Raw genomic sequence first — 56,873 nt, forward strand, 5'->3', positions numbered from 1 at the left:
TCCACGACACTGCGCTGATTGATACCGATGGCATTGTTCTCGTAGAAGACATCGATACCCCCCGCATCACGGGTCAGGTACAGCGGATCTGCTTCCGGCACAACCGTTTCAGGTAACGCGTGCCGAGGACGCGCGGGCTCCTGGGCGGAGCCCTTCAGCACCTGACGCCCGGTGGGATTCGGCTGCGGCTTCCCGGCCGGCGGCGCACCGGTGAAGCGTGACAGGCTCCTGGTCTGCGGGGTCTCGTATTCCCGGGGCAGTTCCCGCGGATGGGTTCCCCTCGGCTTGGGTGCGGGCACCGAAGTGTTCACCGATGGAACAGGTCGGGGAACCTCGGTGCGCATGGCCGGCTTCGGTGTGGCCGGACCGCTCATCGCGATCGAGGTGATCCCGTCGCCGCGGCGGGGACCGAACAAGCGCAGCAGCGAGGCCGCCGCGGCGGTGGCTGCCAGGCCGATCGGAATGCCCCACCACCGATTGATTCCGCCGCCGGTATTCACCTGAGGTACCGCGATATTCGGCTTCGGCACGCTGACCGACGGGAAGCCCGGCCCGCCGTTTCCTTCCGGTTCGAACATGGCGTTTCCTTGGATGGCTTTGAATCCGGGCAATGTGGCGGCCAGCGCGGCCGGGTCGGTGGTGAGACCGCGCTCCTGCGACCAGGAGATCTCGGTGCCGCCGGGACCGCTGAACCGGCCGGCCTCGACGCCGTCACGGGTATCGGTATCGGACGCGGGGTAACCGAACGGACCGGTCACGCCGCCGCTGGCCTTGTAGGCGTCCAGCACCGGACCGCGGACCAGCCACGCCCCGGATGCCGGACTCCAGTAGATGGCCGCGCCGCCGGGCTGCGCGAAATCATTGAATCGGCCGCCCCCGTCGGCGACGCTCTCGTCATTGACGGGGAAGCCCAGCGGCCCCGCCGGTCCGCCCAGGGCGCGATACTTTTCCAGGATGTCGCCGTACATGATCTTCGCGCCGTGGTCCGGCGAGTAGAAGATGGTGCCGCCCTGATAGTTTCGCTCGGCGCCGGTGCCGATATCGCTGGCGGCGGCGAGCGGCGTGCCTAGAAACGAACCGGCGCCGCCGAATTCGGCGTATCGGTGGTCGATTGCCTCGACCGCCCGGGCCGGCGGATCCGCCCAGGCCGGTATTGCGGGGCCACCGAGCAGCCCCAGACCGATGATGCCGAGGAAGGCTCCGGTCGAGACACAGTGCGAGAAGGACTTTCGTTCGAAGGTGTACATCACGCGAACTCCTCTGCAGTCGACGATCGGCCTCAGTGGCGCTGCTGGTCGTGTTGGTGTTCGTGAATGCGCTGATGGCCGGTGAGTTCTTCGCCCGGCAGGACGTCGGAGTCCTTGCCGACGATGTGGTCGATCGGATGCCGGCCGGTGGAGCGTTCGATGAAATCGACGTCCGTGGGCCGAGTTTCGCGCACGACAGCCTTGACGTCCGTCGCGGCGCCGGCGATCTGACGCACGGTGGTGGATACCGTCTCCTCGGTCGTGACGACGCGTTCGACCGGCTTCTCGACGAACTTCTGCACCAGCACCGGCTTTTCGACGACGACCTCGACGATCTTCTCGACTTCCTTGATCACCGGCTTTTCGACGATCTTCTCCACGATCTTCTCGACCGGCTTCTCCACAATGCGCTCGGTCACCATCTCGATTTCGCGTTCGACGGTCTTCTCCACCAGAACCGGTTTCTGGACCATCTTTTCGAGTACCTTCTCGGCCGGTTTCTCCACCAGCTTCTCGATGATCTTCGGCATTTCGACGACGGTCTCGACGATCCTGTCGACCGGGCGCTCGATCTTCTTCTCGGTGATGTTCGGCTTCTCCACCATCACCTCGACGGTCTTGTCGACCGCCCGCTCGACCACCTTTTCGACAATGTTGGGCCTCTCCACCACCTTCTCGACCACCCGGTCCACGACTTTGTCGATGACCTTCTCCACGATGTTCGGCTTCTCGACCACCTTCTCGACGGTCTTGTCCACCGGCCGCTCGATGAGCTTCTCGACCACGTGCGGCTTTTCGACGACCTTCTCGACGGTCTTGTCCACCGGCCGCTCGATCACCTTCTCGACGATGTGCGGCTTCTCGATGACCCGTTCGACGGTCTTGTCGACGCGACGCTCGACGACCTTCTCGATGACATTGGGCGTCTCGATGATCTTCTCCACCACCCGGTCGACCGTCTTCTCGACCGGTTTGACCACGATGTTCTCCACGATCACTTCGCTGGGGATCTGCCGGACCTTGACCACCGGCTTCTCCACCATCACCTCGACGATCTTCTCCACCGGCTTCTCGACCGTCTTGTAGACGATCCGTTCCACCGGCACCTCGATGACCTTCTCGACGATCTTCTCGACCGGCTTCTCGACAATGCGCTCGACGATCTTCTCGACCGGCTTCTCCACCACGCGTTCGACGATCTGCTCAACCGGCACCTCGACCACCTTGTCCACGATCTGGACCTTGGGCTGCTGGATCCGGCGCTCGACGGTGACCGGCTTGTCCACCACGTTGTCGCGGATATTGACGATGATCTTCTCGACCAGCCGCTGCACCTGGGTGGGCTTGTCCTGCACCTTGTCCACCACGGTGACGATCAGGTTCTCGATCATGCGCTGGATCTCGATCGGCTTGTCGTGCACCTTGTCGATGATGTTGACCATCGGGTTCTCGACCAGCCGCTCGATGGTGACTGGCTTGTCGACCACCTTGTCGGTGACCTTGACCGAGGGCTTCTCCACGACTCGTTCCACGGTGACGGGCTTGTCCACCACCTTGTCGGTGACCGTCACCGAGGGCTTCTCCACCACCCGGCTGACGCTGACCGGCTTCTCCCGAACCTCGTCCACCACGGTGACCTTCGGCTTCTCGATGAGCCTGGTCACCTGCGCGGGCTTGTCCACCACCTTGTCGACGGTGTCGACCACCAGCCGCTCCACGATGCGCTCCACGGTTACCGGTTTGTCGACCATCTTTTCGACGGGCCGCTCCACCAGCCGCTGCACGGTGTACGGGCGATCGATAACCTGATCGACAACCTTAAGTGGCTCAGACACTTCATGCGATGATCTGGAGCTCTTCTCGAACCGAGTCATGGCTTCCTCCTGGGATTATCCGAGTTCTGTAACCGCCACCACATTCCTTCATGGCTGTAGCGTCCTATGGGCCAGCAAACTGTCACAGACATTCCAGCGAGCAGTCAACCCCAGGAGAAAAGATCGCGGGCGAATGTTTCACGACGACGCCCGGTCAGGCATTTACACCAGTGGTCATTCGCGAAAATCAGAGATCCGAGAAGGCGGTCCACACCGGCCGAAACTCTGCGCGACGCGCGTTTTCGGTATCAGATCGGTAACCGGGCCGATCGCTGCGGCGTCAGCCGCGGCGATGTCTGAGTCGGCAGCCGATCCCAGGTAGGCGCGATGGCGGCGAGAGGGATGCCGTCACAACCTTCGTGCGCGGCGAGAATCCTTTGGCGCGCCGGCGTATTCGGACATTCCGACGGGCCGTCGGGCTCGGTCTCAATCGAGTCACCCGAGCCCGACGACGAATCAATCGAAGGTGCACCCAGCGACGGGCACCCCATTGAGCCGATCGACCAAGTAGGCGACCGCGCCGTTGGTGCCGAATCCGTCGAGCAGCTCGGGCCCGAAGTGATTGGGGATGGTGGCCCCGGACAGGATCGGCGGTAGCTCGTTGGTACGGAAGGTGACCGCCGCGCCCTGGCCGCACCAGTCGCTGGCCAGCTGCCGGGTCTGGGCATACGGGACGGTGTCGTCATTGATGCCGCTGGTGATCAGAACCGGCGAACCCGGGGTCAGCGAGCCGGTGCGCTGCTGGCGCAGAACGGCGTCCACCTCCGGAATCTCCTTCAGATGATCGGCCAGCGGGCGCTGATCCACCGTGAACGCGGTGGTCCGCAGGAACGGACGCTGCACGATCATGTCCGTGATGCAGCCGGTGGCGAGTTCGTCCAGCAGGGCCCGGCCCGCGGGGGTGACGCGGGAATCGAGTTCCGGCTTCAGGTTCGGGTAGCGGTCGACGAATCCGTTCAGCGCGTAACCGACCGCGCCGCCGATCAGCGATCCTTCGATGCGATCGAGGATCTCGCGCAGATTCGCCGTCGGCGCGCCCGCCCACGTGCCCTTCAGGTTCAGCTCGGGTGCGTAGCTGGGCTGCATCTCCGCGGCCGCGGCGCTCGCCCCGCCGCCCTGCGAGTAGCCCCAGAAGGCCAGCGGCGTGTCGGTTCCGCTGCCGGACAAGATATTCGCGGCGCGCGCGGCGTCGATGACCGCGTGCGCCTCCTCGATGCGATTGGCGTAGGTGTGGATGCCGGGCGTGCCCATGCCGATGTAGTCCGGCACGAACACCCGCGCGCCGAGCGAGTTCCAGGCGAGCGCCGAGAGCGCCTCCTGATTGGCGGACAGCGTGGGCGGCGTGATGGTGGCGTAGATGCCCACGGCGAAGGCGCGCGAGAGCGCGCACTGATCGCCCTGCCCGGTGGTGCCGGGTGCGATGACGACGGTCGGGCGCGGGCCTGTCCCCTGCCACGGCTGGGTGGCGTCGATGAAGGTGCCGGTCACCGCGATCGGGACGTCGTCCTGGGTGCGCGTGGTGTACATGACCAGTTTCGCGGGCAGCGGCCACTTTCCGGTCTCCGACGGCTGTGCCAGATAGACCGGCATGTCGGCGGTCTTGATGACGGCTCCGCGCGCGGTGTCGAATTGTGCGGGCGGAGTGTAGAAGTCGCCGGCCGGGTCGGCGCTGCCCGACCCCGGGGCGACGGCGGTGACCGCCGCCCCCACGCACAGCGCGGCGGCCAGTCCGATCAGATTCCGGAAGGTCTTGCGCCGCTGCGTCTTCGGCGGGGAGTCAGGCAGTTGTCCGAACATCGTCTGCTTTCTCGGTAACCCGGTTACTCGGTAACGGCGTTACTGTAGCGGGGTGGCCAAGGAGACGGAAGAGGCGGTGCGCAGCCGCATCATCGAAGTCGTGATGTCCACCCTCGACTCCGAGGGGTACGACGCCATCCAGCTACGCGAGATCGCCCGCCGCGCAAAGGTTTCCCTGGCGACCATCTACAAGCACTTCCCCACCCGCGATCTGCTGGTGGTCGCGGCGATCGAAGTCTGGATGGCGGCCAACACCTATGCCGAACTCGAGCCGCCCGATCCCCGGGAGCCCCTGTGCGACGGCCTGATTCGCTTGATGCGGCACGTATTCCGGCCGTGGGAACAGCATCCGGCGATGCTCACCGCCTATCATCGGGCGCGCTCGGGCCCGGGCGGGCAGCGCCTGGACAATCAGGGACTCGACGCCGTGGTCCCGGTGGCGGCGCAGGTCGTCGCCGGAGCCGATCCCGCCTACGTCGAGGACATCGCCTCGGTCTTGTCGAACATGGCGTATTCCCTGCTGGGGCAATGCGCCGACGGCACCCGCACGGTCGCCGACATCCTGCCCATCCTCGAACGCGCCGCCGTGCGGCTCACCTCGAACAATGCGGCCGACGCCGCGGCGGTGCTCGCGCATCGGCAGCCGCGCAACGGTCGCGGCGTTCCGGCCATCAGCCCGGATATCGCCGCGCCGTACTATCGCAGGCCCGCCGACTAGGCGAGCGCGAGGTCGAGCTGCCGGTAGATCGGGACGAACGCGTTGATCCGGTAGCGCCGCTTGGTGATCGACCACGGCCGGCCGGCGGCGAGCAGGGCTTCGAGGAATCGGGTCAGCTCGATGTGGGTCAGCGCCGCGCCCGGGCACATGTGCTTGCCGCCGCCGAACCAGAGTTGACGGGTTTCGGGGACGTAGCCGAGGTCCAGGTCGAAGCGGCCGACGGAATTGGCGATGGACCAGGTCATGATCTTGACGCGGTCTCCGGCGCGCAGCTGCCGCCCGGCGAGTTCGACATCGGCGGTGACGCCGCGGCCCACGATCGGCATGGAGCTGGTGACCCGCAACCCTTCTCGGATCGCGTCGGGGATCAATCCCGGATCCGCCAGCAGCCGCTGATGGCTGCCGGTGTCGTGCAGCAGCGCCACCAGTCGGCCCATGGTGCTGGCCAGGGTCACAGTGCCCGCGACGATCAACAGCACGATGACGCCGCGGGTTTCGTCGCGATCGAAGCCGAGTTCACGGCAGCGGCCGATGGCGGTGTCGGGCCCGGCAGTGTCGTACACCCCCGCCACACCGGCGCCGATCCGCGCGGCCAGGGCCCGTCCGCGACGCCGGTTGCGCGGCGGCACAACGGTTGTCGCCCAATTGCCCTTGCCGAGATCGGCCAGCTGCTCGACCGCGTGGAAGAGCTCGAGGCACGGCTCGTCGGAGTCCGGGACGGGCAGGCCCACCTGGTCGATCATGATGCGGGTGGTGAAGATTCGCGAGAAACGCGCGATATCCACCGTGCGCCCGGCGGCCAGGTCCGTGCGCAGTGCACTGAGCATGGGGCCGACCGCGCGTTCGACCAGGGCTTCGGAGCGTTGTCTGGTGAACAGGTCGTTGACCTGGCCGCGGAACTGCGTGTGGTTGGGCCCCTCGAAACGGTCGTAGACGAAATCGCCGAGCATCTGGCCCCACCAGTGCCCGGAGGCGCCGTCGTGGACGATGCTGAAATGGTCGCTGTCGCCGTGGATTTCGCGTGCGAGCCGGGCATCGGGCACGACCCAGCCCAGTCCCGGCAGCTTGCGCAGCGGGCGGGCCAGCAGTGCGGCCGACAGCAGTACGGCCAGGCCGGGTTGTGCGGCGGCGTGGATGGCGAGTTCGTGCCATTCGGCGGCGCGGCGGGTGGTGACGGGCACGGCGGTGGTGGTCATGCGGGGGCTCCCACGGTGTGCGGTTCCACGGTCGCGGCGGCGCGCACCCGCTCGGGCGTGAACTGGTCGAGCACGATGTGCGTGCACAGCACCGACATGGCGGCCCATTCGGCGGCCGCGCCCTCCCAGGTGCCCGCGCCGTCCACCGCGGTGCGCCAGATCTTCTCGGTGGCAACGGGATCGAACAGGCCGTAGCGGCGCACGGCGTCCTGTGACAGGTGATCGCCGGCCAGTTCCGCGCCCGGTCCGCTGAGATACCAGCCGCCGACCGGGGTCATGAACGGCTTCTTGCGGCGGCGCACGATCTGCTTGGGCAGCACGTCGGCGACGGCCCGTTTGAGCACGTACTTCTCGGTGCCCAGGTGCACGAGCATGCCGGGGTCGATTTCGGCGCAGATGTCGATGACGTCCCGATCGAGGAACGGCACCCGCACCTCCACGCTGTGCGCCATGCCGAGCCGGTCGGAGATGGGCAGCACCCAGTGCGGCAGGCGGGTGGAGAACTCGAAGTGCATCTGCCGGTGCAGGGTGGTGTGCCGGGGCGGCGCGGCCAGCGGCGACGGCGCCGGAAGCTGGTCCGTGACAGCGGGTCTCACGGCTTCGTCGAGTGCGCTCCACAGGTAGATCCAGGGCGGCACCTGACCGAAACGGTCGGTGTACTCACCGAATCGCGTTGCCACACAGGAGATGTGGCGATCCAGACCCGAGGGTGCGCCGACCCATTTGGTGGCCTGCTGCCACAGCATGGGTTGCAGGGCGCCGAGTTTCAGCGCGTCGAGCTTGGAGCTGATCTTCATGAGCCGGTAGAAGTCGTAGCCCGCGAGCAGTTCGTCGGAGCCGTCGCCGCTCATGGCCACGGTCAGCCCCTGATCGCGCGCCAGCCGCGTCAGGTCCAGGAACGGGGAGGCGACGCCGCCGTACCAGAACGGGGATTCGAAGTGCCACATGCTCTTCGGCAGCAGTTCGCAGGCGCGGGCGCCGGTCATCTCGGCTTCGTCGTTGCGCACCCCGAGCGACTCGGCCACCAGCCGCGACATGTCGGTCTCGTCGTGGATCTCACCGGTCAGATGCAGGCTGGCGGTGGGCAGCGGCGACGCGCAACGCTTGGCGGCGACCGCGGCGATCGCCGAGGAGTCCAGGCCGCCGCTGAGCGCGACACCGGCGCGGACCTCGTCCGGAACTCGTTTGGCCACAGCGGCGGTGAAGCGCTCGCTGAAGGCCTCGATGGCGGCGCGGCCCTTCAGCAGCGGCTTGTCCGGATCGGGTCGTTCGAACACGGTGAAGTAGCGGCGGGAACGGATCCCGTTCGCGTCGATGGTGGCGATGGTGCCGGGCTGCAGGTCGCGCACATCGCGCCAGAACGTGTGCGGCGCAATGGTATGCCCGTAGAACAGGCAATCGGCCATGCCCTGCCGGTCGATCTCGATGTCGTAGTGCCCCGAGGCCATGATGCCCTTGATCTCGGAGGCGAACACCACCCGGCTGCCGCTGTGGTAGTAGAACAGCGGCTTCACCCCGACGCGGTCGCGGGTCAGGATCAGGCGCTGATTCCGGTTGTCCCACACCGCGATCGCGAAGTCGCCGTCGAGGTGTTCGACGAAGCGGTCGCCGTATTCCTCGTAGAGATGCGGAATGACTTCGGCGTCGCTGCCGCTGCGCAGGCGGTGACCTTTGTCCTCGAGCAGGCGGCGCAGCCGGCGATGGTTGTAGATCTCGCCGTTGAACACCACCCGGATGGTGTCGTCCTCATTGCCGGTGGGCTGGCGGCCGTGCGCCACGTCCACGATCGCCAGGCGCTGGAATCCGAACGCCACGTGCCGGTCGGCCCAGATACCGAAGTCGTCGGGGCCTCGATGTCGCAGTATCGCGTTCATCGCATGGATCCGCTGGGATTCGACCGCCTCGGCGAAATCGACGATCCCGCTGATACCACACATATACTGCCCCTTCGATATCGACGCCCCGGTGGTTCACCACGAATAATGCTCGGCCGCAACGTCTTCCGGCGCGATCGGGACGGATACAGCGGGAGCCTAGTGGCACCCGCCCGCAGCGCGCAGGCGGAGGGCGAACTCTGTCACCGGAGACAGCAGGATGCCACCCGATCTTGTCTCGTGCGCCAAAGCCCACCCCTGGCAAACCAATCAGTCTGTGTCAGGGCTCACATTTCGGGGTATCGCCCCCGGTGAGAGCGGGCACGCCGGCGAGCGGCCGCACCCGCGTCTGTTTGACCGACCGTAAGCCTGGGTAACGGTTTCTTTCGTGCGAAGTCCACGACGTTCCGGCGTCGTGGCAACTGATCGAGGTCCGCGTACGCGGGCCGGGAAAGGGCAAGCACGATGACGAATCCGACGACCGCGGAGTTTCCGCTCCGCCGATCCGTCGCCGCCTCGGCGATGGGGAACGCGACCGAATGGTTCGACTACGGCGTCTACGCGGCGACGGCCACCTACCTGACGGCCGCGTTCTTCCCGGGCGAACTGGGCACGCTGGGCACCATGCTCGGCTTCGCGGTGTCGTTCGTGCTGCGGCCACTGGGCGGCATGGTGTGGGGACCGCTCGGCGACCGGGTCGGCCGCAAAGCCGTGCTGGCGACCACGATTCTGCTCATGGCGGTCGCGACCGGGGCCATCGGCATCCTGCCCACGCACGCGTCCGCGGGCTGGCTCGCGCCGGTGCTGCTCATTCTGCTGCGGGTCGTGCAGGGCTTTTCCACCGGCGGTGAATACGGCGGCGCGGCCACCTATCTCGCCGAGTGCGCCGGGGACCGCAAACGCGGATTCCTGGGCAGCTTCCTGGAATTCGGCACGCTCGCGGGGTTCGTGGGCGGTTCCGCGGTGGTGCTGGCCTGTCAGCTCGCGATCGGCTCGGACGCCATGTACGAGTGGGGCTGGCGGATTCCGTTCCTGCTCGCGCTGCCGCTCGGATTGATCGGCTGGTATCTGCGCAATCGGCTCGACGAATCCCCGGTCTTCGACGAGATCGCCGACAAGGACACTCCCCCGGGCGGTTTGCGGGTCGTGCTCACCACCTACCGGCGCGAGACGCTGACCCTGGTGGGCCTGGTGATCGCGCTCAATGTCGTGAACTACACGCTGCTCACCTACCAGCCGACCTATCTGCAGCACACCATCGGAATGGGCGAATCCGCCACCACCGCAATGATGTTGATCGGGCAGGTGGTCATGATGGTGTCGCTGCCGTTCTTCGGGCGGCTGTCGGATCGGGTCGGGCGGCGGCCCCTGTGGTTCGTGTCGCTGATCGGGCTGACCGTGCTCGCCATCCCGATGTATCAGCTCATGGGGCAGGGAACCGCCTGGGCCATCATCGGATTCGTGGTGCTCGGGCTGCTGTATGTGCCGCAGCTGTCCACCATCAGCTCCACCTTTCCGGCGATCTTTCCCACCCATGTGCGGTACGCGGGCTTCGCCTTCGGCTACAACGTGTCCACGGCCGCCTTCGGCGGCACCGCCCCGCTGATCAACGAAGCGGTGATCGAAGGGACCGGGTGGAGCCTGTTCCCGGCCGTGTACATGGTCGGGGCGTCGCTCATCGGCCTGGTCGCCTGCGTGTTCCTGCGCGAAACCGCGGGAACATCGTTGCGCGGCACGGAGATTCCCCAGGCCGACCCGGTCGACGCGGCTCCGGCGGTGCAGGGCGCGCTACGGTGAGCTTGCGGGGCGCAGGACACAGCGCGTGCCCGTGTAGATGGTCGGCATGCACTTGTTGCAGTGCACGCACGCCGACTGGGTAGTTGGCTCGGATTGCAACCGCTGCAACAGTTTCGGCTCACGCAGCAGCGCACGGCCCATGGCGACGAACTCGAAACCCTCCGCTCTGGCGCGGTGCATGGTGTCGAGATTGGTGATGCCGCCCAACAGGATCAGCGGCATGGACAGCTCTCGCCGGAACTGGCGGGCCCGCTCGAGCAGGTAGGCCTCCTGGTACGGGTATTCCTTCAGGAAGGCCCGGCCGACCACCTTGAAACCCAGACGGGCCGGAGTCGGAAGAACTTTCGCGAATTCCCGGCGCGGGGCGTCGCCGTGGAACAGCAGCATGGGGTTGAGCAGTGAACTGCCCGCGGTCAATTCGAGGGCGTCGAGCGCGCCGTCGGCTTCCAGCCAGGCGGCCACCTGGAGGGAGTCCTCGAGGGTGAGCCCACCGCGGACGCCGTCCTCCATATTCAGTTTCGCCGTCACCGCGAGCCGGTCGCCCACGGCTTCGCGGACCGCGCGGGCGATTTCGCGGGCCAGGCGGGCGCGGGCGGTCAGGGTGCCGCCGTAGCTGTCGCGCCGCCGGTTCAGCAGCGGGCTCAAGAACGAGCTCGCCAGGTAGTTGTGCCCGAAATGGATTTCCACCGCGTCGAATCCGGCCTGCACGGCAAGGGTCGCGGCATTCGCGTGGGCGCGGATCAGGTCCCGGATCTCGGCCACATCGGGGACTTTCATCGGGGCCATGCCCAGCGGGCTGAACATGCGGCTCGGCGCCAGCGCGGGCAGGCGGTTCGAGGCCGCATTGGCCACCGGCCCGGCATGACCGATCTGCGCGGAAACCGCTGCGCCCTCAGCGTGTACGGCGTCGGTCAGCCGCCGCAGGCCGGGCAGCGCTTCCGCGCGCATCCACAGCTGATGGCGATCGGTGCGCCCGCCCGGCGCGACCGCGCAGTAGGCGACGGTCGTCATGCCGATCCCGCCCGCCGCCACCTCGCGATGGAAATCGATGAGTTCGTCGGTCACCAGTGCGTCCGGTGTCCGGCCTTCGAAGGTCGCGGCTTTGATCACCCTGTTGCGCAAGGTGATCGGGCCCAGGGTCGCGGGTGCGAACACGTCGTTCATCGCGCGCCTCCCGCCGGTGCGGTCAAACCGGCGACCACGAAATCGCGCAGGACCGCCACCGCTTCGGTGGACAGTTCCCGGTCCCCGGTCCGAGCGCCGAACTGCATGATGATCAGCTCGAATGCCAGCATCCAGCGCCGGCGGCTCTCGGACGCACTCAGATCCGGCAGCAGACCGGTCCACGAATCCATCGAGAACCAGCGGCCTTTCCACGCCATCGGCTGTTGCACCAGCACGACCTGGGCGAGCAAGCGCAGGTGCAGCCGGCCGACCGGGTCGGCATCCAGTTCGCGGAAGGGTGCGAGCACCGCGTCGACGACCGCCGCGATCGATGCGGGCGCGGCGGTGACCTCCGCGAGCCGGTCCGCCCACAGCGGGCCCAGTCGGTCCTCGACCAGGGCCGCCACCACCGCTTCCTTCGAGCCGAAGTGATAGTGGACCGCGGCCGGATTCACCCCCGCCGCAACGCAAATGGCGCGCACCGACACCGCCTCGTAGCGCTCGGTGAGCAGCAGCCGCTCGGCCGCCGCGAGCAGCCGTTCCCTCGTGCCCGCCGCTGCGGCGGTAACTCTCTCAACCACCCCGCCAGTGAAACACGTTTCAACAACCGTTTCAATCATTGATTGAATCGATGTGTGAAGCTGACCGCTCAATCGCAGGAGAACCTCAGATCAGCCGCGCGAAACCGTCAGCTCAGCTGTGCCACAGCGGCATCCAGCTCGTGCAACCGCCGTACCGCCCCCGGCAGCGCGTCCGGCCAGCCCGGACCGGCCGCGAACACCTCGGCCCGCGCATCCAGCCCCACCTCGATCGCCGACAGATTCGCGGTGTCCGGGCTGTGCGCCCACAGCACCACGATCACCGCACGCTCCGGCCGGCCCAGCGCCTCGCGCAGCGCGGCGACGGGCAGATCGGGTCCCAGCATGTGGGCTGGGCGGCCCGTTTCGGCCAGCGCCGCGCGCAGCACCTCCAGGGGCAGGCTGTGCTGTTCCTTCGGCGTACAGGCCAGCAACAGCAGGGGCGCGCCGGAGGGTCCCGGAGGCGGCGCCCCCCGGTACAGCGCGCCGATAATGCTCCAGGACAACAGATGTTCGACATCGACGCAGCCCTCGCCGCCACCCTGGCGTCGCACGATCTCGGCAAATGCGGGGCGGCACAACCCTTCCCACGTCGCGAGCACGCCGTAGCGCCGCAACTGCGCGTCGAGCAGCCGCGCGCAATCCGAGGCATCGAGACGGAAGGCGGCGTTCAACAGCGGCGCCACCGTATCGGCCGGAGCCGGTACGGAATCCGGCGTCACCGCGATCCGCGCCGCCGCGGCCGGACTCGTCCCGGTGCGCACCAACTCCAGCATGCGCTGCGCCGCAACGATATCCGCCTCGCTGTAGAGCCGGTGCCGCCCGGGGCTGCGCTGCTGCGGGCCGATCCCGTACCGCTGATTCCAGCTGCGCAGGGTCGCCACCGGTATCCCGAGCCGTTCCGCGACGACCCGCACCGGATAGGCACGATGATCGGCGGCGGGCATGCGACGGGCCTCCTCGCTCGGCGGTGCGGTCCCGCCGACCGGTCGGGCGGCGGTTGCCCGTCAGGTTAACCGCGCACCCGCCGCTTTCCGCGTACGGCTCCCACCACGGCCCGGCGCGTCAGCGCGAACACCCGCGCCGCCCGCGAGATCCCGGGGCCCGGCCGATGCCCGATCCGTCGGCACCCGGCAGTACGCGAGATCCTGCCCGCGTCCCTCGCGGGTACGCCATTGTCGCCGAGATACCCGGCGAACCTGCTGCGGCGCAGCGCATTACATCCCGTTGCACTCGATGATCGGGGGCGGGTAGTCCGCGGCGGCGAGGCCGGCGCGCCAGGGTCGGTGGACGGCCGGGCCGGGGAGCTCGGCCAGTTCCGGGATCCAGCGGCGCACATAGGCGCCCTGCGGGTCGTAGCGGTCGGCTTGGCGGAGCGGGTTGAGCACACGGTTGGGGCGGGTGTCGGTGCCGGTGCCGGCGGCCCACTGCCAGTTCATGCGATTGTTGGCGAGATCGGCGTCGACGAGCCACCGTTCGAAGTGCGCCGCGCCGATGCGCCAGTCCAGGCCGAGGGATTTGGTGAAGAAGCTCGCGGCGATCAGGCGGGCGCGGCCGGGCATCCAGCCCTCGGCGAGGAGTTGACGCATGGCGGCATCGATCACGGGGTAGCCGGTGCGGCCGGTTTCCCAGGCGGCGACCGCTTGGGGGTCGTGGCGGCGCACGGGTCGGGGACGGTAGTCGCGCCAGGCGGTTTCCGGTGTGGCCGACAGGATTTGGTGATGGAAATCGCGCCAGGCGAGCTGCCGGGCGAAGGCGTGCCCGCCCGGGGTGGACAGGTCGGTGCGGTGCACCACCTCGACCGGGGACAGGCAGCCGAAATGCAGGTGCGGCGAGAGCCGGGAGGTCGGCGCGGCGGCCAGGTCGTCACTGTCGGTGTGATAGCGCTCGACCGGCCCGGACAGCCACTCGCGCAAGAGTTTCCGTCCGGTGGTCTCGCCGCCGACCGCCAGCGTCGGCGAGCCGGGGTCGCCGCACAGGTCCGCGGCGGCGGGCAGGGTGTCGCTCTCGATTCGCGGGAGCCGCAGCCGGGCCGGTCGCCGCAGCGGCGTACGCAGTGGCATGTCCAGCCAGCGGTTGAAATACGGTGTGAAGACCGCGAAGTGTTCGCGTCCGGTGGCCGGGCGCAGGGCGGCCGGATCGACGACGGTTATGGAGCCCGCATGGGCGTGGACCCGGCATCCGGTGTGCGCCAGGCGTTCCCGGAGCGCACGCTCGCGCTCGCGGCTGTAGCGGCTGACGTCTGCGGCCAGATGCACACTGTCCGCGCCGGTTTCGGCCACCACCCGCGCGACGCTGTCGGCAACCGCTCCGCGACGCACCACCAGTCGTCCTCCGAGCGCCCGCAATTCGCTGTCGAGTTCGGCGAGGGCGGCGGTGAGGAAGCGGATTCGATTGGCCGCGCCGGGTTTCCGGCCGAGGATGCCGTCGTCGAGAACGAACAGTGGCACCACCTCCGTCCCGGCCCGCACCGCGGCCGCCAGGACCGGATTGTCCCGGGTCCGCAGATCACGCGTGAACAGCGCGACGGCAACGCTCACCCCTGCTCCTTCCGATCCCCTGTCCGATATCCGTTCCGGCCGGGCGGCACCGGTTCGGCACCCGTCAAGGTGACGCCGGCACGGCATGAGCGGCGCTGCCACACCGTGACGACGCCACCATCGCGGGCGCCGTGAACAGTGCGGCGCTGGCGGCTCGTGTCAGCCAGCCTAGCTCCTTATCGATGCACATTCGATGCGTTCGGCCATAGATCCAGCAGATTCTCCGAACTATCGATGCAAGAGTGACGCATGCCGCGTTCTGTACGCCGTTACGTTTCGATAACAAGGAGACGGGTACGCCACTGGAGTCGGATGTTCGACAAGTGCGAGGAGCAGCCAATGCCGACCGCTGAACCGAACCGATCAGACCACCGAGGTGACGCTTACGACCACATCGAACCCTGGTTCGAGAAGTTGAGCGCACTCGCGGCCGATGATCCACATCGCGAACCCTTGCGCGAGCAGATCATCCGCACCTGCCTGCCCCTGGCCGAGCACATCGCGCGCCGCTTCGCCGGTCGCGGCGAGGATCTGGCCGACCTGCAGCAGATCGCCACCGTGGGATTGGTCCTGGCCGTGGACCGTTTCGATGTGACGCGCGGCAGCACATTCGTGTCCTTCGCGGTGCCGACCGTGATGGGCGAGGTGCGCCGCCATTTCCGCGACCACACCTGGGCGGTGCGAGTCCCGCGCCGCACCAAGGAGATTCAGCTCAGTATCGGGCCCGCGGTGGAGAAACTCACCCAGCGCCTGTCCCGCATGCCCACCGCGCGCGAGATCGCCGAGGAGCTGCGGGTCGATCTGCTGGAGGTCACGCAGGCGCTCATCGCCGGCAATGCCTACAAGGCCGATTCCCTCGACGCCACCCTGCGCACCGAGGAGGCGGGCACGGGTGTCGCCGCGGTGGATACGCTGGGCGCGGAAGAACCCTGCTACCGCCTGCTCGAGGACGCGATGGTGGTGCGCCCGCTCATTGCGAAACTCCCCGAACGCGAGCGTGCCGTCCTGGCCATGCGCTTCTACCAGCACATGACCCAGAACCAGATCGCCGAGCGCCTGGGCGTCTCGCAGATGCAGATCTCCCGCATCCTGTCCGCGACCCTGGCGAAGCTGCGCAAGCAGGCGCTGGCCGAGTCCCCCGCGCCCCCCGACCGCCAGCGCCCTCCGCGAGCCGCGGCGGCCCGGGCAGCCCGAGCGCGCGGCGTCGAACCCAGGCCCGTCAGGTCCAGGTCGCGGTCTCGGGATCGACGCCGTGAGCGCGAGCATTCGCTTCGATGATCGCGCGCAGCCAGCCGCTGAGACCGGGTTCGATACCGTCGTAGAAGGCGGCGAATCCGGCCTCGGTGGCATACCTGCGACCCAGGCAGACATGCATCGAATGCGTGCAATCGAAGTACGCGCCGATCGACGCACGATGCCGTTCTGCCAGTGCGTCGGCCGCGGCGCTGCCCGGAATCACCCCGGCACGGTGCGCCGCGGCCAATTCGGCATGGAGTGCCTCGAGGTCGTCGGCGATCCGCTGCCAGTCGGCGGCGGTCCGCCCGGCCGCGTTCTCGGCGTACTGCGCCCACTCGGCGGTGTCACCCCAGCGTTCCCGCGCTTGGCCGACCCACATTGGCTGCCACCGGTTTCCGAAGATCTCCACCTGTTCCCGGTCGGACAGCAGGATGCCGTTCTCACGGGCATCGATCATCCGGTCGAGCGCATCCTCCATCCGCCGCAACTGCGCGACCCGCTCGCGCACCCGATCCCGCTGCTGTACCAGCGAGGCCGTCGCCTCGGCAGCCGGCGCATCGAGCAGCGCCCCGATCTCGCCGAGCGGAACACCCGATTCGCGATAGATCAGCACGCGATGAATCCGTGCGAGATCGCCCATCGTGTACAGCCGATACCCGCCCTCGGACCGCTCGGACGGACTGACCAGCCCGATCGAATCCCAATGGTGCAGCGCACGAACGGTGACGCCCACCCGCGCCGCGACAGCACCCACGGTCAGCCCGTCGGCACCGTCGAACGCGGGATCACCCATGCGCTCCAGTCTCGCAGCCGCCCGATGCACCGCCCTACTCCGGCACCGTGATCCCCATGGCCCGCAGATGCGCCGCCTCCGCACTGTCCGGATCGAGCGGTCGCGCAGCAGTCATGATCACCCGAATATTCTCCGGCGTCCGAACCTCCAATTCCACAGAGTTCCAAGGCATCACCCGTGGCCCGCTGGTACTCCCCGGCCGCATCCGCTCACACGCCCCCGCAATCTCCTCGATCTGCCCCAGCACACAGGAAAAACTGACTGTCATCCCCGCCGCCTCGACCGCCCGCTCCCCCGGCAGCAACAACACATCCTGAAACGCCCACCGCCGCAAATGCGTCAGCTCCCCCGGCACCGAGAACAAATCGAAGAACCCCAGCCCCTCCACCCAAAACTCCACGGACTCAGCCAAATCCGCCGTAGGCACCGTCACGAACATGGGCATCCCATACAGCCCCCGGAACAACTCCGGAGCCTGCACATCAACACCGGGAACCGGCACAGGGCTGATCTCGAACGCAGGATAAGTCTCTGTCATGACTCCATCCTCGAGCCTCACGCGACGTAAGGGTCAAGCCCCGACATCCGACCTTCGTGTACCCGTGGCCACGCCGGCGACGGGCCTTGATCAGGGGGTCGCGTCGGCGGTGAGGGCGGGCCACAGGGTGGCGGCGAGTTTGTCGGCGAGTCCGGCGCGGGTGCCGGCGTCCTCGCCGCGCAGGAATGCCCCGAAGTATGCGCCGAAGACCATGGTGGCGACGGTGCGGATATCGATGCCGGGCCGCACCGCGCCACGGGTGATCAGCTGCGCCAGGACGTCTTCGACCTGGGATACCCGGGGTTCGACGGCGCGTGTCACGAGGTGATTCAGGAGTTCGGGGACGCGGTCGGCTTCGCTGATGAATCCGCCCTGCAGGACGATGGCATCGGGGTTGTGATAGCAGGGGTCGACGCGGCGGATAGCTTCGGTGAACGCCTCGCGCGGGGTCAGCTCGTCGAGGGAAAGCGGTGGGGTGGAGGCGGTTTGGGCGCGCAGCCCGTAGTCGAGGGCATCGATGACGAGTTCGAGTTTGCCCGGCCAGCGTCGGTAGAGGGTGGGGCGGGTGACCCCGGCGTCGGCGGCGATGTCGCCGAGCGCCATGCGGGTGTAGCCGTCGGTGACCAGGCGGCGGCGCGTCGCGACGATGATGGCCTCGTCGACGGCGGGATCGCGGGGTCGCCCGCCGCGCGGGCCCGACTTGTGCGCCGGCGGCTGGTTGTCGCGTTCGGTGTGCGGTCGGGTCACGGCTTCCCCTTCACTGCTGCGTCGCGTTACAAGACTGGACTGTAACCGTCGGAGGCGCGACCGGTATCGAGGTGGCGGGCCGCAGGGGCGGGCCGGTAGAACAACAGCAGTTGCGCCGTCCCCGCGGCGAGCCCGCCCGCCGCGGCCAGGACGAGCCCGGTCCAACCGGTGAGCACCGGGTGGCCGAACAGCAGTTGTTCGGCGCTGACGCGACCGGCGCCGAGGGTGGCGACCACGACTGCGGCCAAGGCGATCAGGAAGTTGTATTCCCAGCCGGAGTCCATGACGAAGAAGCCGTTGCGGCGGTGCACGGTGACCACGGCGACCAGCATCAGCGCCACGAACGCCGCCGCCGCGGGGGCGGTGAGAAACCCGGCCGCCAGTGCGAGCCCGGCACCGATTTCGGTGGCCACGGCCGCCCGCGCGTGCAGCGGGCCCGGGGTCATCCCCAGGCTCTCGAACCAGGCCGCGGTCCCGGCCAGCCGCCCGCCGAGGAAGATCTTGTGATAGCCGTGCGCAATCAGCATCGCACCGAGTCCGGCACGCAGCCCCAGCACGGCGATATCGAACGAATCCATTTGTGCCCCTTGATAGTTACCGGCGCTCGGTGACGTCGTGAGTGAGCGGGTTCGAGTGGTGGCGGGCGCCCTGGTGGGCCTGCTCGACGAGCTCGGTGACCGCGTCGGGGTGGCTGAGCATGACCGCGTGCGAGGAATCGACCTCGGTGATGGTGGCGCCGGCGCGTTCGGCCATGAATCGCTCCAAGCTGGGGGCGATGGCGTGGTCCTTGGTCGCGATCAGCGCCCAGGACGGGATGGTCTTCCAGCCCGCGGCCGTGGCCGCTTCGCCGAACGCCTCGGCGGCGACCGGGCGCTGCGAGATCGCCAGGAACGCGGCGGTGGTGGCGTCGACGTCGGCGGCGAACGCGGTTCCGAACCGAGACTGGTCCAGCCAGACTTCGGCCCCGGTGGAGCCGTCGGGGCGGGTGACGGTGAACACCTGCTGCGGCAGCGGCGGCACCGAAGCGTCCGCGTGTGCTTCCAGCAACCCGCCGAGGGCTTCGCCCTCCTCCGGGACGAACGCCGCGACGAACACCAGGGCGGCGACATCGGCGATGGCGGGGGCCGCGTTGGAGATGACCGCGCCGGCGTAGGAATGCCCGACCAGGATCTTCGGACCTTCCACCCCGGCCAGCAGGCCCTGCAGATAAGCGGTGTCGTAGGCCAGGCCGCGCAGCGGGTTGGGCGCCGCGATCACCGGAAAGCCGCGCCGGTGCAACCGCGCTGCGACCTGCTCCCAGCCCGAAGCGTCGGCGAACGCGCCGTGGACCAGCACCACTGTCGGCTTGGGCTGCCCGTCGTCGTCACGGTCGTGGTGTGCGCCCGGCACCAGCGAGGACAGCGCGGCTGCGATCGAGGCGACGATGTGATTGCTCATGGGATGTCCTTCTCCTTCAACGATGTGGCCCGTCCCGCTCGGCGGGAGAACCACTCACTTTCGTTACAGTGAGTGACTGTAACGTAACTCGATGGGTTTGCCAACCTGGGATCCGCCGCCCGCGGCGATCGGCGTCCGCGGGGACGCCGGGCAGTCTCCTATCGGGACCGGGCGCGGGTCGTCGCCCGCTCGAGGTTGGCGTGGATCAATTCGCGCAGTGCGGCGATCTGCGCCGGCGCGTGGAAGCGCGGGGAGAACGCCGGTTCGATGCTGCACCGCCCGGCGAAGGTCGACACGAAGTAGCCGACCCAGCTCACCGGCTCGGAAGTGGCGAAGCCACGGAAGTCGACGATCTCGATCCCCGCCGGAACGGTGAGGTCGGGCACCACACCCCAGTTGGTGATGAAGTTCCCGACGCCCTGGCGCGGACCACCGTGCGCGGCCACCGCCGCCGCGGCCCGCATGACCGCCAGCGCTGCCCCGTCCTCGATCCCGGCGACGATCTGCGCTTTCACCCGAGTCGCGAGCACGTCCAGACCGGTGCCGGGATCGCACGCGGTAAGGGTCGGCGCGAACCCCAGCGCGTTGGTGACCTCGTCGGGGCGGGCGGCGGGACGCAGGTGGCCGCGCAGATCGACGAGATGGAACATGATCATCGGCAGTTCGGTTGCGACACCGGCGGATTCAGCGAGCATCGCGCGTTCGGCCCGCACGATCGCGGCGGACAGCAGCGCGTGCAACGTCGTCCCCGAATTCCGCGCGTGTGCGCGCAGCGCGGCGGTGTCGGCCCGCGACAGGGTGATCCGACCTGCCGGCATGGGAGCGAACCCCGGGCCGGCGCCGAGGTCGGTGGCCGGGATGCTGTGCACCCGGCCCGCCGGTGGGGCGGCGAGCTCGGGCAGGGTCAGGCCGCGGGTGTGATATGCGTGCTCGAGGTTGCGCGGGTGGACCGGGGTGAGGTCCGGGCACGCGGCGTTCCCGGCGAGACTCGCGGCAATGCGCCAGAAGCGGGCCAGCAGGTCCAAGCCCAGCGTGGCGTCGTTGATCGCGTGGCACACCTGCAGCGCGACCGCCGTCCTGTCCCCCTCGTCCACGATGGCGAGTTTGGCGAGGCAGTGCGCGGGATCGAGCGGCGTGAGTCCCGCGCCGGCGAGCCAGTCCGCGATCGGGCCCGCCACGGTCTCGGTGATCGCTGCGCTCGTGTCGTCGCCGGGAATCCGCAGCGAGCACTGGCCGCCGGTGCTCTCGATCGTGCCGGTCAGCATCGGATACTTGCGGCACAGCAACCCGAAGGCGTTGTGCAGCAGCGCGATATCGACCGCACCGGTGCAGATCGCCACATAGCTGACGGTGAGTTTGCGCGGCACGAAGCCGTGATCGATCAGTCCGAGACGATCTCGCCTGCCGCCGGGCGTCCCTGGTGCGCCCGGGTTCACGCGAGGCCCAGCAGCGCGGGGTCGGTGGCGCGCGACCGCAGCTCGCGGGCCGGATCGGAGACCATGCGGCGGGTCCGCATGTCCAGCAGGCCGCTGACGCTGGTGACCTCGGCGACCAGGGTGCCGTCGGGTTTGGTCAGCACGTGTTCGACGCGATGGGTCTTGCCCGGCCCCCACACGAACGCACACGTCACGTCGACCTCGTCGTCGGCGCGCAGCTCGGCATAGTGGCGCACGGTGGTTTCGAGGTTGATCGGCCCGAATCCGTCGGCCAGCAGCCGCTCGGGTGAAAGCCCCGCCGCCTGACCACACGCGAACCGGGAATGCTCGGCGTATTGCAGATACACGGTGGAGGCGAGGTGGTGATTGGTGTCGAGCTCGTAGCTGCGCACCGCGAATCGCAACGTGAACGGCGTTGCGGGCGTGGCTGTTTCGGTCATGAGCGATGGACTCCTCGGCTGGGTGATCTCGAATGGTGCGGATCGCAGCCTGCCGGGGTCGCGGCACCGGTACCAAGACACTGCCGACACTGGTGTCGGCAGCACCTGGCAGGCGCGGGCGGCGTCGTCGATGATGGACGCCGTGACACTCGCCCCCGCTCCCCGACGCACCGAACTGGCCGCCTTCCTGCGCAGCCGCCGCGACCGCCTCACCCCCGCGCAGGTCGGGCTGGCACCCGGATTGCGGCGCAGGACACCAGGATTGCGCCGCGAGGAGGTCGCCGGACTGGCCGGGGTGTCGGTGACCTGGTACACCTGGCTCGAACAGGGACGCCCGATCAATGTCGGCGCGCAGATCCTCGACGCCATCGCCCGCACGCTGTGCCTGGACGACGCCGAACGCGCCCACCTCTACCGGCTGGCCGAGGTCCCGATCACCGCGACAGCCACCCGCGCGCGGGCGCTCACACCCACCGTGCAATCCATCCTCGACGCCATCACCGGATATCCGGCCGCGGCCATCAATACCCGCTGGGATCTATTGGGGCACAACGCCGCAGCGGCGGCCCTGTGGCCGCGGCTGACCGCCCCCGAGGGTTCCCGCAATGTGCTGTGGGAATTGTTCACGACCCCCGCCGAGGCCCGATGCTTCGTCAACCGCGACGCCGGTCTCCCCCACATGGTCGCCTCATTCCGCGCCGACTTCGCCCACCATCTCGACGATCACGCGTGGACCGACCTGATCCGCGCTCTCGCGGCCGCCAGCCCTGAATTCACCCGCCTGTGGGCCACCCGCGACGTGGCCGCCCCGCCCACCCAAACCATGATCTACCGCCACCCCACGGTCGGCGACCTGTCGCTGACCCTGACCCGCATGGAACTGCCCGCCACCCCGGAAACCATCCTCACCGTCTGGACCCCTGTCGACGACGACAACCGCGCCCGCCTGGACCGGCTCCTCACCGGGTCAGCAGGGGTATGAGCAGAGCGTCGATCATCTGCTCGAAGAATGCGCCGTCGGTCGGCTCGCCGAGAATGAGGATCCGGTGAAAGATCATGGCGGGCACCACGGTTCCGATCATCGTGAGGTCGACGCCGTCGGCGATCTCGCCACGTTGGCGTGCGCGTTCCACCACGGCCTCGAATGCGGCGCGGCGGGGCTTGGCGATCGCCTCGTGGGCGACTTCGCGTAATTGCGGGTCGCGGCTCGCCGCCGCGGCGATCGCCGCGAGGACCCCGTCGCGCTGACTGCTGCGATCGGTGTACGCGGCGCCGAGAGCCAGGAGATCGGATCGGAGGTCTCCGGTGTCGGGTACGGGCACTTCCCACCCCAGCGCTTCGAGGGCGCTGCGAACCAACTCGGATTTGTCCTTCCACCGCCGGTAGACGGTGGCCCTGCTGGCGCCCGCGCGAGCCGCCACGGCGTCGACGGTCAGCCGGTCGTATCCGACCTCGGGCAGGATTTCGCAGACAGCGGCTAGTAGGGCGGTATCCCGCTCCGGATCTCTGGGGCGTCCGCCTGGCCGAGGCTGGGCGGGTTGATCCGTTCGTGTCGGCATCCGCCCAGCTTATCCAGTGGATGAGTTGCGAAACAAGTATGACTCGTATCGTATTGAAGTTACGAAACGGTCGTGTACTGTTTCGTAACCGACGGCGGAACGACAAGGGGATGGACGTGCATGGAAACAACGAATGGCCGGTGGCGGGATTGAGTCGGCGCGGATTCCTGGTCGCCACTGCCGGGCTCGCAGCCGCGGCGTGCACCAGCAAGCCGCGGGCCGCCACCGTGGCCGACGATGCCGGGCTGCGATCGGCCATTCGAGGCCGCATGCTGCTACCCGGCAACGAGGGGTTCGACCCGGCACGCACACCGTGGAATACGACGATCGATCAATCCGTGCGCGCCGTCGCCGAAATCGCCGACGCCGACGATGCGGCGGCGCTGGTGCGCTACGCCCGCGACACCGGGCTGGCCGTGGCGGTCCAGCCCAACGGGCACGGCGCGTCGGGCGCGGCCGACGGCACGATTCTGGTGCGCACCAACCGGCTCAACGATATTCGGCTCGACACGAGTACCCGGACCGCCCGCGTCGGCGCGGGTGTGTCGTGGGAGCCGGTGCAGCAGAAGGCAAGTGAGCACGGCCTCACCGGAGTGGCGGGCAGTGCGGCGGCGGTCGGCATCACCGGCTACACCCTCGGTGGTGGATTGAGCTGGTTCGGCCGCCGCTTCGGCTGGGCCGCAGACAGTGTCACCGCCTTCGACGTGATCGATGCCGACGGCCGGGCACTGCGGGTCTCCGCGACCTCGGAACCCGATCTGTTCTGGGCACTGCGCGGCGGCGGTGGCGACTACGCGCTGGTGACGGCGATCGAGTTCGAACTACACTCCGCGCCGATGGTTTTCGGCGGCCGGATGCTGTGGCCGCTCGCCTGCGCCCGGCAGGTGATGTCGGCTTTTCGGGACGTCACCGCCATCGCACCCGACGAGTTGACGGTGTGGTGGAGCCTGTATCGATTCCCCGGGGCCCCGCCGATGGTGGGCATCGACACCACCTACCTGGGCGACGCGGAAACCGGACGAGAACTGCTGCGGGCCTTCGACCTCATCGACGGGCGAATCTCCGACAGCCGGCGCGGCCTGTCGATCAGCGAATTGGGCTCGATCACCGGCGAACCGACCGATCCGAGCCCGGTCCGCCAGCATGGCGCACTGTTGACCGGCCTCGACGACACGATCGTCGACAGCCTCCTCGCACAACCGATGGACCCGCTGTTCATCGTGCACATCCGCCATCTCGGTGGGGCACTGGCGCGCCCCTCGGACACCGCGGCCGGCCCGGTCACCGAGCCGTACTTCCTGAACCTCCTGGGCGTGCCGACCACGGAGCAGGCGGCCACCGGCATCGACGCCGCCATTCGGGGCTATCTCGATGCGGTCGACCGAAACATCAGTGGCAGAACACCATTCACCTTCCTGACTCCTGGCCGGAACGCGACGGAAGCCTTCCCGCCGGACACGGTCTCCCGTCTCGCGGAGATCAAACGGCGCTACGATCCCCACCGCGTATTCCGCAGCAACTTTCCCGTCCTGACCTGAGTACGTTGCGCTACAAGGATTTTCGTCAGCGAACGGCGTTGACGACTGCGGCGGGTATCTCGCCGCCGGTGAGTTCGACAGAGCGGAGCCGGTCTTCGATCTCGGTGGCCGGGTGGGCGAGGATCAGCTCGTCGGCGGCGATCGAGGCGGCGAAATCGGCCAGGTAGGAATGGACTTCGTCGCGGGTGCCGACTGCGGTGTATTTGGTCGTCGAATTGAGCTGGGCGCCTTGCGGGGAGGCGAGGAGGGCGTCGATCTCGTCGTCGGAGAAGTCGACGCCGGCCGCGCCGCGCTTGATGAAGGCGCGGGCTCGGGCCCGGTAGGCGATTTTCTTCTGCTCGGCGGCGGCGTCCCGATCGTCGGCGGCGAAGACATTGAGGGCTGCCATGACGTAGGGCTCGGACTGCTGCTCGGAGGGTTTGAAGGTGTCGCGGTAGACGGCGACGGCTTCGTGCAGGGCGTCGGGGGCGAAGTGGGAGGCGAAGGCGTAGGGCAGGCCGAGGTATCCGGCCAGTTGGGCGCCGAAGAGGGAGGAGCCCAGAATGTAGAGGGGCACAATGCCTTCGGCGCGGGGAACGGCTTGGACGCCGGGGACGCGGGACTTGCCGGAGAGGTAGCCCTGGAGTTCGAGGACGTCGTTGGGGAAGGCGTCGGCGGTTTCGTTGGTGCGGCGCAGGGCGCGCAGGGTGGTCTGGTCGCTGCCGGGGGCGCGGCCCAGGCCGAGGTCGATGCGGCCGGGGTGCAGGGTTTCGAGGGTTCCGAACTGTTCGGCGATAACCAGGGGTGAATGGTTGGGCAGCATGATGCCGCCCGCGCCGAGGCGGATGGTTTCGGTGTGGTTGGCCACGTGGGCGATGAGGACGCTGGTCGCGCTGGAGGCGATGGACTTCATATTGTGGTGCTCGGCGTACCAGACGCGCCGGTAGCCGCTGCGTTCCGCGGTCTGCGCGAGCCTGACGCTGTTGTCGAAACTCGCACGCGCGGTCTGACCGCGGGTGATGGTCGCCAGGTCGAGGAGGGAGAGCGCGGTGGGCATTCGGTCGCCTTTCGAGTTCGGAACACGTGCTCTGGATGGCAACGCACGAGCACCCGATTCCAGTCCTTCGAGGCCGACCGGTCAGTCCGGCATCGTGTCGCGGGCGGTATAGCGCGGGCCGATGACGGCGAGCGCGGTCTCCACCGCCACATCGGTGATCGCGCTGATCGGCTCGCCCGCCTCGATGGTGGAGGCGATGAGTTCCCGGTAGCCGCCGTAGAGGATGGTCGCCATCTGCCGGGTGGGCGGATGCAGGCCCGCGGTGTGGAATTTCGGTGAGGCGGTGAGGTTTTCGATGAGTCCGATGAACGCCTCGGCCTCCTCGTGATGTTGCACGCGCGCGCTGTCGCCCATGGCCGGGGATTCCCGGATCCAGGCCAGGCTGATGGTCAGGTCCTCTTCCGAGGACGCGATCCACGCTTCGACGGCCTGCCGGATCTGCACCTGCCAGGGCGCGGTCACGTCGACGGCGGCGTAGATCCGTTCGATGGTGCGCCGGTTCCATTCCGACAGCACGGCGATGAAGCAGTCCTGTTTGCTGCTGAAGTGCTCGTAGAAGGTCCGCCGCGAGGTGCGGGCGTGGCGCACCACATCGGCGACGGTGGTGTCGCGGTAGCCGCGTTCGCGCAGCGCCTCGACCATGCCGTCGAGCAGGCGCCGCCGGAATCCGGATTCCGGCGACACCTCCGCGGTGATCTTCGTTTCGGCACGGGTCACGAGGTCAGCGTAGTTGCTCGAGCCGCGACACCGTCTTGCCGAACCGCATGGTGCCGTCCTCGATGCGCCCGTGCCGCAGGGTGACGACATCCTGGGCGTAGTTCATGCCCAACCGCCACGGTGAACGCGTTCCGGCCTTCGGGAAGTGGTCGATGGCGCGCAGCACATATCCGGCTTGGAAGTCGAGCAGCGGCCGGTCACCGATGGCCGGGTCGGGCCACGGTGTGCAGTGGTCGTATCCATTACTGTCCATGTAGCGCAGCAGCCGGCACACGAATTCGCTGACCAGATCGGCTTTCAGCGTCCAGGAGGCATTGGTGTAGCCGATGGTGAACGCGAAGTTCGGCAGGCCGCCGAGCATCATGCCCTTGTAGGCCATGGTCGAGGGCAGATCGATCTGTTTGCCGTCGACGCCGAACTCGATGCCGCCCAGGGCGAGCAGTTGCAGGCCGGTCGCGGTGACCACGATGTCGGCGTCCAATTCCTGCCCCGAGCGCAGCGCGATGCCGCGCTCGGTGAAGTGGTCGATGCGATCGGTGACCACCGAGGCCGCCCCGGAGCTGATGGCCCGGAACAGGTCGGCGTCCGGGACCAGGCACAGGCGCTGATCCCAGGGCCCGTACTCCGGCTTGAAATGCGTGTCGACGTCATAGCCCGCGGGCAGCTGTTTGATGGTCTGGCTGCGGAAGAAGTTGCGCATCATGGCCGGTCGCCGCTGACTGAGCTGGTAGATCAGCGTGCCGATGGCCACGTTCTTCCAGCGCGTGATGGCGTAGGCGCGGCGCGGGCCGAGCAGTTCGCGCAGCCGATTGGCGATGGGGTCCTCGGTGGGCAGCGTCATGATGTAGGTCGGTGATCGCTGCAGCATGGTCACGTGCGCCGCGGTTTCGGCCAGCGCCGGGACGAGGGTGACCGCGGTCGCGCCGCTGCCGATGACCACCACGCGTTTTCCGGTGCAGTCCAGCTCTTGCGGCCAATGCTGCGGATGCACCACCTGGCCGCCGAAGTCGCCGATGCCCGCGAATTCCGGGGTGTAGCCCTGGTCGTAGCGGTAGTAGCCGCTGCACACGTAAAGGAATGCGCAGGTGAGGGTTTCGGTGCCGCCGTCGTGCTCGACCCGCACCGTCCACCGGGACTCCGCACTGGACCAGTCGGCGCGAATCACCCGGTGCCCGTAGCGAATTCGCTTGTCGATTCCCGCTTCGGCAGCGGTGTCGCGCACATACCGCAGGATGGACGGCCCGTCGGCGATGGCTTTCGCGTCGGTCCACGGCCGGAACCGGTATCCGAGCGTGTGCATATCGCTGTCCGACCGCACGCCCGGATACCGGAACAGATCCCACGTCCCGCCGATGCTGTTGCGCGCCTCCAGGATTGCGTAGGTGCGCAGCGGAAACGCCTCCTGTAGATGGCGGGCCGCCCCGATGCCGGACAGTCCCGCACCCACAATGAGGACGTCGAAGTGCTCGTTCAATGCTTGGCTCCCTTGCCGCCGCGCGCGCGAATGACCCGCTCCGCCAGTTCCATGACGCCCATGTAGTGGGTCGGAGTGATCCGGGCGAGCGCGTCGACGAGATAGGCGTCCGGCCCGACCAGGATTCGAGCCTTCCCGCGTTCCACACCGCGGCAGATGATCTCGGCCGCCTTGTCCGCCGTGGTGATGGTGACCTTCTCGAATTCGGCCGCCATCTGCTCGTGCGTGCGGCCCTTGCCTTCGGGGTCCTTCCGCACCCGCGCATTGCGGGCGATATTGGTCTTGATCCCGCCCGGATGGACGGTCACCGCCGACACACCGGTACCCCGAAGTTCCTGCCGCAGTGCGTCGGTGAACCCGCGCACCGCGAATTTGGCGGCGCAGTAGGCGCTTTCGTAGGGCACGCCGACCAGACCGTAAACGCTCGAGGTATTGACGATGACGCCCTGATCCTGTTCCACCAGCAGCGGCAGAAACGCCCGCGTGCCGTTCACGACCCCGTCGAAGTTGATCTGCCGCAACCATTCGTCGTCGGCGGGGACGGCGTCGAGCACCGAGGACGCCACCGCCACACCGGCATTGTTGAACACGGCCGCCAGGGGCGCGTCCAGCCAGCCGCGCACCTCGTCGGCGAAAGCCAGTTGATCGTCGGCGTCACGGACATCGAGCACCCGGGTGAGCACCGGACTGTTCAGCGCGGCCGCCGTCTGCTTCAACCCCGCCTCGTCGATATCGGCGAGCGCGACCGGAGATCCTGTGCGGGACAGGAATTGGGCCAGGCCGCGGCCGATGCCGGAGGCCGCGCCGGTGATCATGACGGGCCGCCCGGCCAGTGGCCGCGTGATTCGAGTTCTAGAGATTCGGGACATCGCTGCTCCTCGCCGCGCTGCGAACATGGTCGTCGATGAGGTCGGTCAGGAGGGGCCACAGCCCGACGGGCAGATCGTGTCCCATGCCGGGCACGGTGTGCCGCCGCGCTCCGGGAATCGCGCGAGCGGTGGCCGCTCCCCCGCTCGGGTTCACCATGCGGTCCCGGTCGCCGTGCACGACCAGGGTCGGGGCGGTGATGGTGCGCAGTTCCCGGGTTCGATTGCCGGACTTGAAGATTCCGGCGAGCTGACGACCGACACCGGGGGCCGGGAACTCGTCGCGATCCCAGGTGAGTGCGGCGGCCGCCCGCACGGCCTGCTCGTCGAAGGGATATCCGGCGGCGCAGATGTGCCGCCAGATCCGCACCGCGGCTTCGATATGCGCGTCGCGCGTGCGGGCGGGTTCGGCGAACATGAGCCGCCAGGTGGACAGGGCCGGACGCCCGAGGCGCAGCGCGCCCGTGGTGGACATGATCGAGGTCAGTGACGTCACCCGGCGCGGAGCGCGCGCGGCGATGGTCTGCGCGATCATGCCGCCCATGGACATGCCGACCAGATGCGCGGATTCGAGGCCGAGCGCATCGAGCAAACCGACTGTGTCCCCGGCCAAGTCGCCGATGTCGTACTGGTCCGGATGCCAGCGGCGGCGCAGCAGATCACCCGGTCCGGGCGGACGGAATGTCGCATGCGTGGATTTGCCGACATCGCGATTGTCGAACCGGATCACGTGATAGCCGCGCTCCACGAGCAATCGGCACAGGCCATCCGGCCATTCGTGGTACTGCTGGCCGAGTCCGGCGATGAACAGCAGCGGCACCCCGCCCTCGTCACCGGAGCGGTGGTAGGCCAGCGAGATTCCCCGGCCGACCTCGGCGATCTGCTCGGTCATGCGGTGACCTCGGCGGTCGTCATCGAATCGGACTGCGCCGGAGCGGTTTCCGTGTTCCGCGCCGACGTGGATGGGAGCGGGAACCGGCGGCGCACCACGGCCCGCCCCTTCTTCGCGGGCACCAGCGCGACACCCCGGAAGTGCGTGCGCTCATCGGGCGCATCGGTGGGTTCGAGCGTGAAATCCCGTAGCAGCGTGCGCAGGACGATATTCAGCTCCATGGTCGCGAACGACGCGCCGATGCACCGGCGCGCCCCACCGCCGAACGGTATCCAGCTCCACGTTCCGGGTCGCTCGCCGAGGAACCGATCCGGGTCGAAGGCGCGGGCGTTGGGGAACAGTTCCTCGTTGTCGTGCATCAATCGGATGCTGACCATGACGTTCTGCCCGCGCGGTAGTGTCCACCGGCCGAGCTGGAACGATTCCGCCCGCACCATGCGCGCGGTGAAGTCGATGACCGGCCGCACCCGCTGCACCTCCACCAGGGTGGCCTCGCGCAGCGCGGATCCGCCCGCATCGGCTTCGGTGACCAAGCGCCGCAACAGGTCCGGATGCCGGCGCAGCCGTTCCACGGTCCAGGCCAGGGTGGTGGCGGTGGTTTCGTGCCCGGCGGTGAGCAGGGTCAGCAGTTCGTCGGCGATGTGCTCGCGGCTCATGGGCGTGCCGTCCTCGTAGCGGGACTGCAGCATCATGGCGAGCACATCGTTGCGGTCGCCGAGCCCGGGATCGTTTGCGGCGCGGTCGATCAGCCGGGCCACGATCCGATCGTAGGAGCGCCGGTGGCGGCGGAACCGCGCCCACGGCCCGTAGGGTCCGAGGAATCCGTGCGGTACGGGCAGCGCGGCCAGCGCGGAGCCGAGCAGCACCAATTTCGGTAGCAGCGTGCGCAATTGCTCGAATTCGGCGCCTTCGGCTCCGAAGACCGCGCGCAGGATCACATTCAGCGTGATCCGCGACATCGAGTCCATGGTGGCGAATTCGCGCCCCTCCGGCCAGCCCGCCATCTCGCGGACCGTCTCCTCCTCGATGAGCTGTTCGTATACCGCGAGCCGCCGGCCGTGGAAGGGCGGTGTCAGCAGCTTGCGCTGTTTGCGATGCGCGTCGCCCTTCAGCGAGAAGAGCGATCCGGGTCCGAGGAATTCCCCGAGGTTCACGTCGATGGTGTCCACCAGGTCGCTCGGCGCGGTGAACAGCGCCTTGACCTCCGCCGGATCAGAGAGCACGACCGAGGATCCGAAGCGCGGCAGCACCACCGTGAAGGCGTCCCCGTAGAGCTCGTGCCAGCTCCGCCAGGCTCGGGTGCGCCCGGACAGAATCCGCAAGGCGTGAACGAGGCCGGGGGACGATGGCCCGGCGGGAAGTTTCGCAGTGGTCATAGCCACCCCTCACCGTGGTACTCCTGTGTACCAGCGCAACGGTACGCGTACGTACCAGGGTGTGGCAAGGGTCACTTTCACAGTGCCCGAAAGGCTTTCGACGTGGGAATTCGTTACCGGCGCAAACCCGGCTACCGCGCAGCTACGGAATATTGCGCTCATCCGCCGGCGGCACCGCCGGAGGGGGCGGTGGCGCGGCCGCGGCATCGATCTGCTCGCTGAGATAGCGCAGGATGACCGTGCCCGCCGCGGCCACCGGCACCGCGAGGAACGCACCGACGATCCCGTAGAGCGAGCCGCCCACGGTAATGGCCAGCAGCACCACCACGGCGTGCATCTGCATACTGCGGCTCTGCAGAACCGGTTGCAGCACATTGCCTTCCAGCTGCTGCACCGCGATGATGATGGCGAGCACGATGAGCGCCTGCGTCACGCCCTTGGCGACCAGGGCCACCAGCACCGCCAGCGCGCCCGCGACGAACGCGCCCACGATGGGCACGAATCCGCCGAGGAAGGTGAGCACGGTCAGCACGGCCGCGAGCGGAATCCCCATGATCACCAGTCCGAGGCCGATGAGCACCGCGTCGATCAAGCTGACCAGCGCCTGTACCCGGATGAACCCGCCGAGGGTGACCCACACCCGGTTCAGCACCTCTTCGACGTGCCGGCCGCCCTTGCTGCCGATGATCGTGTGCAGCCACGGCAGCAGCTTCGGCCCGTCCTTGACGAAGAAGAACGCCAGCACCAGCACCAGGAACAGCGTGACGATGGCGGAGGTGGCGGTGCTGACGCCGCTGAAGACGCCGGTGGCGATGCGCTCGGCGCTGGACTGCAGCCGGGAGATGAGCGCGTCGACGGCCGAATCCAGTTGCTCCTGACGGATATTCAGCGGCGGGCCCTGCAACCAGTCGCGCACCCGATTGATGCCCTCACTGGATTGGTCGGCCAGATCCGGCGCCTGATCGACCACCGACGGCACGATGAGCGCGATCACTCCGGCCAGCACGGCGAGCAGGCCCACCGTGGTAGTCGCGGCCGCCGCCGACGGCGGAAATCCGCGCTCGCGTAGCCATTTGGTGGGCGGCCACAGCACGGTCGCGACCACCAGCGCCAGCGTCATGGGCAGGATCGCGACCCAGAGCCGGGCGATGAGGAATCCGAGCACCCACGCCCCCGCCGCGATGGCGACCACGGCCAGCGACCATTTGGCAAGCCACAGGACACCGCGCCCGATGACCTGCCCGCGATCGGGTTCGGCCGTGTCCGGATTGCCGGGTGTGCCGTCCGGATCGGCGGGCGGCTCGGGAGTGGGTTCGTGCTTCGGCTCGCTCACGCCCCACAGTCTGGCACGAGCGCGCCTCGGATTTCGGGAGCGCGACTCATCGGACGGCGTTGCCGCGTGCGCCGTAGGCGGCCGGTGAGCGCCCGACCATCGCCTTGAAGTCGCGGGCGAAGTGGGCCTGATCGGCGTAGCCGAGTTCGGCGGCGAGGGTGGCGAGATCGACGCCGGTGTCGTCGAGGCGCTGGGCGGCCTCGTGCAGGCGGTAGCGCTGGATCACCCACTTCGGGGAGACGCCGATGTGCTGGCGGAACAGCTTCTGCAGGTAGCGTTTTCCGAACGCGAATCGGTCGGTGAGGTCGTCGACGCGCAGGATCGTGCGGTCGGCGCGAATACCGTCGGCGATCTCATTGAGCAGCACCGTGGTGTCGGTGACGTTCGGAAACTGTTCGCGGACAAAGTCTTCCGAGAGCGTACGGCGCAGGTCGCTGTCGGGCTCCGCGGTGATGCGCGCGGCGAGGACCTCGGCGGCGGGGCCGAGCACCGTCGCTCCCGCGACCACCCGATCGGTCAGATCAGCGACAGTGCGCCCGGTGAGCGCGTGAAATCCGGCCGGGCGGAAGGTTATTCCGAAGATGTCGCCGCTGCCGGCGAGAGTCTGGGTGTATCGGCCACGCAGCACCCCGTGCACGCGGCACTGCCCCGACTCGACCGCCACGACCACCGCCGGGTTCGGCAGCACCTCCACGGGGAACGGGTCCCGATCGCGCAGATCCCAGCGCACCGCCCAGCAGTGCGCGACCACGTCGGTGAGGTCGGCCTCGACCGGAATGAGGGCCTCCCGGTACACGCCCGCGCCCGCGTGCGGGTCGAGCAGCCCGCGCGGCGGCTTGTCGGTGGTGGCATCCATGGCCGGCGTCCGATGTTCGCGTTTGTTCAAGACGGTCGTACGGCTCCGACCCTAACGTCAGCCGCATGAACGAGACACACAGAGCAACCGGATCCATCGAATCGAAATCCTGGGAGCAGAGCGACTTCGCGGGCGGCGACGGTCCGGCGCTCGCCGTCGCGAAGGGTTCGGACCTGTATCGCGGCGGGATCGAGGGCGAGGCCGAATGGCAGGGCCTGACCTGCACCGCCGCTGACGGCAGCGGTTCGTTCGACAGCCTGCAGCGGACGCGCTGCACGCTGGGCGGGCGCACCGGAAGCTTCGTCCTGCGCATGACCGGCACCTTCGAGGCCACCGGCGATTCGCGGGCCGACTGGTCCGTCGTGCCGGGGTCGGGTACCGGTGAGCTGGCTGGGCTCGCGGGCAGCGGCGGCTACGAATCCACGGCGGGCACGCACACCTACACCCTCACCTACCACTTCGAATAGCCCACGGCCCGCCCGGCCTTCGCGGCCCACTCCCGGAAGCGACCCACCAGTCTGGTGAACAGCGGGCGACCGGTGCGGCGGTAACGTGGACAGTTGGTCCGCCTTTCGTTTGCCGACCGGTAACCCTCGTGTGAAACAACGGACGCTGAATCGATGGGCAGTTTTCTGGAGGTGGGTAGGACGTGATGTCGCAGCCGCAGGCCGACACAGCGGTGGGACAGCACCCGATGCTGCGGGCGGCCTGTGCGCCGCCCGCGCGCACGCTGGTCGACATTCTGGCTGCCACGGCCACCACCCACCCCGACGCACCCGCCATCGACGACGGCGAGGTGGTGCTCAGTTACCGGGAGCTGCTGGCGGAGATCGGCATCGAGGTCGCGCGGCTGGGCGCGGCGGGCGTGCGCGCGGGCGACCGGGTCGGCGTGCGCATGCCCTCGGGCACGCGGGCGCTGTACGTGACCATTCTGGCGGTGCTGCACGCGGGAGCCGCGTACGTTCCGGTCGACGCCGATGACCCGGATGAGCGGGCGCGCTTGGTGTTCGGGGAAGCACGGGTCAGCGCGATCGTGACCGGTGAGGGTATCCGCGCGGTTGGCCCGGACCTCGAAAACGGTACCGCGAACAGCGAGGCCGGTACTCCGAGTAGCACATCCGGCACCGCGGGTGGCGAACGTGACAGTTCGAGTCACGAATCCGGCTCGCCGAGCGTCGAATCCGCTGCACCGCAGGTCACTACGGCCGCACCCACGCCCGCCGACGATGCGTGGATCATCTTCACCTCCGGCTCGACGGGGACGCCGAAAGGTGTTGCGGTGACCCACCGCAACGCCGCCGCCTTCGTCGACGCCGAGGCGCGGCTGTTCCTGCAGGGCGAGCCGATCGGCCCCGGGGATCGGGTGCTGGCGGGGCTGTCGGTGGCCTTCGACGCCTCGTGCGAGGAGATGTGGCTGGCGTGGCGGCACGGGGCCTGTCTGGTGCCCGCGCCACGTGCGCTGGTGCGGACCGGCGCGGATCTGGGTCCGTGGCTGGTGCGGCGGGAGATCTCCATTGTCTCCACCGTGCCCACGCTCGCCGCGACCTGGCCCGCCGAGGCCCTCGATTCGGTGCGGCTGCTCATCTTCGGCGGTGAGGCGGTGCCGCCGGAGCTCGCCGAACGTCTTGCGGGCGGGGCGGATTCCGAACGCGAGGTGTGGAATACGTACGGGCCCACCGAGGCCACGGTGGTGGCGTGTGCGGCGCTGCTGGACGGGTCGTTCCCGGTGCGCATCGGCCTGCCCCTGGACGGCTGGGATCTGACGGTCGTGGATGCCGCCGGAAATCCGGTGGGCGAGGGCGAATCCGGGGAGCTGGTGATCGGTGGCGTCGGGCTGGCGCGGTATCTGGATCCGGCCAAGGATGCCGAGAAGTACGCGCCACTGCCGTCGCTGGGATGGGAACGGGCCTATCGCAGTGGCGATCTGGTGCGCAACGACAGTGCGGGGCTGGTGTTCCTGGGTCGCGCCGACGATCAGATCAAACTCGGCGGACGGCGGATCGAGCTCGGCGAGATCGACAATGCGCTGCAGCATCTGCCCGGCGTGACGGGTGCGGCCGCCGCCATCCGAAGCACCAAGGCGGGCAACAAGATCCTCGTCGGCTACCTCACCGGACCGGACGCCGACTACGACCTCGCCAAGGCGAGAGCCATTCTCGGTGAGGAACTTCCGGCTCCGCTGGTGCCCCGGCTGGCGGTGGTCGCCGAACTGCCGACCCGCACCTCCGGCAAGGTCGATCGCGACGCCCTGCCCTGGCCGCTGCCAAAGGCCGCCGTCGCGGAGGCCGAAACCGGTCTCAGCGACACCGAGCAATGGGTTGCCGGACTGTGGGATTCGATTCTCGGCGCGGAAGTCGACGATCCGAAGGCGGACTTCTTCGATCAGGGTGGCGGCTCCCTGGCCGCCGCACAGCTGGTGACCGCACTGCGGGAACGCAATCCGCGTATCACCGTCGCCGACCTCTACGATCATCCGCGGCTCGGAGCCCTGGCCGCTCTCATCGATGCCAGCGCGCCCACCGTCGCGGTGGAGGAACGCGTCGTGCGGCCGGTTCCCTTCGGCGCGCAGCTGTTCCAGGTGCTGGCCACCGTCCCGCTGACCACACTCACCGGCCTGCAGTGGCTGACCTGGCTGGCGATCGTCGGCAATATCGCGGCCTGGTCGGGGTCGCTGCCGTGGCTGCCGCACCTGTCGTGGTGGTGGGCGTTCATCGCCTTCCTGCTGTTCATTTCGCCGCCGGGCCGCATGGCATTGTGCGTGCTGGGTTCCCGGCTGCTGTTGCGCGGCATCGAGCCCGGCAGCTATCCGCGCGGCGGGCAGGCGCATCTGCGGCTGTGGGCGGCGGTGCGGCTGTCGGAGGCCAGCGGTGCCGAAAACCTCTCCGGCGCACCATGGATGGTGCCGTTCGCGCGGGCGCTGGGCGCACGCATCGGCAAGGGCGTCGACCTGCACACGCTGCCGCCGGTGACCGGCATGCTCGTGCTCGGCGACGGCTGCAGCGTCGAACCCGAAGTGGATCTGTCCGGGTACTGGATCGACGGCGATCTGGTGCACATCGGCCCGATCAGCATCGGTCCGGGCGCGGTGGTCGGTGCGCGCTCGATCCTGCTGCCCGGCACCAGAATCGGCAAGAACGCCGAGATCGCACCCGGTTCGGCGGTGTCCGGCAAGGTCAAGGCCGAGCAGGAGTGGGCGGGCTCGCCCGCGGTGAAAGTCGGTAGGGCGCAACATCGCTGGCCCGATCACACGCCGGCGCGGGCCTCGCACTGGGTGGCGATCTTCGGCATCACCTCGATGGTGCTGGCGGCCGTGCCGATTCTCGGTCTGGGCGCCGGGGGCGCGTTCATCGCCTGGTGGATTCGCGACACCGCCACGCTCGGTGCGGGATTCGGCCGGGCCTTCGCCATCCTGCCCGTCGCCATGCTGTTGAGCCTGGGCGTGTACGCCGTCCTTACGGTGCTCGCCGTGCGGCTGTTCAGCATCGGTCTCACCGAGGGGTATCACCCGGTGCGCAGCCGCGCCGGGTGGCAGGCGTGGGCCACCGAACGACTGCTCGATTCGGCCCGCACCTTCCTGTTCCCGCTCTACGCCAGCCTTTTGACGCCGATCTGGCTGCGGCTGCTGGGCGCGAAGGTCGGCAAGCATGTCGAGGCGTCGACCGTGCTGCTGCTGCCTAAGTTCACCACCGTCGCCGACGGCGCGTTCCTGGCCGACGACACCATGATCGCCAGTTACGAACTCGGCGGCGGATGGCTGCGCATCGGCGAGGCCAAGGTCGGTAAACGCGCGTTCCTCGGCAATTCGGGGATGACGGCGCCGGGGCGGCGCGTACCCAAGAACGGGCTGGTGGCGGTGCTGTCGGCCGCGCCGTCGAAGGCCAAGGCGGGCTCGTCGTGGCTGGGCAGTCCGCCGGTGCGGCTGCGGCGGGCCGCCGAAACCGGGGACACCACACGGACATTCGATCCGCCGCTGCGGCTGCGGATCGCCCGCGGCATTGTCGAGACCTGCCGTCTGCTGCCGGTGCTGGTGACCTTCGCCATCGGTCTCGGTGTGCTGTTCGCGCTGGCCTGGCTGGCCCGCACGCTCGGGCATCTGCCCACCGCGCTGCTCAGCGGTCTGGTGCTGATGGGCGCGGGCGCACTCGCGGGCGCGTCGTCCGTGCTGGCGAAATGGCTGCTGGTGGGGCGCATCGGCGCCGAGGAGCATCCGCTGTGGAGCTCGTTCGTCTGGCGCAACGAGGTGGCCGACACCTTCGTCGAACATGTTGCGGCGCCGTGGTTCGCGCGCGCCGCCACCGGCACGCCCGTGTTGAACATCTGGCTGCGCGGGCTCGGCGCGAAGATCGGCCGCGGGGTATGGTGCGAATCCTATTGGCTGCCGGAGGCCGACCTGGTGACCCTCGGCGACGGCGCGACCGTGGAACGGGGGTGTGTGGTGCAGACGCATCTCTTCCACGACCGCATCATGGCCATGGACACCGTAACCCTCCGCGCCGGAGCGACTCTCGGCCCGCACTGCGTGGCCCTGCCCGCCTCCAGCCTCGGCGTCGGTTCGACCGTCGGCCCGGCCTCGCTTGTCATGCGCGGTGATTCGGTGCCGCCGTCCACCCGCTGGTGGGGTAACCCCATCGCGCCCTGGCCGGCCGATAAGGAGGGAACCCGCTGATGGTCAACCCCTTCGCCGACGATCCCATCGATGATTACCTGCCGCAGAACGGAAATCGCGGCTACCGGGTCTCCCGCTACGACCTGGAGCTCGAATACAAGGTGTCGAGCAATCGCCTGGCGGGGCGCGCGGAGATCACCGCGGTCGCGCTCGGCACGCGGGATCGCATCGCGCTCGATCTGTCGCAGGCGCTCGGGGTGTCCAAGGTTTTCGTCAATGGCGCGAAGGCCGCCAAATACCTGCACCAGCGCGGGAAGTTGGTGATCACGCCGCAGCAGAAGATCCCCGCGGGCGGTGCGCTGATCGTCGCCGTCCATTACGCGGGTGTCCCCAAACCGGTCCGCGGCCCCTGGGGTGAGGTCGGCTGGGAAGAGCTCACCGAGGGTGCACTGGTGGCCAGCCAGCCCAATGGCGCGGCCTCCTGGTTCCCCTGCGACGACCATCCCAGTTCCAAAGCGGCCTACCGCATTTCGATCACCACCGACTCCCCCTTCCACGCCCTGGCCAATGGCACCCTCATCCGCAAGGTCACCAAGGCGTCCCAGACCACCTGGGTCTACGACCAGCCCGACCCCATGTCCACCTACCTGGCCACCATCCAGATCGGCCCCTACCGCAAGCATCGTCTGGACACCGCGCGCGGTCAGGTTCCCATGCACGCCGTCCTCCCGAACCGCCTGCGCGCGAACTTCGACCACGATTTCGCGCGTCAGCCCGACATGATGGCGCTGTTCACCGAGAAGTTCGGCCCCTACCCCTTCGACGCCTACACCGTCGTGGTCACCGGCGACGACCTCGAGATCCCCATCGAAGCCCAGGGCATCTCCACCTTCGGCGCGAATCACTGTGACGGCCATCGCGGTTCCGAACGCCTGGTAGCCCACGAGCTGGCGCACCAGTGGTTCGGCAACAGCCTCACCATCCGGCACTGGCGCGACATCTGGCTGCACGAGGGTTTCGCCTGCTACGCCGAATGGCTCTGGTCCGAAGCCTCCGGCGGCCATTCCGCCGACGAGCAGGCCCGCGCGGCCCATCACAACCTCGCACGCCTCCCGCAGGATCTGGTCCTCGCGGACCCCGGCCCCACCCTGATGTTCGATGACCGCCTCTACAAGCGCGGCGCGCTGACCCTGCACGCCCTGCGCCGAACCCTGGGCGACGAAGCGTTCTTCAACCTCCTGCGCGCCTGGACCACCCGCTACCGCCACGCCTCCGTCACCACCGACGAATTCCTGGACCTGGCGAGCCACTACACCTCGTCCTCGCTGAACGAGCTCTGGGGCACGTGGCTCTACAGCAAACCTCTCCCCGCACTTCCCCCGCCGAATTGACCCGCACCGCAGACGATCTTCCCCGACAATTGGCGCATGGACGAGTGCGAGATCGTCGTGTTCGACTTGGACGGCACCCTGGTGCGCGGTGACAGTTTCTCGAGATTCCTCACCGAACTATTCCTCCGCCGCCCCCTCCACAGCCTCCTGGCCTCGATCCCCGCCCTCCCCCTGTCCCTGTTCCCGCGCTGGCGCCGACCCGCGGCGAACCTCTGGCTGCGCGCGGCAACCACCGGCTTGACCGAGGCCCGATACCAACAGCTGGTCGAGTCCTATGTCCGCCGCCGCTACTCCCCCACCCCCGGCCGCCCCATCCACGCCGCCCTGACCCGATTACACGCCCACCAAACCGCCGGGCACACCGTAATCGTGGTAACCGGCAGCGAGGAACGCCTCGCCCGAGAAATCTGCCGTTCGCTGGGTCTGGAAGGTATCGAAGTAGTAGGCACAACCCTCGTACCCCACCGCGGCGCAATGGAATTGGGCATCCACTGCTACGGCCCGGCCAAACTCCAACGCCTCCGCGAAAAGGGCTTCTCCGGCCCGATCTCCTGCGTCTACACCGACAGCTCCGTAGACCTCCCCCTCCTGACCGCAGCCACCCAGCGCTTCCTGGTCGAGCCCGCCACCACCCACCGCAAACGCATCCACGCCACCCTCGGCCACTGCGCCATCCTCGAATAGCGGTGGCCGAACCCCGGAGCTACATCCCCAGGGCTTCCCGGCATGCCGCGATGAACGGGGCGATGCCCAGTGGCGCCGCCTCTTTCGCGCTCGCCGCGTTACCGGTCTGACTGACGTAGGCCGCGCACCCACCGGCCTTCTGGACCTCAGGACCGATCTCCGCCGCGTTGGCGGTGAGCCACTCCACGTACGCGCCGTAGGTCATGGTGACAGCGCCGTTGCCGGAGTTCAGGATCACCGTATCCGGGGCGTACTCCCGCGCCTCCGCGGTTCCAGCACCGGCGACTGCGGCGAGAGCGATGAACGCCCCAGCGATGGCCGACTTCTTGCAGTTGCTTCCCAGCGCGCCGAACGCAGAACGAATACGCATGACTGTGAGACCCCTCCGATTTCCGCATCGATGACACTGGCATCGACACCAGCCGCTCCCCTCGGCGCGACGAGTCCAAAGCTAACAGACCCCTGCGACACAAAGATTCGGGCGCCTACAGCGGGATTCCGGCGGCGGTGAGGATCGCTGCCATGGTTTCCGGCGGGAGGTTTGGATTGCGGGATGCTTCGGCCGCGACCGCGGTGTCGTCGTCGAGGAGCTCGAGGACACGGTGCCGGTCCAGTCGTGGGTCGGCGGCGGTGCTTCGGCGGACGCGGGGGTCGGGGTCGCGGCTGAGGTGGTCGATGAGTTCGGCGGGGGCGGTGGGGTCGTCGGCGACCAGGCTTCTGTCCTCGGGTTCGTCGCTGGAAGCCAGGGCACCGAGGCGGTGGGTCGGGAAGTTCTTGTGCTTCAGCAGATCCCAGCGGGTGATCACCATCGCTTCGAAGAAGGTGCGCCACAGCAGGTCCACGGGGGCGTCGGGATGGTTCTCGCAGAGCAGCAGGCGGACGGCGAAGTCCACGTCGGAGGCCAGATGATCCACCAGTTCGCCGGGAAGCCTGGGATTGCAGGCGATGCTGCGTCGCAGCCCGACATGGTCGGATTCGGCGGCCCAGCGCATCTGCGCGGTGTCCTCGGTCGTGGCCGCCCAGAGTGCGGGCATGATGCGATCACCGGGAAGGACCTGGTAGTCGATGGCTCGACGCGTCCGGTCGGGCAGACCGTAGCGCATCGAGACAGCCAGCCGGACAGCGGGATGCGAGTCGCGGGCGAGCTCCTCGACCATCTCCAGCGGCAGGTGCGGATTCTCGGCCAGCTGGTACAGAAATGCGAAGCCGCGGTGGCGCAGTGCCGCCAGGGTGTCCGGCTGGAAGTGTGCGTTTGCCAGCGCTTTCCGCCACAGATAGGCGAGCTCGTCGGGTGCGTCCGCAATAGCGGGGAGCAGCGCGGGCCGTGTTTCCCACCCGCGTGCGGCGGCCACAGCGCGCACATGCGGATCGGAATCCGCGAGCAGACGGTCCACGACAGCCATTGTGGGACTTGGCCATCGAGCCAGTGCCGCCGAACGAACCTGCGGATCTTCGTCCTCGGCCAGCGTCGCGAACACCGCGTCAGGGAGCGGGTCGACGCGCTGCCGGAAAGGGTGCGGACCATCGGCCAAACGGCGACGCACACGAATGTCGGGATCATTGGCCAGCCGTGCACGCTGCACACCGGACGCAAAGCAACTCGCTGCCAACAACTCCCGGATTTCGGGCGCGGGATCGGTGGCCAGCGCGTCGTACACGACCTGGGCAACCCCAGCCCGATCCAGGTATATGAACGCCACCCTCGGAGCCGACCGTAGAATCGCCAACTGCACAACCGACGGCGCCGCCGAATTCCCCGCTACACCGCGCACTTTCGCATCCACGCCATCGACAGTGCCACAGCGACAGCCGGATTCGCTCGTGCCGATTGCAGACCGGCGAAACCGCTAGCAATGGGCGGGTGGGGCCATGAGGGTTGAGTTGCGGCCCGAGATGAACCAGGTGGCTGGGCCCAGGAGCGGGAAGGCCAGGATCAGCAGGACCCAGATTGCCTTGCCGCCGGCCATATAGGCCCCGGTAGAGATGGCGGGGCGGCGGGCACATCATTCATTCGCTCATTGTTTGCCACATGGGTAAGCCTCTTGATCTACGTCGAAAGGACTGCGGCTGCCGGTGGTTCGGCTCGGCCGGGCATGCGCGATACGTTCTAGAGTTTCGGTTATGGCTTTCTCGGCGGTGTCGGCGTTGGATCCGTCCGCTTGTGACAATGTGGCGCACTCCTACGACGCACGGGACCCTCGGGTGACATTGCGCGCGTCGGAGGGTTCTCGAACAGCGGGTGGGGCTTTGTTATGCGAAGTCGAGAACGCGAATGACATTCTCGCCCTTTATGACCGGGGACTACCGTCGCGCCTGCCCTGAACCGGTGACCGGGTGATGGGATACGGTCGGTGGCGTGTTGTTCGCCTACTCGATGCTGATCGCGCCGGTGGTGGGCTGGTTGTTTGCGGCGGAGACGTTTCGGGGGCGGGTGGCCGGGGCGGCGGTGCTGGGTGTGCTGGCTTCGGGGCAGTGGGTGCTGGCGCGGGGGCTGCTCGGGCCGACGTTCCAGTTCACCGGGATCGCGATCCTGACCGTGTGCGTCATGGTGGTGCTGGTGGCCGCACCGATCGCGGAGACGGGTCTGCGGGGAGAACGGGTGCCGGTCGCTGGAATCGCGAAGGCGCGCGTAGCCGTCGGCTACGCGGTCGGCGGCCTGTATTGCGTTGTGAGTGGGTGCGCACTCCTTTTCGGGAGCACCCTGCTGTTGATCGGGGGGCGATGGTCGTGGGTTCCGGCCGCTGACGCGATCGGCTCGCTGCCCGAGGGACTGTATGTGCGCGAGACTGTGGATCTGGGCTGCACCGGCCGATCGTCCAACAGCAGCTGTGATCGCAAGTTCGTCATCGCCGGTACCAGCGGAACGCCCGAGGAGATCGCCGCGCGGGTTCAGCAGCATCTCTCGGAAACCGCCGGGTGGGCATTCACGCCCAAGAACACGCCCGGTGGGAAGACCAGCACGTGGAAGGGCGCCTGCCGGATCGAGGGCTGGGTGCTCGATCGGCATGAATCCTGCTCGTGGGTGGCCATCGAGGAGGACGGCACAGTGACGGTCCACCTCAGCTACGTCGACGATTGGTGACCCTCGTCTAATTGGGTGGCGAAGGGCGGGAGGGGTCATTAGAGTGGTCGCCGCGACGCGGGGAAGTTCCTGGATCTATAGCTGGGGACGGAGTTGAGTTCCCTAGCGTCGTCCAAACTTCAGGCGGTCAGGCCGCCAGTGCGCGCAGATATCGACGCCGGTAGAACTGTTGCGCGACCAGCAGAGCGGGGAAGGCCGTGCGCCAAGGACCGCTCGGGGCGGGGCGGGTGAGGGACCGCAAGGTCAGATAGACCGTGCCGTCGGGGGTTGTGTGGACGATGAAAGCCTCCTCGCCCGAGACCGGGTGGCCGGGTTGGGTGCCGTAGGCGAATCCGCGCCGGTGGGGCAGATCCACGACCTGGACCACCAGCACGGGTTCCCGCACGGTGAGCGGGCCGAAGGCCGCTGATATCACGTACTGGCCGCCTGCGGCCACGCGATCGGACGCACCGTCACCTGGCTGCACACGGAATCCGCTGCGGCGCTTGATCTCCCACCGCAGCACCTGCTGGGACACGGCCTCCCAGAACTCGGCGCCCCGGCCGATCACGATTGTTCGCTCGAACCGCCGGAATCCCGGAAGCTGGTCGTTCCAGTCCGGGTCTTCCGGGCGGGTCGCACCGGCCGGGCTGTAGGTGAGTGTGGAGGTCACCGTCGAATTCTCGCGTACGGGCAGCCGAGCCGTGGATCAGAGGCGGCGGAAACGGGCCAGCCAGGCGGCGACGTCGACGCGGCCGTCGTGGACTTCGAGGTTGGCGGCCTCTTCGGCGACGACTTCGGTGACGCGGCCCCGGTAGCGAGTGGGCGTCAATTCCTCCAATTCCCAGCCCTCGGTGAAGGATTCGCGGATGAGAGCGTCGCTGATGCGGGGGCCGATGCCGGGCTCGCGATCGGAGAGGGCCAGCAGGTGGAGCGTCCCGCCGGGCCTGAGAATGGCGTGCAGGCTCCGGACGTAGGCGGCGCGGGATTCGGCGTCGTCGCCGAAGACATGGAACAGGGCGCTGTCGAGGACGGTGTCGAAGCCTTCGGGATAGCCCGACAGTGCCGGGGACTGCGACAGGTTGAGGGCGTCGGCAACATCGAACTTGGCCTGCGGGACGCCGTGAGCGGCGGCATTGGCGCGAGCCTGGGCGATGGCGCTGGGCGCGTGGTCGATGCCGTGGACGGTGTAGCCCAGGCGGGTGAGCAGGATGGTGTGTTCGCCCGCCCCGCAGCCGGGGTCGAGGATGGTGCCGTGCAGTCGGCCGGACCGTTCCAGCTCGACGATGGCGGGCTGCGGTTCGCCGATCACCCAGGGGGCGGTGTCGTTGTCGTAGACGGTGTTCCAGAATTCTGCGGGTCGGGTCATGTCTCCAGGGTGGCCCCTCAACCTTGGTTCAGGTCAAGGATCTTCGGCGCGTGGAACGGAAGAGTGTGTCGCGCGCGGCCCAGGCTGCGGCGGCCAGCACCACCGTGTAGATGAGGATGAATTCGTTCATGAGTACGGGGGCGATGGTCCACCAGGGCGGGTAGAGGAAAAGGCCGATGGAGACCCAGTTCTCGTCCCATTTGTAGGGCCAGGCCGCGGTGGCGAGGTAGAGCGCCGCGAAGGCGACCCACCAGCGCGGGCGCGATTGCGCCAGGTGCACGAGGTGAACGAGCAGCGGAACGAACCACACCCAGTGGTGACTCCAGGAGAACGGCGACACCGCGCAGGCGGTGAGCCCGGCGAGGGCGATGGCGAGCAGGCGATCACCCCGGCGTTCCAGGGCCGCGACGACCAGCAGGCTCACGGCCGCAACGGTTCCCGCGACGAGCACCCACAGCCAGATCGGCGCGGTCCCCTCGCTCAGGTGGGCGAGGGTGCCGCGCAACGACTGATTCGACGGATGGGTGTCGGGTGCGATGCGATCGGACCGCAGGAAGGTCGACAGCCAGTACTGCCGGGAGTCCGAGGGCAGGATGGCCCATGCCACGGCTATGGTGGCGGCGAAGGTCAGCGCTGCCGTGACGGCGGTACGCCACTGCCGCAGCACCAGGTACTGCACGATGAAATACCCTGGCACCAGCTTGATTCCGGCCGCCAGCCCGGTGCCGACCCCACGCAGGCGGCTCCCCTCCCCGCGCGAGAAGTCCCACAGCACAAGGACCATCAGCATCAGGTTGATCTGCCCGTAGTACAGGGTCGTGCGCACCGGTTCCAGGAACACGCACGTAAGCGCAAGCAGCACACTGCTTCCCGCCAGCCACCGGTCGGCGCGGTAGCCGAGGATCTTCCAGCACAGCATGATCGCGGTGAACAGCACGATCATGTTCAATGCCAGCCACAGCGGGCTCAGGTACGTCCACGGCACCAGCGCGGCCGGCAGGAACGCGAGCGCCGAGAACGGCGTGTAGGTGTACAGCAGGCCGCGCAGGGTGGGCGTCGTGTACAGCGGTTCGCCGCGCACGACGCGTTCCGCGCCGTCGCGGTAGATGTGCGCGTCCAGCCCGCCGACCAGGATCCCTGACTTGTCCAGCCACGGATCCACCGTCGTGAACAGCAGGACCACCGCCAGCCCCGCCATCAGTGTGAGCGCGAAAAGCGTTGGCCGAGAGCGTGACATCTCCAACGTTCGCGCAACCACCACAAATGGTTACGTTACGTAACGAATTTGGCAACGCAGTTATCCGACGACTGTGATGTGGAGTACACCCGGTTACAACCTGGTCTGATCCATCGCTTCCACCGGGGCCTGCGCCCGCGACAACCGGATCGCTGCGACAACCATCACGCCGACGGCGACCAGCACGACCACCGTGCCGACCGGGCCACTGCGCAGCCGCTCGTCCAGCACGGTCACTCCGAGGAAGGCCGCCCCCAGCGGTTCGGCGACCGTGAACGCGGGCAGTGACGCCGACAGCGGCCCCGCCTGATAGCCGCGCTGCTGCAGGTACAGTCCGAGCCCGCCCGTGACGACCAGGGTGTAGGTTTGCCAGCTGCCGACTGCGGCGCCGGCCCCGTGCTCGAACAGCTGCGTCACATGCGAGGTGAGCGCCGCCGAGATACCGAACAGCAGCCCGGCGGATGCCCCGAGCAACAGCGCCCGCACCGCCGGCTCCCGCGCGGTCAGCGCGACGACCACGGCCACGGCGACAACTCCGAGCAACAGTCCCAGCGGCCCAGCCCATTCCCGCCACGGCGCGTCCGACTCCCCCGCCGTCGGATCCCCGACGATGAGGAACACCGCGAGCGCCACCGACAACGCCACCGCCTGGGCCCACATGCGCGCGGTCACCGCCCGCCCGCCGTATCGCGCGGCCAAGGGCAGCGCGAACACCAGCGCGCTCACCAGAATCGGCTGCACCACCAACACCGACCCCAGGGCCAGCGCCGCCACCTGAAACGCGAATCCTCCAGCGTCCCCGATGATTCCGGCCCACCAGCGCGGATCGCGCACCAGCCCGGCGAGCAGCGCCTCCCCCTCCGGCACCGCCGCCGCGGCCCGCTGCTGCGCCACCGCGGCCACCGCGAACAGTACGGCGGCGACGAAGGCGCACACGACGGCCGCCACGGGAAGATCGGGCATTCGACCAGTCTGCCGCACCGCCGCCCGCATGCCCGCCAGCGACGCGGCGCACCGCATTCGCGCTGCTCACGGTTTGCGGAGTAGCCACGAGGCTGCCGGAAAGGTGCGATGATGTTGATTGTCGATCGCGGTAGCAGTTTCCATACGCCTCGAAATGGGGGATCTCGGTATGGCGAAGCCCGTTTCGACCTCGCGGATCGCGCGGGGGTCGAAGCTCGGTGCGATGGTGGCTCAGCAGGCGGTGCGCAAACGGCGTACGAAACTGTCCATGCTCGGGCGGTCCCAGCAGGCGCGCGCCCGGCTGGCGGACGAGTCGATCCTGCGCATGGCCGACCATGTGGTCCGGGTGCTGGGCGAGATGAAGGGCCTGGCAATGAAATTGGGGCAGCTGCTGTCGCTGCTCGACGTGCAGCTGGTGCCGCCGCGGCATCGGGAGGCGTTCCAGCAGCGGCTGGCGGTGCTGTTCGATCACGCGCCGACGGTGGCCTTCGCGGATATGCGCCGGGTGATCGAGGAGGATCGCGGCGCACCGCTGGCCGCGCTGTTCGCCGAGTTCGATCCGGAGCCGATCGCGGCGGCCTCCATCGGGCAGGTCTATCGCGCAAGGCTTTTCGACGGCACCGAGGTCGCGGTGAAGGTGCAGTATCCGGGCGTGGATCAGGCGGTGCGCGCGGATCTGAGCAATCTGGGGCTGATGCGCATCATGATCCAGCAGGCCCTGCCCGGCTTCACCCCGGCGGTGTTCGACGAATTCCGCGACAGTTTCGAGAACGAGCTGGACTATGTCGCCGAGGCGCGCACCCAGCGGCAGGTGGCCGAGTTGTATGCCGATCACCCGTTCATGGCTGTGCCGCAAGCGTTTCCGGAGTTGAGCACGCGCCGGGTGCTGGTGAGCGAGTTCGCCCCCGGCATCGATTTCGATGGTATCCGCCGGCTGCCCGATGCCGAGCGCGACCGGATCGGCGAGATCATCTACCGGTTCTATGTGGGCTCACTGTTCGAGTCCGCGGAGTTCTGCGGCGATCCGCATCCGGGCAATATCCTGCTGCGCGAGGACGGCACGGTGGTATTCCTGGATTTCGGCCTCTACAAGCGAATGGCCCACGAGCACATCGCCTTCGAAGCCACCTGTCTGCGCGCGGTGGCCGAGGATCGCTGCGACGATCTGTATCAGCTCATGATCGATCGCGGCATCATCCAGTATCCGGCCGCCGTCACCCCCGAGGGGTGCTGCGACTACATCCTGTCGGCGGCCGAATGGATGATGGTCGACGAGGAGCTGACGATCACGCCCGAACTGGCCTCCGGCGCGCTGCTGCACGCCATCGATCCGCGCTGCCCCGATTCCGCCGGTATGCGCCGCCAGAATCTGCCGCCCGAGCATCTGTTCTCCCGCCGGGTCGGCTTCTGGACCTGCGGTGTGCTGGGTCAGCTGCGCGCCACCGCGAACTGGAACGATATGACCCGCGAGTGGCTCTACGGCGCGGAGCCGGTGACGGAACTCGGTGTGCTGCACCGCAAGTGGATGGCCCGCCACGGGCTGGGCGTGGTCAGCCCACCGGCCCCGCGATCAGAGTCGCCTGCCCCTGCCGCGGCCCGCCGTACGCGTCGCTCCACTCGACAGTGACCTGATCACCCGGATGCGTGGTGTCCATGGCCGCGGTCAGCGCGGTCGGTGAATCGATGGCGCGGCCGTCGACCGCGGTGATCACATCACCGGCGGCGAGTCCGAGCTGATCGGCGGGCGTCCCCGAAACCACCTGCCGCACAAGCGCTCCGCCCTGGACCGGGCTGACGGCGGCACCGAGCAGGGCGCTCTGGCCGATGTGCACGGTGTCCGAGGATGCGCCGGCCTCGATATCGTGCGCGATGGCCACCGCCTGATCGATCGGAATGGCGAAGCCGGTGCCGCCGGCGTCACGGCCCATGCGCTGGAATCGGTATCCGGCCGAGGCGGCGGTGTCCATGCCGACCACCTCACCCGAATTGTTGATGAGCGGGCCACCGGAGTCGCCGGGCTGGATATCGGCCGCCACCTGGATGAGCCCGTGCAGTTGCTCGGAGCTGCTCGCGGACTCGTCGCTGGCGGTGATGTCCTGATTCAGCGCCGTGACCCGGCCTGCCGCGACGCTGGGCGCACCGCCGACGCCACCGGCATTGCCGATGCCGGCCACGCTGTCGCCGACCGCGACGGTGCCGGAGTCCCCGATCTTCGCGGTCTGCAGCCCGGAGGCGTCCGAGAGCTGCAGCAGCGCGACATCCTGGGATCGGTCGTAGCCCAGCACGGTGGCGCGATAGGTCTGCCCATTGCCGATATCGGTGACCGAGATGGCGGTCGCGCCCTCCACCACGTGGTTGTTGGTGAGCACCTTGCCGTCGGAGCTGAGCACGATCCCGGTGCCCGCGGTCCCCGCGCCCTGCAAGCCCAGATCCGCGTCGATGTCCACCAGTCCCGGCGCGGCCTGTTGCGCTGCCAGCGAAATGTCCTGGAAATCAGCGGGTTTCGCGACCAGCCCGGTGGAAGCCGGGGTGCCGGCCGTCGCCTCGGCGGCTGCCGACGCGCTCGCTGCCCCCAGCTCCACGCCCACAGCCGTGATGCCGATGGCGAGCGCCACACCGGCGGAGCCGATGATCCAGCACAGACCCTTGCGGTCATATCGGGGCGCCGGTGTTCCGGGCTGCCCGTTCTCAGGCGTTTGCGTCTGCTCACCCCGCTGCGGCTGTTCAGTCATGCCGACCAGAGAACCGACGGCTGCTGAGAAGTCGCTGATAGGAACCGAACCGCACCCTGCGAATCCGGTTAGGCACAGGTCCGAGCCAGTGTTGCGTCAGTCACCGAACAGTTTGCGAAGTGTGGGTTCCCACGCCGCCGCATGATCGGGAAAACACCGGTCGAGGAGATCGAGCATGATCGCCGGGGCCGTGGAGGCCCCCGGGGACGCACCCAGCAGACCCGCGATGGTGCCGTCCACGCTGGTGACCAGCTCGGTGCCGAAGGTCAGCACGCCGATCCGATCGGGATCGGGTTTCACCAGCTGGGCGCGCTGACCGGCCTGCACCGGATACCAATCGGCCGGGTCGGCCTCCGGGTAGAACCGTTGCAGCTGAGCGAATTTGCGCTTGCGCGTGGACAGCAGCTGGCCGATCAGATAGCCGATGAGGGACATGTTCTGGATTCCGACGGCGATCAGGACGGCGAGGTTGCGCGGGCGCAGCGTCGTGAACAGGTCGGTGCGGCGGCCGTTCTTCAACAGCCTGGTGCTGAACGTGGCGTAGGGACCGAACAGGAGCGATTCGCGGCCGTCGACGAGGCGTTTGTCCAAGTGCGGCACCGACATCGGGGGTGCGCCGAGCGCGGCCTGGCTGTACACCTTGGCCTCGTGCCGGGCCACGACGGCGGGGTTGTCGGTGCGCAGGAATTGCGCGCCGAAGGGGAACACCGCGTAGCCGCGGACCTCGGGGATGCGGGCCTGCTGCAAGAGCTTCAACGCGTACCCGCCCGCGCCGACGAATACGAATCTGGCCTCGATGCCGAAGCGCGCCTTGGTGTTCCGGTCGCGGCCGGTGACGGCCCATACGCCTGCAGGGGTGCGACGCAGGCCGGTCACCTCGCGCCGGAGCCGGATGTCCGCGCCGGCGTCGGCCATGGCGTCCACCAGTGCGTGGGTCAGCGCGCCGAAGTCGATGTCGGTGCCCGCTTCGTAGCGGGTCGCGGCCATGGGCTCACCCGGTGTGCGGCCGTTCATGACCAGCGGCGCCCATTCGGCGAGGGTGGCGGGGTCCTCGGTGTAGCGCATGGCGGAGAAATGCGGCAGTGCACGCAGCGTCTCGAAGCGCTCGCGCAGGTAGGCGACATCCCGGTCACCGAACACCACATCCATGTGCGGAGCGGGGCTCAGGAAGCCGGCCTGATCGCGAATGTTGCCATCCTCGGCCAGTGCATCCCAGAATCGCCGGGACAGCTGGAACATTCCGGCGATCTGCTCGGCCTTGCCGGGGTCGTGCGGATCGGGCATGTAGTTCAGCTCGCACAGCCCGGAATGCCCGGTGCCCGCGTTGTTCCACGGGTTCGTGCTCTCCTGCGCGAGCGCTCCGAGCCGCTCGTACAGCACCACCGACCAATTCGGTTGCAGCTTGGCCAGTATCGCTCCCAGCGTGGCGGACATGATGCCGCCGCCGATCAACACGACATCGGCAATTTCCTGCGCGCCAGCCGATTTCGGTTCCGACGTGAGTGGTCCGGTCATTTCGCCACCTCCCTGTGTGAGTGAGGTCATCGTCACGCCGTCCGGACTCATCCGTCCAATGTCGATTTCGGCGAAATACCATCCGGATATGGATGATTCGCTCTCGACGCAGCTGGAGGCCCTGGCGCCCCTGCTCGCCGCCTTCGATACCGCCGCCGATGAGGGCCACATCACACGCGCCGCACAGCGTCTGGGCGTCCCGCAGTCGTCCTTGAGCCGCCGGTTGAAGACGGTCGAGAGAACCCTTGGCGTCCAGCTGTTTCAACCGGTCGGACGCGGTATCACCCTCACTCCGGCGGGACGTGAGCTGTTCGCCAGCACCCGTGAGGTGATGCGCGCGCTCGACGACGCGGTGACGGTCGTGCGCGGCAATGCCGATCCCGACAGCGGTCTGGTGCGCTTCGGTTTTCCGCTCTCCCTCGGGCCGGTGAGCATTCCGGCTCTGCTGGCCGACTTCCACACCGCGGCACCGCGAATCCGGCTGCACCTCGTCCAGGCGCACGGCGAGGCGCTCGCCGATATGGTTCGCGACGGCCGCCTCGACCTGGCCGTCATGATTCCCCCGCCCGAGGATCTCCCCTCGATCACCCTGGGACGGCAGCCCATTCACCTCTACGTCTGCCCCGGTCACCGTCTCGCCGGCCGCACCCGCGTCGGTCCGGCCGAGCTGGCGGGCGAATCGTTCATCGCCAATCCACCCGCCTACCATCTCCGGCGGCTCCTCGACACCTACTGTGCCGCAGCCGGTTTCACTCCCGACGTGGCCTTCGAGATCACCGAGTTCGAAACCCTGCGCGCGTTCGTCGAGCACGGACTCGGTATCGCCCTGCTTCCCGAACCCGAGACTCCGCACCCCGGGCTGCGGCGCATCACCCTCGACGACACCCCGGCCCGCGATATAGGTCTCGCCTCCGGAAACCACCGCCCGACACCGGCGGTGGCGCGTCTGCACGCCTTTCTGGTCCGGCACTACGCGGGCGTGATCAATTGACCGACAGTCGTTTTCGCACCTTCTCCGCGCGCCGCTCGAGCCCTTCCAGACGGTGGCGGGCACGCTCGAGGACTTCGCGCGTCGACCGTTCCGCAGCGGCGGTGAAGCGCCGCTGATCCTCGGCATGTCCCAGTTCGGTGCGCAGCGCGGCCACGCGGGTGTCCGATTCGGCCAGGCCGGCCGCGGCGGTGTCGTGGTCGGATTCCGCGGAAGCGACTGCCGCGCGGGCGGATTCGAGGTCCGTGAGCGTTTCCTCGAGTTCTCGGCGCAACGCCTCCTGCGGATCGGGTTGCTCGGGTTGCTCGTTCGCCTTTTCGATTGTCCGGGAGGCGGTTTCACCCGCACCGGCGGGCGCGCTCTTGCGCCCCGCCGGTACCGAGACGAGCGCGGCGGGCCCGAATCCGTCATAGGTGGCGGCGGCGGTCAGCGTCCCCGATCGCACCTGATCACCGACCTCCGGATCGGCCAATGCGGCCTGCAGGGTGCCGCCGATATCCCGTGCCACCGATTCGCTGAGCCGCTGACCGCGAGCGGCCGCGAGTTCCACCGCCTTGCGGGTGAGCGCGTTCACCACCTGCTGACGCCGAGTGGTGAGCGCCCGCAACTGTTCTCCCGACAGGCGGCGCTGCGCTTCGCGCAGGGCCTCGCCGAGATCCAGCAGCGCACCCACCTCCTCGGGAGCCTCCCGGGCGAGCAGATTCACCGCCCACGCGGCCACCGTCGGGCGGCGCAGGGTTCCGATCGCGGTCGCCAGAGTCTTGTCGCCCGCCTCGCGCGCACGGCGCACCCACTCGGTGCGCGCGGCCACGAACTCCGCGGGCGGGATCCCGTAGAGCTCGGCCGCTGCCTCGTCGAGCGTCATGAGGCCCAAGCCTACGAGCGCGGCCGACCGAAATCGACCATCCGGTATGAACGGCGTGGTCAGGCCGCGAACGATATTCGTGTCGCCTGAGCCGCCGGACCGACCCGGCGGCTCAGGCCATGACACGCGAACTAGACGTTCACACCGAAATCGCGCGCGATACCGGTGAGACCGGAGGCGTAGCCCTGGCCGATGGCGCGGAACTTCCACTCCGCGCCATTGCGGTACAGCTCGCCGAACACCATGGCGGTCTCGGTCGAGGCGTCCTCGGACAGGTCGTAGCGGGCCAGCTCATTGCCATTGGCGCGGTCCACAACCCGGATGTAGGCATTGCGAACCTGACCGAAGCTCTGGCCGCGCGCGTCGGCGTCGTACACCGAGACCGGGAAGACGATCGACTCGATGGACGGCGGGGTGCCGGCCAGGTCGACATTGATGACCTCGTCGTCGCCCTCGCCCTCACCGGTGCGGTTGTCGCCGGCGTGCTCGATGCTGCCTTCGGGGGACTTCTTGTTGTTGAAGAACACGAAGTGCGCGTCCGACACGACCCGCTTGTCGGCGCCCAGCGCGATGGCGCTGGCATCCAGGTCGAAGTCGGTGCCCGTGGTGGTGCGCAGATCCCAGCCCAGGCCGACCGCCACCGCGGTCAGGCTCGGCGCCTGCTTGGTCAGCGAAACATTGCCGCCCTTGGTCAGACTGACACCCATAGAACTCTCCTTGTCGATCATTCCGACGGCTCTGCCCCCGGTTCCACCCAGCAGTCTGCCAGTTCCGCTCGACCGGTGGGCCGCACTGCGCTATTCGCGCAGAGCAACAGCCTTTTCGGCCCAGGCGTCATCCGGGGACCGAGGCGAGGCGGCAACGTTCGATTTCGTTTTCGGGTACCCGATCGATGCGGTATCCGGCGTAGTTCAGTGCCTGCTGAACGTTGCGCTGGAAGCGGTCGGCGGTGAGGGGGTCTCGGGTGGAGGCCAGGAGGTCCCGGGTTGCGGGGCAGCGCATCGCGATTCGGATTCGGGTCACCCAGCCCTCGTCCAGAAACCAAGGGAGATCGGGCTTTCTGCCGGCCATTCCGGCGTCGACGACGGCCCAGTCGGCGTCGAGATTCTTGTCATGGCCGATCCGGGCGTCGGGAAACCGGACGGTGTGCGCGGCCAGAGGGTAGGCCAGGCCCATGGGATCCAGGACGCGGATGTGGAGGGGCATGTTCATGCTCATCATGCCGAGGTTGAGGTAGTACACGGTGTGGCCGGCGGTGCCGTTCTCCGGCGGAACCAGGTACCAGGTGGTGTAGGACGGGGAGTTGATGAGCAGGCCGCCGCCGGGGGCCTCGGCGATCGTGCGGAGCATGGCGCGGATGCGCGGGTAGTCCAGGTAGTCCTCGGCGCGGATCGGGTGCGCGTGGCCGGTGGTCCGGATGTAGTAGCGGCGCTCGTCGGCGATGCCGGTGGCGCCGATGTGGTTGTCGGACTTGATGGCAGAGGTGCCGGCCGCGAACAACGCCCAGCCCGCCGTTGCCGCGAAAGCCGCCGGCACGAGGATCGGACCGAAGTCGGCGCGGCCGGCGGTGGGCAGTTTCAGCGGTACCACCATGACCGGCAGCAGGAGACAGAACAGTTGCGGCAGCAGCATGCGGCCGTGCATGAAGTCGCCGCCGACGCGGATCTCGTAGACGGTCAGCAGGAAGGCGCTGCCCAGCATGAGGGCGACCACCGCGGCGGGGGTGCGTAGCCGATCGCGAAGGCGCGCAACCGGTTTCGCCGCGTCTGCCGACCGGTCCAGCGGCCGGGCGGCGCGGCGGGAGCGTCCAGCGACGACCGCCGCGGCGGCCAGCAGCACCACCGGCAGCCACAACCAGTACGGCCCGACCAGATCCCACAGGTAGACGAGCCCCTGCCGCCACTTGGCGCCGCTCGCGTCCTTGGCGACAGCGGTATTCGGATAGGGCAGACCGTAATAGCCCATGCGCCAGATCTGGTAGCCGACCGGCACCAGACCGCCGACCAGCCCGATGAGCGCCCGAATCAGCCACGGCGGCAATGGAACCCGCGGCAGCGAGGCGGCACAGATCATGCACAGGGCCGGGACCCCGATGAGGGCCATCTCCGGCCGGATCAGCGGGGCCAGACCCGCGCCGAAGGCCAGCGCGAAAACCCCTGCCAGACTGATGCTTTCGGCCTGACTCCAGCGAATCAACCCCCACCACAGCACAGCCAGCCAGCAGATCACCAGACTCGACTCCAGCCCGGAGGTGGCGTAGTCACGCGCCGGCGGCACCGCGATGTAGACGAGAGCGCCTGCGGGCAGCAACAATTGGGCCGTCGCGCCGCCCCACAGCCGCACCGTGCCGAGCAGGGCGAACACGATGGCGGCCACCGACAGCGTGAGCGCCAGACCCAGCACGACATATTCCAAGCGAGCCCGGGTCAGCCAGCCGAAGAACCAGACGAGATAGGTCCACGCCGCACTGGTGTTGACCTCGACCCGCTCGCCCGCATTGAATACCGGGCCGTTTCCTGCCAGCAGGTTGCGCACCGTGCGCAGCACGGTCAGCCCGTCATCGGCGATCCAGCGCCGCTCCCAGGCCCCGTGAGCGAAAAGTAATGCGGTGAGCGAGATTCCGCCAAGGGCGGTACTGCGAAATATCACCGGCACGATCCCGATGCCACTGCTCGAGAACCCCTCCTCTGGTACGGCCGAACCGTACCGCCCGGCCATCGAGGGCCGGGACTCCACAGAATTCACGTCTACCGCGCCACGGGATTCGCGAGTGCGGCGACTCCGGGACCGTCGAGTTCGTCCAGCGCCGCCTGTCTGCCGGAAACCGCCAGCAGCAGGGCAAGAACGGGACCACGCACCTCGGCCCCGCCTCCGAAGCCGAGGGTGAGGTCGAAATCTGTTGCGGTGAGCCGGATTCGAGACATCGCTTGCTTCGCGCCGCCGAAGGCCGCAGGTGTCCGGGTCTGCAGCCGCAGGGCTCTGGCGACGGCATCCTTCGGGTAGGGGCGGCGCACCCCCAGCGGGCGGCGTATGTCCTCACCGTGAACGATCTCCTCGACGAGCCGGCTGTCCAGCGGCGCGGGCGGCGTCGAGGTGCGCGGGGCGGCCGCCCGCAGCCGCCGCAGCGTTTCCTGCGGCGTGCTGCCACGCCAGCGCTTCACCCCGTCGGCGTTCTGGCGGTCGAAGTCGAATCGCGCCTTGGCGAGTGCGGCCATGAAACCAAGGCGTGTGGTGTGTGCGACGTCGACCAGATGAGCGGCCACATCGTGCACGGTCCACCCGTCGCACAGGGAGGGGTGCCCCCATTGGTCGTCGGTGAACTGCGCGAGATCCTCGATCAGTGCTGCACGCTCGATGTGTACCAGTGCCCAGACGTCGCCGGTCATGCTTTCTCCTTCGCTCGGCTACAGACCTCGACGGAGCGGGGAGCGGAAATTCATCGCCGCAGGCGCGGGGCGCCGCCGCAGCGGTCGGTCAGGCGTCGCCCTTGTTGCGGCGGTCGTCTTCGGCGCGCTGGCGGGCGGCCTCCTGGCGGCGGGCTTCGGCGCGCTGCTGCTCGGCGCGTTCGCGGAGGCCGCGGAGGAATTCCTCGTCGGCGGCGGGATCCTGGGGGACGTAGCGGCCGGGGCGGTCGTATTCGGAGTAGCGGGTGGTGGAGCGAGGGCCGGGGGTGTGCAGGGGACGGCCGAGGATGAGCCAGAGGAGGGCGCCGATGGTGGGGACGAGGATGACGATGAGGAGCCAGAGCGGCTTGGGGAGGTGACGGACACCGGCTTCCGGGCAGGTGATGATGTCGATGAGGCAGTAGATCCACAGGGCGAGTGTGATCAGGGCTATGACGGCGTACTGCATCGGCGGCTTCTCCTCGAATGTGCGCCACCCGGATGTCGCTGGCGCTCCCCCATGGGGCCTGAGCTGGCCCGATGGGATACTTTAGCAATCGCGGCGGGCGAGTCACCAGTGAGTTGTCGCACGCGGAATCGGGCGGATATCTCAGGGCTGTAGGGTGCGGCGCGTGGCGACAATGGCATTCCTCGGGCTCGGGCGGATGGGGTTCGGCATGGCTGCGCGGCTGGTGGCGGCCGGGCACGAGGTGCGGGTGTTCAATAGGTCACCGGAGAAGGCCGCGGAACTCGTTGCCGCGGGGGCTGTTTCGGCGCGGACACCACGGGAGGCGGTCGAGGGGGCGGAGGCGATCATTGCCATGGTGGCCGACGATGCCGCTTCGGAAGCGGTGTGGCTCGGCGAGAACGGGGCTCTGGCAGGCGATTTCACGCCTGGAGCGTTCGCGGTCGAATGTTCGACGCTGTCCCGGCCGTGGGTGCTGACACTGGCGGCGCAGGCCGGGGCACGGGGTCTGCGCTATCTGGATTCGCCGGTGACGGGACTGCCCGAGGCCGCGG

The 56,873-nt window shown here is 68.3% G+C and carries 52 protein-coding genes (2 of these 52 only partly in view); 13 read left to right on the forward strand and 39 right to left on the reverse strand.

Features of this window, described 5'->3' with window-relative positions; genetic code table 11:
* From H0264_RS25600 to H0264_RS25610, 3 genes are all read right to left on the reverse strand, one after another.
* Positions 1-1,247 carry the 5' portion of an LGFP repeat-containing protein gene (locus tag H0264_RS25600; protein WP_231087358.1) on the reverse strand. 16 nt of this gene lie to the left of the window's left edge, so the window shows 1,247 of its 1,263 coding nt (coding positions 1-1,247); it begins with the start codon at positions 1,245-1,247; the stop codon falls past the left edge of the window.
* 32 nt (positions 1,248-1,279) lie between these two features.
* Entirely contained in the window at positions 1,280-3,082 is a 1,803-nt protein-coding gene (locus tag H0264_RS25605) for a hypothetical protein (protein ID WP_231085291.1), read from the reverse strand.
* A gap of 495 nt (positions 3,083-3,577) precedes the next feature.
* A complete protein-coding gene (locus H0264_RS25610; RefSeq protein WP_181579902.1) occupies positions 3,578-4,918 on the reverse strand; it encodes a lipase family protein in 1,341 nt (446 codons plus the stop codon).
* A 52-nt stretch (positions 4,919-4,970) separates the two neighbouring features.
* On the opposite strand from H0264_RS25610, the gene H0264_RS25615 reads away from it, so the two are divergent.
* Positions 4,971-5,636 (forward strand): TetR/AcrR family transcriptional regulator, encoded by a 666-nt coding sequence (locus tag H0264_RS25615; protein WP_231085289.1) that lies wholly within the window; start codon positions 4,971-4,973, stop codon positions 5,634-5,636.
* Here the strand turns inward: H0264_RS25615 and H0264_RS25620 are convergent.
* Both H0264_RS25620 and asnB read right to left on the reverse strand, forming a co-directional pair.
* Positions 5,633-6,832, reverse strand: a complete 1,200-nt coding sequence (locus tag H0264_RS25620; protein WP_181579903.1) for a cytochrome P450 — start codon at positions 6,830-6,832, stop codon at positions 5,633-5,635. The genes H0264_RS25615 and H0264_RS25620 overlap by 4 nt on opposite strands.
* Positions 6,829-8,769, reverse strand: coding sequence for an asparagine synthase (glutamine-hydrolyzing) (gene asnB, locus H0264_RS25625; RefSeq protein WP_181579904.1), 1,941 nt, complete (start codon positions 8,767-8,769; stop codon positions 6,829-6,831). The genes H0264_RS25620 and asnB overlap by 4 nt, the downstream gene beginning before the upstream one ends.
* Positions 8,770-9,171: 402 nt before the next feature.
* Between asnB and H0264_RS25630 the strand changes: the two genes are divergently transcribed.
* Positions 9,172-10,503 (forward strand): MFS transporter, encoded by a 1,332-nt coding sequence (locus H0264_RS25630; protein WP_244975944.1) that lies wholly within the window; start codon positions 9,172-9,174, stop codon positions 10,501-10,503.
* Here the strand turns inward: H0264_RS25630 and H0264_RS25635 are convergent.
* From H0264_RS25635 to H0264_RS25650, 4 genes are all read right to left on the reverse strand, one after another.
* Positions 10,495-11,667, reverse strand: a complete 1,173-nt coding sequence (locus tag H0264_RS25635; RefSeq protein WP_181579905.1) for an NADH:flavin oxidoreductase — start codon at positions 11,665-11,667, stop codon at positions 10,495-10,497. The two genes, H0264_RS25630 and H0264_RS25635, sit on opposite strands and share 9 nt — an antisense overlap.
* Positions 11,664-12,248 (reverse strand): TetR/AcrR family transcriptional regulator, encoded by a 585-nt coding sequence (locus H0264_RS25640; protein ID WP_244975945.1) that lies wholly within the window; start codon positions 12,246-12,248, stop codon positions 11,664-11,666. Before H0264_RS25640 ends, H0264_RS25635 begins: the two co-directional genes overlap by 4 nt.
* A 107-nt stretch (positions 12,249-12,355) precedes the next feature.
* Positions 12,356-13,192, reverse strand: coding sequence for a MerR family transcriptional regulator (locus H0264_RS25645; RefSeq protein ID WP_181579907.1), 837 nt, complete (start codon positions 13,190-13,192; stop codon positions 12,356-12,358).
* 270 nt (positions 13,193-13,462) lie between these two features.
* A complete protein-coding gene (locus tag H0264_RS25650; protein ID WP_181579908.1) occupies positions 13,463-14,785 on the reverse strand; it encodes a cryptochrome/photolyase family protein in 1,323 nt (440 codons plus the stop codon).
* Positions 14,786-15,124: 339 nt separating this feature from the next.
* On the opposite strand from H0264_RS25650, the gene H0264_RS25655 reads away from it, so the two are divergent.
* On the forward strand, positions 15,125-16,063 hold the full coding sequence (locus tag H0264_RS25655) for an RNA polymerase sigma factor SigF (RefSeq protein ID WP_181579909.1): 939 nt from the start codon (positions 15,125-15,127) through the stop codon (positions 16,061-16,063).
* Here H0264_RS25655 and H0264_RS25660 read toward each other — a convergent pair.
* The 7 genes from H0264_RS25660 to H0264_RS25690 form a co-directional block, all read right to left on the reverse strand.
* Positions 16,005-16,814, reverse strand: coding sequence for a MerR family transcriptional regulator (locus H0264_RS25660; protein WP_181579910.1), 810 nt, complete (start codon positions 16,812-16,814; stop codon positions 16,005-16,007). The genes H0264_RS25655 and H0264_RS25660 overlap by 59 nt on opposite strands.
* 34 nt (positions 16,815-16,848) lie before the next feature.
* Positions 16,849-17,352 (reverse strand): VOC family protein, encoded by a 504-nt coding sequence (locus H0264_RS25665; RefSeq protein ID WP_181579911.1) that lies wholly within the window; start codon positions 17,350-17,352, stop codon positions 16,849-16,851.
* 90 nt (positions 17,353-17,442) lie between these two features.
* Positions 17,443-18,099 carry a TetR/AcrR family transcriptional regulator gene (locus tag H0264_RS25670; RefSeq protein ID WP_244975946.1) on the reverse strand — a complete coding sequence of 219 codons (657 nt, stop codon included), beginning with the start codon at positions 18,097-18,099 and terminating at the stop codon, positions 17,443-17,445.
* 26 nt (positions 18,100-18,125) lie between these two features.
* Positions 18,126-18,677: a DoxX family protein gene (locus H0264_RS25675; protein ID WP_181579912.1), complete on the reverse strand. Its 552-nt coding sequence runs from the start codon at positions 18,675-18,677 to the stop codon at positions 18,126-18,128.
* Between the two features lie 16 nt (positions 18,678-18,693).
* Positions 18,694-19,536 (reverse strand): alpha/beta fold hydrolase, encoded by an 843-nt coding sequence (locus tag H0264_RS25680; RefSeq protein WP_181579913.1) that lies wholly within the window; start codon positions 19,534-19,536, stop codon positions 18,694-18,696.
* A gap of 158 nt (positions 19,537-19,694) precedes the next feature.
* Positions 19,695-20,903: a phthiocerol/phthiodiolone dimycocerosyl transferase family protein gene (locus H0264_RS25685; RefSeq protein WP_181579914.1), complete on the reverse strand. Its 1,209-nt coding sequence runs from the start codon at positions 20,901-20,903 to the stop codon at positions 19,695-19,697.
* 65 nt (positions 20,904-20,968) lie between these two features.
* Entirely contained in the window at positions 20,969-21,412 is a 444-nt protein-coding gene (locus H0264_RS25690) for an acyl-CoA thioesterase (RefSeq protein WP_181579915.1), read from the reverse strand.
* On the opposite strand from H0264_RS25690, the gene H0264_RS25695 reads away from it, so the two are divergent.
* The gene (locus H0264_RS25695; RefSeq protein ID WP_220139841.1) at positions 21,411-22,394 is read left to right on the forward strand and encodes a helix-turn-helix transcriptional regulator; all 984 of its coding nucleotides are present in this window, start codon (positions 21,411-21,413) and stop codon (positions 22,392-22,394) included. The two genes, H0264_RS25690 and H0264_RS25695, sit on opposite strands and share 2 nt — an antisense overlap.
* On the opposite strand, the gene H0264_RS25700 is transcribed toward H0264_RS25695, so the two are convergent.
* Positions 22,372-22,971 (reverse strand): TetR/AcrR family transcriptional regulator, encoded by a 600-nt coding sequence (locus H0264_RS25700; protein WP_181579916.1) that lies wholly within the window; start codon positions 22,969-22,971, stop codon positions 22,372-22,374. The two genes, H0264_RS25695 and H0264_RS25700, sit on opposite strands and share 23 nt — an antisense overlap.
* A gap of 110 nt (positions 22,972-23,081) precedes the next feature.
* On the opposite strand from H0264_RS25700, the gene H0264_RS25705 reads away from it, so the two are divergent.
* Positions 23,082-24,509, forward strand: a complete 1,428-nt coding sequence (locus tag H0264_RS25705; protein ID WP_181579917.1) for an FAD-binding oxidoreductase — start codon at positions 23,082-23,084, stop codon at positions 24,507-24,509.
* A 25-nt stretch (positions 24,510-24,534) separates the two neighbouring features.
* Here H0264_RS25705 and H0264_RS25710 read toward each other — a convergent pair whose 3' ends face one another.
* The 8 genes from H0264_RS25710 to H0264_RS25745 form a co-directional block, all read right to left on the reverse strand.
* On the reverse strand, positions 24,535-25,545 hold the full coding sequence (locus H0264_RS25710) for an LLM class flavin-dependent oxidoreductase (protein ID WP_181579918.1): 1,011 nt from the start codon (positions 25,543-25,545) through the stop codon (positions 24,535-24,537).
* 81 nt (positions 25,546-25,626) lie between these two features.
* Positions 25,627-26,262, reverse strand: coding sequence for a TetR/AcrR family transcriptional regulator (locus tag H0264_RS25715; protein ID WP_231085276.1), 636 nt, complete (start codon positions 26,260-26,262; stop codon positions 25,627-25,629).
* A 4-nt stretch (positions 26,263-26,266) separates the two neighbouring features.
* A complete protein-coding gene (locus H0264_RS25720; protein WP_181579920.1) occupies positions 26,267-27,736 on the reverse strand; it encodes a flavin-containing monooxygenase in 1,470 nt (489 codons plus the stop codon).
* Positions 27,733-28,605, reverse strand: coding sequence for an SDR family NAD(P)-dependent oxidoreductase (locus H0264_RS25725; RefSeq protein ID WP_181579921.1), 873 nt, complete (start codon positions 28,603-28,605; stop codon positions 27,733-27,735). Before H0264_RS25725 ends, H0264_RS25720 begins: the two co-directional genes overlap by 4 nt.
* A complete protein-coding gene (locus H0264_RS25730) occupies positions 28,589-29,494 on the reverse strand; it encodes an alpha/beta fold hydrolase (protein WP_181579922.1) in 906 nt (301 codons plus the stop codon). The genes H0264_RS25725 and H0264_RS25730 overlap by 17 nt, the downstream gene beginning before the upstream one ends.
* Positions 29,491-30,870: a cytochrome P450 gene (locus H0264_RS25735; protein ID WP_181579923.1), complete on the reverse strand. Its 1,380-nt coding sequence runs from the start codon at positions 30,868-30,870 to the stop codon at positions 29,491-29,493. The genes H0264_RS25730 and H0264_RS25735 overlap by 4 nt, the downstream gene beginning before the upstream one ends.
* A gap of 142 nt (positions 30,871-31,012) precedes the next feature.
* A complete protein-coding gene (locus H0264_RS25740; RefSeq protein ID WP_181579924.1) occupies positions 31,013-32,203 on the reverse strand; it encodes an AI-2E family transporter in 1,191 nt (396 codons plus the stop codon).
* Between the two features lie 46 nt (positions 32,204-32,249).
* Positions 32,250-33,059: a helix-turn-helix domain-containing protein gene (locus H0264_RS25745; protein ID WP_181579925.1), complete on the reverse strand. Its 810-nt coding sequence runs from the start codon at positions 33,057-33,059 to the stop codon at positions 32,250-32,252.
* A 65-nt stretch (positions 33,060-33,124) separates the two neighbouring features.
* Between H0264_RS25745 and H0264_RS25750 the strand changes: the two genes are divergently transcribed.
* The 4 genes from H0264_RS25750 to H0264_RS25765 all read left to right on the forward strand — a co-directional run bounded on the left by H0264_RS25750 (position 33,125) and on the right by H0264_RS25765 (position 39,740).
* Positions 33,125-33,526, forward strand: a complete 402-nt coding sequence (locus tag H0264_RS25750; RefSeq protein ID WP_181579926.1) for a DUF3224 domain-containing protein — start codon at positions 33,125-33,127, stop codon at positions 33,524-33,526.
* Positions 33,527-33,711: 185 nt separating this feature from the next.
* Entirely contained in the window at positions 33,712-37,725 is a 4,014-nt protein-coding gene (locus tag H0264_RS25755) for a Pls/PosA family non-ribosomal peptide synthetase (RefSeq protein WP_181579927.1), read from the forward strand.
* Positions 37,725-39,056 (forward strand): M1 family metallopeptidase, encoded by a 1,332-nt coding sequence (locus H0264_RS25760; RefSeq protein ID WP_181579928.1) that lies wholly within the window; start codon positions 37,725-37,727, stop codon positions 39,054-39,056. The genes H0264_RS25755 and H0264_RS25760 overlap by 1 nt, the downstream gene beginning before the upstream one ends.
* A gap of 36 nt (positions 39,057-39,092) precedes the next feature.
* Positions 39,093-39,740 (forward strand): HAD-IB family phosphatase, encoded by a 648-nt coding sequence (locus tag H0264_RS25765; protein WP_181579929.1) that lies wholly within the window; start codon positions 39,093-39,095, stop codon positions 39,738-39,740.
* A gap of 19 nt (positions 39,741-39,759) precedes the next feature.
* Here the strand turns inward: H0264_RS25765 and H0264_RS25770 are convergent, their stop codons facing one another.
* The 3 genes from H0264_RS25770 to H0264_RS39370 all read right to left on the reverse strand — a co-directional run bounded on the left by H0264_RS25770 (position 39,760) and on the right by H0264_RS39370 (position 41,707).
* Positions 39,760-40,110, reverse strand: a complete 351-nt coding sequence (locus H0264_RS25770; protein ID WP_181579930.1) for a hypothetical protein — start codon at positions 40,108-40,110, stop codon at positions 39,760-39,762.
* 115 nt (positions 40,111-40,225) lie between these two features.
* The gene (locus H0264_RS25775; protein ID WP_181579931.1) at positions 40,226-41,440 is read right to left on the reverse strand and encodes an LRV domain-containing protein; all 1,215 of its coding nucleotides are present in this window, start codon (positions 41,438-41,440) and stop codon (positions 40,226-40,228) included.
* Between the two features lie 147 nt (positions 41,441-41,587).
* The gene (locus tag H0264_RS39370) at positions 41,588-41,707 is read right to left on the reverse strand and encodes a PLD nuclease N-terminal domain-containing protein (protein ID WP_181579932.1); all 120 of its coding nucleotides are present in this window, start codon (positions 41,705-41,707) and stop codon (positions 41,588-41,590) included.
* Positions 41,708-42,096: 389 nt separating this feature from the next.
* On the opposite strand from H0264_RS39370, the gene H0264_RS25785 reads away from it, so the two are divergent.
* Entirely contained in the window at positions 42,097-42,822 is a 726-nt protein-coding gene (locus H0264_RS25785; protein ID WP_181579933.1) for a hypothetical protein, read from the forward strand.
* Between the two features lie 127 nt (positions 42,823-42,949).
* On the opposite strand, the gene H0264_RS25790 is transcribed toward H0264_RS25785, so the two are convergent.
* From H0264_RS25790 to H0264_RS25805, 4 genes are all read right to left on the reverse strand, one after another.
* Positions 42,950-43,474, reverse strand: coding sequence for a DUF1990 family protein (locus H0264_RS25790; RefSeq protein ID WP_181579934.1), 525 nt, complete (start codon positions 43,472-43,474; stop codon positions 42,950-42,952).
* Between the two features lie 36 nt (positions 43,475-43,510).
* Positions 43,511-44,170, reverse strand: coding sequence for a class I SAM-dependent methyltransferase (locus H0264_RS25795; protein WP_181579935.1), 660 nt, complete (start codon positions 44,168-44,170; stop codon positions 43,511-43,513).
* Positions 44,171-44,198: 28 nt separating this feature from the next.
* Positions 44,199-45,368 (reverse strand): glycosyltransferase 87 family protein, encoded by a 1,170-nt coding sequence (locus H0264_RS25800; RefSeq protein WP_244975947.1) that lies wholly within the window; start codon positions 45,366-45,368, stop codon positions 44,199-44,201.
* A 132-nt stretch (positions 45,369-45,500) separates the two neighbouring features.
* Positions 45,501-46,370 carry a DMT family transporter gene (locus H0264_RS25805; protein WP_181579936.1) on the reverse strand — a complete coding sequence of 290 codons (870 nt, stop codon included), beginning with the start codon at positions 46,368-46,370 and terminating at the stop codon, positions 45,501-45,503.
* A 169-nt stretch (positions 46,371-46,539) separates the two neighbouring features.
* Between H0264_RS25805 and H0264_RS25810 the strand changes: the two genes are divergently transcribed.
* Positions 46,540-47,997 carry an ABC1 kinase family protein gene (locus H0264_RS25810; protein ID WP_181579937.1) on the forward strand — a complete coding sequence of 486 codons (1,458 nt, stop codon included), beginning with the start codon at positions 46,540-46,542 and terminating at the stop codon, positions 47,995-47,997.
* On the opposite strand, the gene H0264_RS25815 is transcribed toward H0264_RS25810, so the two are convergent.
* Together H0264_RS25815 and mqo are read right to left on the reverse strand one after the other, a co-directional pair.
* On the reverse strand, positions 47,921-49,102 hold the full coding sequence (locus H0264_RS25815) for a S1C family serine protease (RefSeq protein WP_181579938.1): 1,182 nt from the start codon (positions 49,100-49,102) through the stop codon (positions 47,921-47,923). The two genes, H0264_RS25810 and H0264_RS25815, sit on opposite strands and share 77 nt — an antisense overlap.
* Before the next feature lie 96 nt (positions 49,103-49,198).
* Entirely contained in the window at positions 49,199-50,617 is a 1,419-nt protein-coding gene (mqo, locus tag H0264_RS25820; RefSeq protein WP_181579939.1) for a malate dehydrogenase (quinone), read from the reverse strand.
* An 88-nt stretch (positions 50,618-50,705) separates the two neighbouring features.
* Between mqo and H0264_RS25825 the strand changes: the two genes are divergently transcribed.
* The gene (locus H0264_RS25825; RefSeq protein WP_181579940.1) at positions 50,706-51,608 is read left to right on the forward strand and encodes a LysR family transcriptional regulator; all 903 of its coding nucleotides are present in this window, start codon (positions 50,706-50,708) and stop codon (positions 51,606-51,608) included.
* On the opposite strand, the gene H0264_RS25830 is transcribed toward H0264_RS25825, so the two are convergent.
* The 5 genes from H0264_RS25830 to H0264_RS25850 form a co-directional block, all read right to left on the reverse strand.
* Positions 51,601-52,470 carry a hypothetical protein gene (locus tag H0264_RS25830; RefSeq protein ID WP_181579941.1) on the reverse strand — a complete coding sequence of 290 codons (870 nt, stop codon included), beginning with the start codon at positions 52,468-52,470 and terminating at the stop codon, positions 51,601-51,603. The two genes, H0264_RS25825 and H0264_RS25830, sit on opposite strands and share 8 nt — an antisense overlap.
* Positions 52,471-52,601: 131 nt before the next feature.
* Entirely contained in the window at positions 52,602-53,177 is a 576-nt protein-coding gene (locus H0264_RS25835) for a TerD family protein (RefSeq protein ID WP_181579942.1), read from the reverse strand.
* Positions 53,178-53,304: 127 nt separating this feature from the next.
* A complete protein-coding gene (locus H0264_RS25840) occupies positions 53,305-55,188 on the reverse strand; it encodes an arabinofuranosyltransferase AftB family protein (RefSeq protein WP_231087356.1) in 1,884 nt (627 codons plus the stop codon).
* Between the two features lie 29 nt (positions 55,189-55,217).
* On the reverse strand, positions 55,218-55,856 hold the full coding sequence (locus tag H0264_RS25845) for a maleylpyruvate isomerase family mycothiol-dependent enzyme (protein ID WP_181579943.1): 639 nt from the start codon (positions 55,854-55,856) through the stop codon (positions 55,218-55,220).
* An 88-nt stretch (positions 55,857-55,944) separates the two neighbouring features.
* Positions 55,945-56,322, reverse strand: a complete 378-nt coding sequence (locus H0264_RS25850) for a PLD nuclease N-terminal domain-containing protein (RefSeq protein ID WP_181579944.1) — start codon at positions 56,320-56,322, stop codon at positions 55,945-55,947.
* Positions 56,323-56,494: 172 nt separating this feature from the next.
* Here H0264_RS25850 and H0264_RS25855 point away from each other — a divergent pair, with 172 nt between their 5' ends.
* A protein-coding gene (locus H0264_RS25855; protein ID WP_231087355.1) for an NAD(P)-dependent oxidoreductase crosses the window boundary here: on the forward strand, positions 56,495-56,873 show its beginning. 515 nt of this gene lie beyond the right edge of the window; 379 of the gene's 894 nt are visible here — the first part of the coding sequence; it begins with the start codon at positions 56,495-56,497; the stop codon falls past the right edge of the window.

The organism is Nocardia huaxiensis, from assembly GCF_013744875.1.
Taxonomy (GTDB): Bacteria; Actinomycetota; Actinomycetes; order Mycobacteriales; family Mycobacteriaceae; genus Nocardia; species Nocardia huaxiensis.

Bases quoted from the DNA above. Each gene is read 5' to 3' on its own strand.
- H0264_RS25610 (WP_181579902.1), bottom strand. From the start codon at position 4,918: ATGTTCGGACAACTGCCTGACTCCCCGCCGAAGACGCAGCGGCGCAAG.
- H0264_RS25620 (WP_181579903.1), bottom strand. From the start codon at position 6,832: ATGACCACCACCGCCGTGCCCGTCACCACCCGCCGCGCCGCCGAATGG.
- asnB (WP_181579904.1), bottom strand. From the start codon at position 8,769: ATGTGTGGTATCAGCGGGATCGTCGATTTCGCCGAGGCGGTCGAATCC.
- H0264_RS25630 (WP_244975944.1), top strand. From the start codon at position 9,172: ATGACGAATCCGACGACCGCGGAGTTTCCGCTCCGCCGATCCGTCGCC.
- H0264_RS25635 (WP_181579905.1), bottom strand. From the start codon at position 11,667: ATGAACGACGTGTTCGCACCCGCGACCCTGGGCCCGATCACCTTGCGC.
- H0264_RS25645 (WP_181579907.1), bottom strand. From the start codon at position 13,192: ATGCCCGCCGCCGATCATCGTGCCTATCCGGTGCGGGTCGTCGCGGAA.
- H0264_RS25655 (WP_181579909.1), top strand. From the start codon at position 15,125: ATGCCGACCGCTGAACCGAACCGATCAGACCACCGAGGTGACGCTTAC.
- H0264_RS25660 (WP_181579910.1), bottom strand. From the start codon at position 16,814: ATGGGTGATCCCGCGTTCGACGGTGCCGACGGGCTGACCGTGGGTGCT.
- H0264_RS25665 (WP_181579911.1), bottom strand. From the start codon at position 17,352: ATGACAGAGACTTATCCTGCGTTCGAGATCAGCCCTGTGCCGGTTCCC.
- H0264_RS25675 (WP_181579912.1), bottom strand. From the start codon at position 18,677: ATGGATTCGTTCGATATCGCCGTGCTGGGGCTGCGTGCCGGACTCGGT.
- H0264_RS25680 (WP_181579913.1), bottom strand. From the start codon at position 19,536: ATGAGCAATCACATCGTCGCCTCGATCGCAGCCGCGCTGTCCTCGCTG.
- H0264_RS25695 (WP_220139841.1), top strand. From the start codon at position 21,411: ATGAGCGATGGACTCCTCGGCTGGGTGATCTCGAATGGTGCGGATCGC.
- H0264_RS25690 (WP_181579915.1), bottom strand. From the start codon at position 21,412: ATGACCGAAACAGCCACGCCCGCAACGCCGTTCACGTTGCGATTCGCG.
- H0264_RS25700 (WP_181579916.1), bottom strand. From the start codon at position 22,971: ATGCCGACACGAACGGATCAACCCGCCCAGCCTCGGCCAGGCGGACGC.
- H0264_RS25705 (WP_181579917.1), top strand. From the start codon at position 23,082: ATGGACGTGCATGGAAACAACGAATGGCCGGTGGCGGGATTGAGTCGG.
- H0264_RS25710 (WP_181579918.1), bottom strand. From the start codon at position 25,545: ATGCCCACCGCGCTCTCCCTCCTCGACCTGGCGACCATCACCCGCGGT.
- H0264_RS25725 (WP_181579921.1), bottom strand. From the start codon at position 28,605: ATGTCCCGAATCTCTAGAACTCGAATCACGCGGCCACTGGCCGGGCGG.
- H0264_RS25730 (WP_181579922.1), bottom strand. From the start codon at position 29,494: ATGACCGAGCAGATCGCCGAGGTCGGCCGGGGAATCTCGCTGGCCTAC.
- H0264_RS25735 (WP_181579923.1), bottom strand. From the start codon at position 30,870: ATGACCACTGCGAAACTTCCCGCCGGGCCATCGTCCCCCGGCCTCGTT.
- H0264_RS25745 (WP_181579925.1), bottom strand. From the start codon at position 33,059: ATGGATGCCACCACCGACAAGCCGCCGCGCGGGCTGCTCGACCCGCAC.
- H0264_RS25750 (WP_181579926.1), top strand. From the start codon at position 33,125: ATGAACGAGACACACAGAGCAACCGGATCCATCGAATCGAAATCCTGG.
- H0264_RS25755 (WP_181579927.1), top strand. From the start codon at position 33,712: ATGTCGCAGCCGCAGGCCGACACAGCGGTGGGACAGCACCCGATGCTG.
- H0264_RS25760 (WP_181579928.1), top strand. From the start codon at position 37,725: ATGGTCAACCCCTTCGCCGACGATCCCATCGATGATTACCTGCCGCAG.
- H0264_RS25765 (WP_181579929.1), top strand. From the start codon at position 39,093: ATGGACGAGTGCGAGATCGTCGTGTTCGACTTGGACGGCACCCTGGTG.
- H0264_RS25770 (WP_181579930.1), bottom strand. From the start codon at position 40,110: ATGCGTATTCGTTCTGCGTTCGGCGCGCTGGGAAGCAACTGCAAGAAG.
- H0264_RS39370 (WP_181579932.1), bottom strand. From the start codon at position 41,707: ATGGCCGGCGGCAAGGCAATCTGGGTCCTGCTGATCCTGGCCTTCCCG.
- H0264_RS25795 (WP_181579935.1), bottom strand. From the start codon at position 44,170: ATGACCCGACCCGCAGAATTCTGGAACACCGTCTACGACAACGACACC.
- H0264_RS25800 (WP_244975947.1), bottom strand. From the start codon at position 45,368: ATGGCGGGGCTGGCGGTGGTCCTGCTGTTCACGACGGTGGATCCGTGG.
- H0264_RS25805 (WP_181579936.1), bottom strand. From the start codon at position 46,370: ATGCCCGATCTTCCCGTGGCGGCCGTCGTGTGCGCCTTCGTCGCCGCC.
- H0264_RS25810 (WP_181579937.1), top strand. From the start codon at position 46,540: ATGGCGAAGCCCGTTTCGACCTCGCGGATCGCGCGGGGGTCGAAGCTC.
- H0264_RS25815 (WP_181579938.1), bottom strand. From the start codon at position 49,102: ATGACTGAACAGCCGCAGCGGGGTGAGCAGACGCAAACGCCTGAGAAC.
- mqo (WP_181579939.1), bottom strand. From the start codon at position 50,617: ATGACCGGACCACTCACGTCGGAACCGAAATCGGCTGGCGCGCAGGAA.
- H0264_RS25825 (WP_181579940.1), top strand. From the start codon at position 50,706: ATGGATGATTCGCTCTCGACGCAGCTGGAGGCCCTGGCGCCCCTGCTC.
- H0264_RS25830 (WP_181579941.1), bottom strand. From the start codon at position 52,470: ATGACGCTCGACGAGGCAGCGGCCGAGCTCTACGGGATCCCGCCCGCG.
- H0264_RS25835 (WP_181579942.1), bottom strand. From the start codon at position 53,177: ATGGGTGTCAGTCTGACCAAGGGCGGCAATGTTTCGCTGACCAAGCAG.
- H0264_RS25840 (WP_231087356.1), bottom strand. From the start codon at position 55,188: ATGGCCGGGCGGTACGGTTCGGCCGTACCAGAGGAGGGGTTCTCGAGC.
- H0264_RS25845 (WP_181579943.1), bottom strand. From the start codon at position 55,856: ATGACCGGCGACGTCTGGGCACTGGTACACATCGAGCGTGCAGCACTG.
- H0264_RS25850 (WP_181579944.1), bottom strand. From the start codon at position 56,322: ATGCAGTACGCCGTCATAGCCCTGATCACACTCGCCCTGTGGATCTAC.